At 68.3% G+C, this 56,178-nt stretch carries 55 protein-coding genes, 2 tRNA genes and 1 pseudogene; 32 read left to right on the forward strand and 26 right to left on the reverse strand.

Features of this window, described 5'->3' with window-relative positions; translation table 11 throughout:
• Positions 1-45 precede the first annotated feature (45 nt).
• Positions 46-306, reverse strand: coding sequence for a 30S ribosomal protein S20 (gene rpsT / locus ACLBYD_RS22125; protein ID WP_006554505.1), 261 nt, complete (start codon positions 304-306; stop codon positions 46-48).
• Between the two features lie 376 nt (positions 307-682).
• On the opposite strand from rpsT, the gene ACLBYD_RS22130 reads away from it, so the two are divergent.
• Positions 683-1,504, forward strand: a complete 822-nt coding sequence (locus ACLBYD_RS22130; protein ID WP_059380811.1) for an aquaporin — start codon at positions 683-685, stop codon at positions 1,502-1,504.
• A gap of 27 nt (positions 1,505-1,531) precedes the next feature.
• Here the strand turns inward: ACLBYD_RS22130 and ACLBYD_RS22135 are convergent, their stop codons facing one another.
• Positions 1,532-2,200, reverse strand: a complete 669-nt coding sequence (locus ACLBYD_RS22135; protein ID WP_447818140.1) for a type II toxin-antitoxin system PemK/MazF family toxin — start codon at positions 2,198-2,200, stop codon at positions 1,532-1,534.
• Between the two features lie 63 nt (positions 2,201-2,263).
• Between ACLBYD_RS22135 and lepA the strand changes: the two genes are divergently transcribed.
• The 3 genes from lepA (at position 2,264) to ACLBYD_RS22150 (ending at position 6,173) form a co-directional block, all read left to right on the forward strand.
• Entirely contained in the window at positions 2,264-4,159 is a 1,896-nt protein-coding gene (gene lepA / locus ACLBYD_RS22140; protein WP_237451241.1) for a translation elongation factor 4, read from the forward strand.
• A 35-nt stretch (positions 4,160-4,194) separates the two neighbouring features.
• Positions 4,195-5,127: an NAD(P)H-dependent flavin oxidoreductase gene (locus ACLBYD_RS22145; protein ID WP_447818141.1), complete on the forward strand. Its 933-nt coding sequence runs from the start codon at positions 4,195-4,197 to the stop codon at positions 5,125-5,127.
• A gap of 68 nt (positions 5,128-5,195) precedes the next feature.
• The gene (locus ACLBYD_RS22150) at positions 5,196-6,173 is read left to right on the forward strand and encodes an ABC transporter substrate-binding protein (RefSeq protein ID WP_254583032.1); all 978 of its coding nucleotides are present in this window, start codon (positions 5,196-5,198) and stop codon (positions 6,171-6,173) included.
• A gap of 7 nt (positions 6,174-6,180) precedes the next feature.
• Here the strand turns inward: ACLBYD_RS22150 and ACLBYD_RS22155 are convergent, their stop codons facing one another.
• The gene (locus ACLBYD_RS22155; protein ID WP_016694100.1) at positions 6,181-8,127 is read right to left on the reverse strand and encodes a glycoside hydrolase family 15 protein; all 1,947 of its coding nucleotides are present in this window, start codon (positions 8,125-8,127) and stop codon (positions 6,181-6,183) included.
• 66 nt (positions 8,128-8,193) lie between these two features.
• Here ACLBYD_RS22155 and ACLBYD_RS22160 point away from each other — a divergent pair, with 66 nt between their 5' ends.
• The 6 genes from ACLBYD_RS22160 (at position 8,194) to ACLBYD_RS22185 (ending at position 12,551) form a co-directional block, all read left to right on the forward strand.
• Positions 8,194-8,400, forward strand: a complete 207-nt coding sequence (locus ACLBYD_RS22160) for a hypothetical protein (protein WP_447818142.1) — start codon at positions 8,194-8,196, stop codon at positions 8,398-8,400.
• A 171-nt stretch (positions 8,401-8,571) separates the two neighbouring features.
• On the forward strand, positions 8,572-8,664 hold the full coding sequence (locus ACLBYD_RS22165) for an Ms4533A family Cys-rich leader peptide (protein WP_447818144.1): 93 nt from the start codon (positions 8,572-8,574) through the stop codon (positions 8,662-8,664).
• 151 nt (positions 8,665-8,815) lie between these two features.
• Positions 8,816-9,841, forward strand: a complete 1,026-nt coding sequence (locus tag ACLBYD_RS22170; RefSeq protein WP_447818146.1) for a sulfate ABC transporter substrate-binding protein — start codon at positions 8,816-8,818, stop codon at positions 9,839-9,841.
• Positions 9,842-9,955: 114 nt separating this feature from the next.
• Positions 9,956-10,753 (forward strand): sulfate ABC transporter permease subunit CysT, encoded by a 798-nt coding sequence (cysT, locus tag ACLBYD_RS22175; RefSeq protein ID WP_447818199.1) that lies wholly within the window; start codon positions 9,956-9,958, stop codon positions 10,751-10,753.
• Positions 10,750-11,556: a sulfate ABC transporter permease subunit CysW gene (gene cysW, locus ACLBYD_RS22180; RefSeq protein WP_447818147.1), complete on the forward strand. Its 807-nt coding sequence runs from the start codon at positions 10,750-10,752 to the stop codon at positions 11,554-11,556. The genes cysT and cysW overlap by 4 nt, the downstream gene beginning before the upstream one ends.
• Positions 11,553-12,551 (forward strand): sulfate/molybdate ABC transporter ATP-binding protein, encoded by a 999-nt coding sequence (locus tag ACLBYD_RS22185; RefSeq protein ID WP_447818148.1) that lies wholly within the window; start codon positions 11,553-11,555, stop codon positions 12,549-12,551. The genes cysW and ACLBYD_RS22185 overlap by 4 nt, the downstream gene beginning before the upstream one ends.
• 34 nt (positions 12,552-12,585) lie before the next feature.
• Here the strand turns inward: ACLBYD_RS22185 and ACLBYD_RS22190 are convergent, their stop codons facing one another.
• From ACLBYD_RS22190 to ACLBYD_RS22220, 7 genes and pseudogenes are all read right to left on the reverse strand, one after another.
• Entirely contained in the window at positions 12,586-13,458 is an 873-nt protein-coding gene (locus ACLBYD_RS22190; protein WP_447818149.1) for a universal stress protein, read from the reverse strand.
• 96 nt (positions 13,459-13,554) lie between these two features.
• A complete protein-coding gene (ppk2, locus tag ACLBYD_RS22195) occupies positions 13,555-14,445 on the reverse strand; it encodes a polyphosphate kinase 2 (protein WP_258260993.1) in 891 nt (296 codons plus the stop codon).
• Positions 14,446-14,550: 105 nt separating this feature from the next.
• Positions 14,551-15,294, reverse strand: a complete 744-nt coding sequence (locus tag ACLBYD_RS22200) for a sirohydrochlorin chelatase (RefSeq protein ID WP_447818151.1) — start codon at positions 15,292-15,294, stop codon at positions 14,551-14,553.
• Positions 15,291-16,625: a sulfate adenylyltransferase subunit 1 gene (locus tag ACLBYD_RS22205; protein ID WP_120279711.1), complete on the reverse strand. Its 1,335-nt coding sequence runs from the start codon at positions 16,623-16,625 to the stop codon at positions 15,291-15,293. The genes ACLBYD_RS22200 and ACLBYD_RS22205 overlap by 4 nt, the downstream gene beginning before the upstream one ends.
• A gap of 2 nt (positions 16,626-16,627) precedes the next feature.
• Positions 16,628-17,577, reverse strand: a pseudogene (gene cysD / locus ACLBYD_RS22210) (sulfate adenylyltransferase subunit CysD).
• The gene (locus tag ACLBYD_RS22215) at positions 17,574-18,302 is read right to left on the reverse strand and encodes a phosphoadenylyl-sulfate reductase (RefSeq protein WP_447818152.1); all 729 of its coding nucleotides are present in this window, start codon (positions 18,300-18,302) and stop codon (positions 17,574-17,576) included. Before ACLBYD_RS22215 ends, cysD begins: the two are co-directional and overlap by 4 nt.
• 49 nt (positions 18,303-18,351) lie before the next feature.
• Complete coding sequence (locus ACLBYD_RS22220; RefSeq protein ID WP_064061338.1) at positions 18,352-20,067, reverse strand: nitrite/sulfite reductase; 1,716 nt, start codon at positions 20,065-20,067, stop codon at positions 18,352-18,354.
• A gap of 392 nt (positions 20,068-20,459) precedes the next feature.
• On the opposite strand from ACLBYD_RS22220, the gene hemW reads away from it, so the two are divergent.
• Positions 20,460-21,683: a radical SAM family heme chaperone HemW gene (gene hemW / locus ACLBYD_RS22225; protein ID WP_447818200.1), complete on the forward strand. Its 1,224-nt coding sequence runs from the start codon at positions 20,460-20,462 to the stop codon at positions 21,681-21,683.
• A gap of 40 nt (positions 21,684-21,723) precedes the next feature.
• On the opposite strand, the gene ACLBYD_RS22230 is transcribed toward hemW, so the two are convergent.
• The 3 genes from ACLBYD_RS22230 to ACLBYD_RS22240 form a co-directional block, all read right to left on the reverse strand.
• Positions 21,724-22,227: a hypothetical protein gene (locus ACLBYD_RS22230; RefSeq protein WP_447818153.1), complete on the reverse strand. Its 504-nt coding sequence runs from the start codon at positions 22,225-22,227 to the stop codon at positions 21,724-21,726.
• A complete protein-coding gene (locus tag ACLBYD_RS22235) occupies positions 22,151-23,224 on the reverse strand; it encodes a serine/threonine-protein kinase (RefSeq protein WP_447818154.1) in 1,074 nt (357 codons plus the stop codon). The genes ACLBYD_RS22230 and ACLBYD_RS22235 overlap by 77 nt, the downstream gene beginning before the upstream one ends.
• 84 nt (positions 23,225-23,308) lie before the next feature.
• A complete protein-coding gene (locus ACLBYD_RS22240) occupies positions 23,309-23,662 on the reverse strand; it encodes a type II toxin-antitoxin system VapB family antitoxin (RefSeq protein WP_060651486.1) in 354 nt (117 codons plus the stop codon).
• Between the two features lie 157 nt (positions 23,663-23,819).
• On the opposite strand from ACLBYD_RS22240, the gene hrcA reads away from it, so the two are divergent.
• The 4 genes from hrcA to ACLBYD_RS22260 are packed head-to-tail and all read left to right on the forward strand — an operon-like array spanning position 23,820 to position 27,692.
• Positions 23,820-24,863 (forward strand): heat-inducible transcriptional repressor HrcA, encoded by a 1,044-nt coding sequence (hrcA, locus tag ACLBYD_RS22245; protein WP_160875627.1) that lies wholly within the window; start codon positions 23,820-23,822, stop codon positions 24,861-24,863.
• A gap of 49 nt (positions 24,864-24,912) precedes the next feature.
• On the forward strand, positions 24,913-26,064 hold the full coding sequence (gene dnaJ / locus ACLBYD_RS22250; RefSeq protein ID WP_059380830.1) for a molecular chaperone DnaJ: 1,152 nt from the start codon (positions 24,913-24,915) through the stop codon (positions 26,062-26,064).
• 9 nt (positions 26,065-26,073) lie between these two features.
• Positions 26,074-26,832: a 16S rRNA (uracil(1498)-N(3))-methyltransferase gene (locus ACLBYD_RS22255; protein ID WP_447818157.1), complete on the forward strand. Its 759-nt coding sequence runs from the start codon at positions 26,074-26,076 to the stop codon at positions 26,830-26,832.
• A gap of 47 nt (positions 26,833-26,879) precedes the next feature.
• Positions 26,880-27,692, forward strand: coding sequence for an alpha/beta hydrolase family protein (locus ACLBYD_RS22260; protein WP_447818158.1), 813 nt, complete (start codon positions 26,880-26,882; stop codon positions 27,690-27,692).
• On the opposite strand, the gene ACLBYD_RS22265 is transcribed toward ACLBYD_RS22260, so the two are convergent.
• Positions 27,636-29,249, reverse strand: a complete 1,614-nt coding sequence (locus ACLBYD_RS22265; RefSeq protein WP_447818159.1) for an MFS transporter — start codon at positions 29,247-29,249, stop codon at positions 27,636-27,638. The two genes, ACLBYD_RS22260 and ACLBYD_RS22265, sit on opposite strands and share 57 nt — an antisense overlap.
• Positions 29,250-29,430: 181 nt before the next feature.
• Here ACLBYD_RS22265 and ACLBYD_RS22270 point away from each other — a divergent pair, with 181 nt between their 5' ends.
• The 5 genes from ACLBYD_RS22270 to era all read left to right on the forward strand — a co-directional run bounded on the left by ACLBYD_RS22270 (position 29,431) and on the right by era (position 34,075).
• Positions 29,431-30,033 (forward strand): TetR/AcrR family transcriptional regulator, encoded by a 603-nt coding sequence (locus ACLBYD_RS22270; protein WP_447818160.1) that lies wholly within the window; start codon positions 29,431-29,433, stop codon positions 30,031-30,033.
• 102 nt (positions 30,034-30,135) lie between these two features.
• Positions 30,136-31,194 carry a PhoH family protein gene (locus tag ACLBYD_RS22275; RefSeq protein ID WP_447818161.1) on the forward strand — a complete coding sequence of 353 codons (1,059 nt, stop codon included), beginning with the start codon at positions 30,136-30,138 and terminating at the stop codon, positions 31,192-31,194.
• Between the two features lie 49 nt (positions 31,195-31,243).
• Positions 31,244-31,786, forward strand: coding sequence for an rRNA maturation RNase YbeY (gene ybeY / locus ACLBYD_RS22280; RefSeq protein WP_006554478.1), 543 nt, complete (start codon positions 31,244-31,246; stop codon positions 31,784-31,786).
• A gap of 58 nt (positions 31,787-31,844) precedes the next feature.
• The gene (locus tag ACLBYD_RS22285; protein WP_447818162.1) at positions 31,845-33,161 is read left to right on the forward strand and encodes a hemolysin family protein; all 1,317 of its coding nucleotides are present in this window, start codon (positions 31,845-31,847) and stop codon (positions 33,159-33,161) included.
• Complete coding sequence (gene era / locus ACLBYD_RS22290; RefSeq protein ID WP_024101353.1) at positions 33,158-34,075, forward strand: GTPase Era; 918 nt, start codon at positions 33,158-33,160, stop codon at positions 34,073-34,075. The genes ACLBYD_RS22285 and era overlap by 4 nt, the downstream gene beginning before the upstream one ends.
• A 9-nt stretch (positions 34,076-34,084) precedes the next feature.
• Here era and ACLBYD_RS22295 read toward each other — a convergent pair whose 3' ends face one another.
• The 4 genes from ACLBYD_RS22295 to ACLBYD_RS22310 form a co-directional block, all read right to left on the reverse strand.
• On the reverse strand, positions 34,085-34,732 hold the full coding sequence (locus ACLBYD_RS22295; protein WP_447818201.1) for a cysteine hydrolase family protein: 648 nt from the start codon (positions 34,730-34,732) through the stop codon (positions 34,085-34,087).
• Positions 34,733-34,773: 41 nt separating this feature from the next.
• Positions 34,774-36,315 carry a permease gene (locus ACLBYD_RS22300; RefSeq protein ID WP_447818164.1) on the reverse strand — a complete coding sequence of 514 codons (1,542 nt, stop codon included), beginning with the start codon at positions 36,313-36,315 and terminating at the stop codon, positions 34,774-34,776.
• A gap of 260 nt (positions 36,316-36,575) precedes the next feature.
• Positions 36,576-37,151 carry a TetR/AcrR family transcriptional regulator gene (locus ACLBYD_RS22305; RefSeq protein WP_447818165.1) on the reverse strand — a complete coding sequence of 192 codons (576 nt, stop codon included), beginning with the start codon at positions 37,149-37,151 and terminating at the stop codon, positions 36,576-36,578.
• Positions 37,142-38,551, reverse strand: coding sequence for an amidase (locus ACLBYD_RS22310; RefSeq protein ID WP_447818167.1), 1,410 nt, complete (start codon positions 38,549-38,551; stop codon positions 37,142-37,144). Before ACLBYD_RS22310 ends, ACLBYD_RS22305 begins: the two co-directional genes overlap by 10 nt.
• Positions 38,552-38,653: 102 nt before the next feature.
• Between ACLBYD_RS22310 and recO the strand changes: the two genes are divergently transcribed.
• Genes recO through ACLBYD_RS22330 form a run of 4 tightly spaced genes read left to right on the forward strand, consistent with a single transcriptional unit; the run spans position 38,654 to position 41,220 of the window.
• The gene (gene recO, locus ACLBYD_RS22315; protein ID WP_447818169.1) at positions 38,654-39,484 is read left to right on the forward strand and encodes a DNA repair protein RecO; all 831 of its coding nucleotides are present in this window, start codon (positions 38,654-38,656) and stop codon (positions 39,482-39,484) included.
• Positions 39,441-40,247, forward strand: coding sequence for an isoprenyl transferase (locus tag ACLBYD_RS22320; RefSeq protein ID WP_447818170.1), 807 nt, complete (start codon positions 39,441-39,443; stop codon positions 40,245-40,247). Before recO ends, ACLBYD_RS22320 begins: the two co-directional genes overlap by 44 nt.
• Positions 40,244-40,669 carry a hypothetical protein gene (locus ACLBYD_RS22325; protein ID WP_447818171.1) on the forward strand — a complete coding sequence of 142 codons (426 nt, stop codon included), beginning with the start codon at positions 40,244-40,246 and terminating at the stop codon, positions 40,667-40,669. Before ACLBYD_RS22320 ends, ACLBYD_RS22325 begins: the two co-directional genes overlap by 4 nt.
• Complete coding sequence (locus tag ACLBYD_RS22330) at positions 40,666-41,220, forward strand: T3SS (YopN, CesT) and YbjN peptide-binding chaperone 1 (RefSeq protein ID WP_447818173.1); 555 nt, start codon at positions 40,666-40,668, stop codon at positions 41,218-41,220. The genes ACLBYD_RS22325 and ACLBYD_RS22330 overlap by 4 nt, the downstream gene beginning before the upstream one ends.
• An 18-nt stretch (positions 41,221-41,238) precedes the next feature.
• Here ACLBYD_RS22330 and ACLBYD_RS22335 read toward each other — a convergent pair whose 3' ends face one another.
• Both ACLBYD_RS22335 and ACLBYD_RS22340 read right to left on the reverse strand, forming a co-directional pair.
• Positions 41,239-41,655, reverse strand: a complete 417-nt coding sequence (locus ACLBYD_RS22335) for a Fur family transcriptional regulator (protein WP_016691347.1) — start codon at positions 41,653-41,655, stop codon at positions 41,239-41,241.
• The gene (locus tag ACLBYD_RS22340; protein WP_006554467.1) at positions 41,652-42,035 is read right to left on the reverse strand and encodes an ArsR/SmtB family transcription factor; all 384 of its coding nucleotides are present in this window, start codon (positions 42,033-42,035) and stop codon (positions 41,652-41,654) included. The genes ACLBYD_RS22335 and ACLBYD_RS22340 overlap by 4 nt, the downstream gene beginning before the upstream one ends.
• Before the next feature lie 176 nt (positions 42,036-42,211).
• Between ACLBYD_RS22340 and ACLBYD_RS22345 the strand changes: the two genes are divergently transcribed.
• Complete coding sequence (locus ACLBYD_RS22345) at positions 42,212-43,603, forward strand: glycine--tRNA ligase (protein WP_006554466.1); 1,392 nt, start codon at positions 42,212-42,214, stop codon at positions 43,601-43,603.
• A gap of 81 nt (positions 43,604-43,684) precedes the next feature.
• Here the strand turns inward: ACLBYD_RS22345 and ACLBYD_RS22350 are convergent, their stop codons facing one another.
• Both ACLBYD_RS22350 and ACLBYD_RS22355 read right to left on the reverse strand, forming a co-directional pair.
• Positions 43,685-44,755, reverse strand: a complete 1,071-nt coding sequence (locus tag ACLBYD_RS22350) for a DUF6670 family protein (protein ID WP_447818176.1) — start codon at positions 44,753-44,755, stop codon at positions 43,685-43,687.
• Positions 44,756-44,758: 3 nt separating this feature from the next.
• The gene (locus ACLBYD_RS22355) at positions 44,759-46,789 is read right to left on the reverse strand and encodes a TPM domain-containing protein (protein ID WP_447818178.1); all 2,031 of its coding nucleotides are present in this window, start codon (positions 46,787-46,789) and stop codon (positions 44,759-44,761) included.
• 86 nt (positions 46,790-46,875) lie between these two features.
• On the opposite strand from ACLBYD_RS22355, the gene ACLBYD_RS22360 reads away from it, so the two are divergent.
• From ACLBYD_RS22360 to dnaG, 3 genes are all read left to right on the forward strand, one after another.
• On the forward strand, positions 46,876-47,568 hold the full coding sequence (locus ACLBYD_RS22360) for a YdcF family protein (protein WP_016691351.1): 693 nt from the start codon (positions 46,876-46,878) through the stop codon (positions 47,566-47,568).
• A 38-nt stretch (positions 47,569-47,606) separates the two neighbouring features.
• Complete coding sequence (locus ACLBYD_RS22365; protein ID WP_447818202.1) at positions 47,607-48,878, forward strand: deoxyguanosinetriphosphate triphosphohydrolase; 1,272 nt, start codon at positions 47,607-47,609, stop codon at positions 48,876-48,878.
• A gap of 142 nt (positions 48,879-49,020) precedes the next feature.
• Positions 49,021-50,916 carry a DNA primase gene (dnaG, locus tag ACLBYD_RS22370; protein WP_447818179.1) on the forward strand — a complete coding sequence of 632 codons (1,896 nt, stop codon included), beginning with the start codon at positions 49,021-49,023 and terminating at the stop codon, positions 50,914-50,916.
• 4 nt (positions 50,917-50,920) lie between these two features.
• On the opposite strand, the gene ACLBYD_RS22375 is transcribed toward dnaG, so the two are convergent.
• Positions 50,921-51,166 carry a hypothetical protein gene (locus ACLBYD_RS22375; protein WP_024101344.1) on the reverse strand — a complete coding sequence of 82 codons (246 nt, stop codon included), beginning with the start codon at positions 51,164-51,166 and terminating at the stop codon, positions 50,921-50,923.
• Between the two features lie 148 nt (positions 51,167-51,314).
• On the opposite strand from ACLBYD_RS22375, the gene ACLBYD_RS22380 reads away from it, so the two are divergent.
• A tRNA-Asn gene (locus tag ACLBYD_RS22380) sits at positions 51,315-51,387 on the forward strand.
• A gap of 182 nt (positions 51,388-51,569) precedes the next feature.
• Positions 51,570-51,643 (forward strand) — tRNA-Ile (locus tag ACLBYD_RS22385).
• A gap of 44 nt (positions 51,644-51,687) precedes the next feature.
• Here the strand turns inward: ACLBYD_RS22385 and ACLBYD_RS22390 are convergent.
• Both ACLBYD_RS22390 and ACLBYD_RS22395 read right to left on the reverse strand, forming a co-directional pair.
• On the reverse strand, positions 51,688-52,863 hold the full coding sequence (locus tag ACLBYD_RS22390; RefSeq protein WP_447818180.1) for a site-specific integrase: 1,176 nt from the start codon (positions 52,861-52,863) through the stop codon (positions 51,688-51,690).
• Complete coding sequence (locus ACLBYD_RS22395; protein ID WP_447818181.1) at positions 52,850-53,422, reverse strand: hypothetical protein; 573 nt, start codon at positions 53,420-53,422, stop codon at positions 52,850-52,852. The genes ACLBYD_RS22390 and ACLBYD_RS22395 overlap by 14 nt, the downstream gene beginning before the upstream one ends.
• 113 nt (positions 53,423-53,535) lie before the next feature.
• Between ACLBYD_RS22395 and ACLBYD_RS22400 the strand changes: the two genes are divergently transcribed.
• Both ACLBYD_RS22400 and ACLBYD_RS22405 read left to right on the forward strand, forming a co-directional pair.
• Positions 53,536-53,730, forward strand: a complete 195-nt coding sequence (locus ACLBYD_RS22400; protein WP_016934722.1) for a helix-turn-helix transcriptional regulator — start codon at positions 53,536-53,538, stop codon at positions 53,728-53,730.
• Between the two features lie 251 nt (positions 53,731-53,981).
• Entirely contained in the window at positions 53,982-55,751 is a 1,770-nt protein-coding gene (locus ACLBYD_RS22405; protein ID WP_447818182.1) for an AAA family ATPase, read from the forward strand.
• 174 nt (positions 55,752-55,925) lie between these two features.
• Here ACLBYD_RS22405 and ACLBYD_RS22410 read toward each other — a convergent pair whose 3' ends face one another.
• The gene (locus ACLBYD_RS22410; RefSeq protein WP_447818183.1) at positions 55,926-56,156 is read right to left on the reverse strand and encodes a hypothetical protein; all 231 of its coding nucleotides are present in this window, start codon (positions 56,154-56,156) and stop codon (positions 55,926-55,928) included.
• Positions 56,157-56,178: the final 22 nt, after the last annotated feature.

The raw sequence follows: 56,178 nt of genomic DNA on the forward strand, positions 1-56,178 counted from the left end.
CCTTCGTGAAGCAGAGCCTGCGTCTACTACCTCGGAGCGATGAACTCAGAGCTTGTTGGCAAGCTTCGCGAGAGCAGACTTCTTGTTGGCGGCCTGGTTGGGGTGGATGACACCCTTGCTGGCAGCCTTGTCGAGCTGACGGCTGGTGGCGACGAGGAGCTCGTTGACCTTGTCCTTGTCGCCGGCGGCCGCAGCCTCGCGGAACGAACGGATCGCCGTACGAAGCGACGACTTCACCGACTGATTCCGGAGTCGGTTGCGCTCGTTGGTGCGAATCCGCTTCACCTGGGACTTGATGTTGGCCACGCGTAAAATCCTGTCGTCTTGCTGGTAGCTGGTAGGAAAGCTCTGGGTGCATCTGAGCACCGATGGACAAGGTTACCAAGAACGGATCGCAAAGCCCAAACCGGCGGTCGAATCACCCTTCTCACCGGCCTGATCGTTTCGGCCGGGGCTACGCGCACCTGACTGTTGTTGTTGCGTGCCGCCGCGGGAGGGGATCTATATGGGCGGACACGCCACTGCGCACGAAGTCGTTGTCGAGGTGACGCGCCTTGCGTAATCTGCGTCACAGCGCGAACGCGAGTTCGCCGTAGCGGTACAACGACAGCGGTGCATCGACTCGAAGTGTTCTACCACCAGGTTCCGCCTGCGTGCGGGGCCGCGAACATCGAGGTGACCCATGGAACCCCCACGCGATCCCGAGTCCCGAATCGACGAAGATCTCGCACGCCAGACCTCCCTGGAAATCAGAGACCCCGGTGAGTTCTCCGACCTGCGGAAGTACGTGGCGGAGGCGATCGGAACCTTCCTCCTGGTGTTCTCCGCGGTGGGTACCGCGGTGTTCGCCGGAACCTATGTCGGCCAGCTCGGCGTCGCACTGGCGTTCGGCCTGACCCTGCTGTTCCTCGTGTACACCATCGGCCCGATCTCCGGGTGTCACGTGAACCCAGCGGTGACGCTCGGGCAGCTCATCGTCGGTCACGTGACGCCGGTGCGCGCCGTGGGTTACTGGATCGCGCAGGTCGTCGGCGGTCTGATCGCCGGTCTGACGCTCTACGCGGTGGCGTCGTCGCTGCCGAGCTACGACCGTGCCGCCGACGGGCTCGGGGCGAACGGCTGGGGCGCGCACAGCCCCTCGGCGGTGCACGGCCCGCTCGGCGGTGTGCTCGAGAACGGCTACGGCATCGGTGCGATGATCGTCGTCGAGGTCCTGCTCACGGCGGTGCTCGTGTTCGTGGTGCTGGGCGCGACCGACCAGGTCGCCGACGCGCCGATCGCCGGCATCGCCATCGGCTTCACCCTCGCGGTGATCCACCTGATCTCGATCCCGATCGACAACACGTCGGTCAATCCCGCCCGCAGCCTCGCCGTCGCCTTCTATCAGGACGGTGCGCTCGGGCAGCTGTGGGCGTTCATCGTGTTCCCGCTCATCGGCGGCGCGCTCGGAGCCCTCGTCTACACCTTCCTCTTCGGACGGCGGTACGGGCTCAGGGCCTCCTGAGGCCCTGAGGTCGGGGCGCGGCCTGGTTCAGCTCCAGCCGAAGTCGGTGCGGAGCCGGGCCGCGACCTGATCGAAGCGTGCGCGGGGAAGGATCGCGCCTTCGCGGCGGATGCCGTCCTCGGGGACGTCGAGCACGCGATCGAGGCGCACCCAGCTCGGGCGGTTCTCCGCGTCCCACGGTCCGGAGCCGATTCCGAGCCAGTCGCGGTGACCGGCGCGGTCGGAGTTCGACGACAGCATCAGTCCGAGCAGCGTCGAGTCGTCGCGGCCCACGACGAGCACCGGGCGGTCCTTGCCCTGCGTCGGATCTTCTTCGTAGGCCACCCAGGTCCACACGATCTCGCCCGGATCGGCGCGACCGTCGAGGTCGGGGGAGTACTCGAGGCGGCGGGCACGCTGCGCCGTCGGCGTGGTGCGCGACGCCACCGGGCGACCGGGGGCCGGACGCTTCGTGCCGGACGGGGTCTTCGCGGCACCCGGCTTCGGCGCCGTGGTCCCGGACGCGCCGGGCTTCGGTGCCGCGGTGGTACCGCTCCCCGAGGTTCCGCTCGCTGCGCCGGTCTGGCCGGCCGCGTTCAACGCGGCGCGCGCCTTGTCGAGCGCCCCGGACTGCTGCAACTGCTGGTAGATCTTCGGACCCTGCTCGACGGCGAGACGCCCCAGCTGCCTGCCCAACTTCTTCCATGTACCGGCCACGGGAACCGAGCTTAACCGGACCTGACCCGGGCGAAGTCCCGGCCGCCGCCCGACTTGGATATTCTGCAGGGTGACCGCGGTCTGCAGGCCGCTGCCAGTCCGAGTCAGGAGCACGACATCAGCACCTTCGCCGACACCACGTTCACGGACCCCGCAAAGATCCGGAACTTCTGCATCATCGCGCACATCGACCACGGAAAGTCGACGCTCGCGGACCGGATGCTGCAGCTCACCGGGGTGGTCGAGGAGCGGCAGATGCGCGCCCAGTACCTCGACCGCATGGACATCGAGCGCGAGCGCGGCATCACGATCAAGGCGCAGAACGTACGTCTGCCGTGGAAACTCGACGGCGAAGACTATGTGATGCACCTGATCGACACCCCGGGCCACGTCGACTTCACCTACGAGGTCTCCCGCGCGCTCGAGGCGTGCGAGGGCGCGGTCCTGCTCGTCGACGCCGCGCAGGGCATCGAGGCGCAGACCCTCGCCAATCTCTACCTTGCGCTCGACAAGGACCTGACGATCATCCCGGTCCTCAACAAGATCGACCTGCCCGCGGCCGATCCCGACCGCTATGCCGGTGAGATCGCGAACATCATCGGCTGTGAGCCGTCCGACGTGCTCCGGGTCTCCGGCAAGACCGGCGAGGGCGTCCCCGAACTCATCGACGCCGTGATCCGCCAGGTGCCGCCGCCGGTCGGTGACGCCGACGCGCCCGCCCGCGCCATGATCTTCGACTCCGTCTACGACACCTACCGCGGCGTCGTGACGTACGTGCGTGTGGTCGACGGCAAGATCGTGCCCCGCGAGAAGATCAAGATGATGTCGACGGGCACGACCCACGAACTGCTCGAGGTCGGCATCGTCTCGCCCGAACCCAAGGCCACCGCCGGTCTCGGCGTCGGCGAGGTGGGCTATCTCATCACCGGCGTGAAGGATGTGCGCCAGTCGAAGGTCGGCGACACCGTCACCACCGCCCGCAACGGTGCAGAGGAGCCGCTCACCGGCTACCGCGAACCGCGCCCGATGGTCTACTCCGGTCTGTACCCGGTCGACGGCTCCGACTATCCGGTGCTGCGCGACGCGCTCGACAAGCTCCAGCTCAACGACGCCGCGCTCACCTACGAGCCCGAGACGTCCGTCGCCCTCGGGTTCGGTTTCCGCTGCGGCTTCCTCGGTCTGCTGCACATGGAGATCACCCGCGAGCGCCTCGAGCGCGAGTTCGGCCTCGACCTGATCTCCACCGCCCCCAACGTCGTCTACCGCGTCGTGCTCGAAGGTGGTCAGGAAGTCGTCGTGACGAACCCGTCCGACTGGCCCGAGGGCAAGGCCCGCGAGATCTACGAACCGATCGTCAAGTGCACCATCATCGCGCCGAGCGAGTTCATCGGCTCGATCATGGAGCTGTGCCAGTCGCGGCGCGGTGAGCTCGGCGGCATGGACTACCTGTCCGAGACCCGCGTCGAGCTGCGGTACACGCTGCCGATGGCCGAGATCATCTTCGACTTCTTCGACTCGCTGAAGTCGCGCACCCGCGGTTACGCCTCGATGGACTACGAGGAGGCCGGCGAGCAGGAGGCCGCGCTGGTCAAGGTCGACATCCTGTTGCAGGGCGAGGCCGTCGACGCGTTCAGCGCGATCGTCCACAAGGACGCCGCTGCCGCCTACGGCAACAAGATGACCACCAAGCTCAAGGAACTCATCCCTCGGCAGCAGTTCGAGGTGCCCGTCCAGGCCGCGATCGGCTCGAAGATCATCGCCCGCGAGAACATCCGGGCGATCCGCAAGGACGTTCTCGCCAAGTGCTACGGCGGCGACATCAGCCGTAAGCGCAAGCTGCTCGAGAAGCAGAAGGAAGGCAAGAAGCGGATGAAGACCATCGGCCGCGTCGACGTGCCGCAGGAAGCGTTCGTCGCCGCGCTGTCGTCCGAGGCCTCGTCCGACAAGCCGAAGAAGTAGTCGTCCCTGCTGCGACGCCCACCGGAAGGATTCGCGTGCTCGACACCTGGCTCACCCGTGAACTCGGAATCTCCGTTCCTCTGCTGGGTGCGCCCATGGGTGGCCGGGCCGGTGGGCGGCTCGCGGGCGAGGTGACGCGGGCCGGCGGCCTCGGCCTCATCGGCGCCGCCCGCTACAACACCGCCGAGTGGATCGAGGGCGAGGTGCGCACCGCCCGCGAGATCGGTGGCGGGCCCGTGGGATTCGGTCTGATGACCTGGGCGCTCGCCGACGACGACAGCCTCCTCACCGCAGTGCTCGAGCACCGCCCGCAACTGGTCACGCTCTCGTTCGGCGATCCCGCACCCTACGTCGAGCGCGTTCACGAGGCCGGGGCGATCGTCCTCTCGCAGATCAACACGATCGACGATCTGCGGGTGGTCGAGGCCGCGGGTGTCGACGCGGTGATTGCGCAGGGCCACGAGGCCGGTGGGCACACGGGCCGGATCGGCACCCTCCCGTTGCTGCAGGAGGTGCTCGAGTCGACGTCGCTGCCCGTGCTCGCCGCAGGCGGCATCGCCACGGGTCGCGGTCTGGCAGCAGTGCTCGCAGCCGGTGGGCAGGGCGCCCTCGTCGGGACGGCGCTGCTCGCCAGCCCGGAGACCGTCGGCCCCGGCTACGCCCGCGGCCGGCTCGTGGAGGCCGGCAGCGCCGACACCGTCTACACCGACGTCTTCGACAAGGCCCGGCACCAGCCGTGGCCGGCCCGCTGGGGTGGACGCGCCCTGCGCAATGCGTTCACCGACGAGTGGCACGGCCGGGGCGCCGACGAGGACACCCTCGCTGCGGCGTACACCGGCGACGATCCCGACATCGGAGTGGTCTACGCGGGGGAGGCCGCCGGTCTGGTGCGGTCCGAGCGACCCGCGGGCGAGGTGATCAGGGGCATCGCCGAGCAGGCGGAGACCCTGCTGTCCCGCTTCCGCTGAGGACGGCATCGGCACACGGACGTCCCCACTCGAGTTAAGGTGAGCCTCACCTGAAATGGAGGTCGCCCATGCGTCGAGTCGTTCTCTCCGCGGTAGCGCTCGTACTTTTCGCCGTCCCGAGTCTCGTAGCGTGCTCGTCGGACACCGACGAACCCGCGACCGCCGGTGGCGAGACCGTCACCGTCGAGCACTCCTACGGCACGACGACGATCGAGGGCACACCCGAGCGGATCGTCGCGACCTCCAGCCAATGGCTCGACGCCCTCGTCGAACTCGGAGTGCAGCCGGTCGCGTACTACAGCGCAGGCTCGTACGGCGACGATCGCGGCCTCTACCCCTGGCAGACCGACGTCTCCCCGGATGCGGTGGCGCTGAGTCCGACGGCGGAGACGTCGGTGCCCGTCGAGGAGGTGGCCGCTCTCGAACCCGACCTGATCCTCGGCGCCTGGCAGATCGCCTCGCAGAACGACTACGACACGATCTCCGCGGTCGCACCGACGATCGGGCCTCTCGGCGACACCGGCGTGGACCGCTGGGACGAACAGGTGCGTGTGCTCGGTGAGGTCCTCGGCCGCACCGACGACGCCGACCGGATCATCGCCGATCGCAACGCCGAGATCGAGGAGGCCGCTCTGCCGGGACTGGAGGGCCGGACCGCCGCGCTCTCGCAGTACGTCACCAACGAGCAGCAGGTCGTCGTGGTCGCCGATCCGGACGACGGTGCCGCTGCGCTGTTCACGCAGCTGGGCATGACGCTGCCGCCCGCGCTGGTCGCGGAGGGCGGAGCCTCCCAGGGGCGGGTCGTGCTCGGTCCCGAACGCGTCGACGCCCTGGTCGCCGATCTGCTGATCATCCTGCCGCGCGGCGGAACCGAGCAGGACCTGATGGCCCTGCCCGGATTCGACCGGCTGCCCGCCGTCACCGGAGGCGGTCTCGCCGTCGTCGACTTCCCGACGGTCGTCGCGTTCAACACGCCGTCGTCGCTGTCGATCGGCTATGCGCTCGACGTGATCCGGCCGCAGCTCGAGGCGGTCGCGAACGCCTGAGACCGGCTCACGGTCCGAGATGCGCGGGCCGGAAGTTGCCCGCTCCGATCTCCCGCTCTGCGCGGATGACATGGACGACGGCATTGATGAGCGCCAGGTGGGTGAACGCCTGCGGGAAGTTCCCCAGATGACGTCCGGTCTCGGTGTCGATCTCCTCGGCATAGAGCTTCAGGGGGCTCGCGTAGTCGAGCAGGCGCTGGCACAGTGCGGCGGCCCGCTCGACCTCGCCGATCTCGACGAGCGCCGAGACCAGCCAGAACGAGCAGATGGTGAACGAGCCCTCCTTGCCCGCGAGCCCGTCGTCGGTGGTCTCCACCCGGTAGCGCAGCACCAGCCCGTCCTCGGTGAGTTCGTCGGCGATCGCCAGCACCGTGGCCCGCACCCGGGGGTCGTCCGCGGGCAGGAAGCGCAACAAGGGGATCAGCAGCGCCGACGCGTCGAGCGACGGGTGGCCGTACCGCTGGGTGAAGACACCGCGTTCGTCGACGCCGTGTTCGAGGACGTCGGCCTTGATCTCCTCGGCGATCGCCGCCCACTTCCGGGCGTAGTCGGGGCGGCCCTGCAGCTCGGCGAGTTTCGCGCCGCGATCGAGTGCCACCCAGCACATGACCTTCGACGACACGAAGTGCTGGGGTTCGCCCCGCACCTCCCAGATGCCGCGATCGGGCTTGCGCCAGTTGGCCGCCGCTTCCTCGACCTGCCGCCGCAGGGTGTGCAGCAGCGTCTGAGGGAAGTGACCGCGGGACTTGACGTGCAGGTACACCGAGTCGAGCAGCGTGCCCCAGATGTCGTGCTGCTGTTGGTGATAGGCGTCGTTGCCGATCCGGACCGGGGTCGCGCCGTCGTAGCCGCTCAGATGCGCGAGGGTGGACTCCGGCAGTTCGCGCTCGCCGCCCACCCCGTACATGACCTGGAGCGGATATCTCATGCCGTCCGCGTCGCGCGAGACGTCGAGGATGAACGAGAAGAAATCGTCGGCCTCCCGGTCGAACCCGAGTGTGTACAGGCCCCACAATGCGAACGTCGAATCACGCACCCATGCGTAGCGGTAGTCCCAGTTGCGTCTTCCGCCAGGGGTTTCCGGCAGAGAGGTCGTCGACGCGGCGAGCAGCGCCCCGGTCGGGCTGTAGGTCAGTCCCTTGAGCGTCAGCGCGCTGCTCTGCAGGTAGGTGCGCCACGGGTGATCCGGGAAGCGGCCCGTCGTGATCCACTCGCGCCAGTAGTCCTGGGTCGCGGCCATCTTCACGGCGGCCTCGTCGAAAGTGTGCGGCATCGGGCAGTCCGACCACGACAAGGCGACGAACGCCGTGTCGCCCTTGTGGAGTCGCCGACGCGCGCGGACCTCGCGGTCCTCGATCCCGAGGCGCAGATCCGTCGTCATGCGCAGCGTCGGATGTTCGTCCGGCGCATTCCGGCACACGGCGGTGGCCTCCTCGTAGACCTTCCCGGTGTAACTCCACTCGGTGCGGCCGCGGTGGTAGTCGAAGGCGGGCTCGCAGCTGACGTACAGATCCACCGTCCCGTTCACACAGCGCACCGTGCGCAGCAGCATGTGCTCGGACTCCCAGTCGGACGGGGTCCGGCGGTGCGTGGTCGAGCGCTCCTCGACGTCGTACCAGGGCGCCATGACCAGCGCGTCCCGCACGATCATCCAACCCGTGTCGGTCTGCCAGGTCGTTTCGAGCACCAGACCGCCCGGCAGGTACCGGCGTGCCGCAGGAACGGTGCGATCGTGCGGCGACAACCGGAAATGTCCCGCGCTGCGGTCCAGCAGCGATCCGAACACACTCGGGGAGTCCGGACGGGGCACGCACATCCACTCCACGGTGCCGTCACGCGCGATCAGGCAGGTGCTTTCGCAATCCGAGAGGAATGCGTAGTCGTCGATCGGCGGGAACGGACTCCGTCGGAAGGGTGCCCCCGACAGCGGTGAGGAGGAGTGGTGGTGGTCCATCCCTCCATGATCACCGCGGGCCGGGCGGATCGCAGCACGGTTGCCGAACCTACTAGGGTGTAGGCAATGGATCGGGTGGCTTCGTGGTGGGACGGCTTCGAGCTGTGGCTCGCGGGCCTGTCCTTCGTCCCCCAGGTGGCCCTGGTGCTCGCAGTGCTGGTGCCGGCCTGCTTCGGGGTCGCTTGGCTGCTCGATCGGGCGATGGCCGGTGTCTTCGGACTGCTCGGCCGTGGAGAGACGGACTCGCCCGTCACGACGACGGAGGATTGCTGACATGCCGCGTTCGCGCGTGACCCTGGCGCTGATCGCGCTGTTGATCATCGTCGTCGTCGCATGGCTCGTCTCCATGTGAGCACGCCGCTCGCGCATCCGGTCCGGTGCTCGACGCCCGGTGTCCGAATCGTCGATTTCGGTCGACCCTCGACCTCTGCTAATCTCTGCCGCGTGTCCGCGACCACTGTGCCCCGCATCCGCCACGAGTTGGCGTTGATCGCTGTGGGCATGCCTTCGGTCGCCGACATCGACTGTTGTCGCTGAACCCTCCTTCTCTCCGCGGTCCCCATCTTCCGGATCCTCTCGTCCGTCGGTGCCGCATCCTCGCGAATCCCGGCCGGTCCGATTCCGGCAGCCCCTCGTCCGGTGCCGGTCGCGTTCATCCCCCTCGAAACAGCCCCTCAGGAGGCTCGTCATGAAACGTTCCAGGTTCGTTGTCGCGGCGTTCGCCGCGGTCACCGCCCTCTCCCTCACCGCCTGCGCCGGCGGTTCGAGCGACACCGTCGGAGCCGAGAGCGGCGGCGACGGATCCGGCGGCACGATCAACCTCTACGCCTACGCCGTGCCCAAGGTCGGATTCGATTCGCTGATCCCCGCATTCGAGGCGACCGAAGAGGGCGAGGGTGTCGTCTTCCAGCAGTCCTACGGCGCCTCCGGAGACCAGTCCCGCAAGGTGCGCGACGGCGCCGAGGCCAACTTCGTGAACTTCTCCGTCGAGCCCGACATCACCCGCCTCGTCGATGCCGGTCTCGTCGATGAGAGCTGGAACGACAACGCCTACAACGGGATTCCGTTCGGATCGGTCGTCACCATCGTCGTCCGTGAGGGCAACCCGAAGAACATCCAGGACTGGGACGACCTGCTCCGTCCGGATGTCGAGGTCGTCACCCCCAACCCGTTCAGCTCGGGTTCGGCGAAGTGGAACCTGCTTGCGCCCTACGCCGCGAAGAGCAACGGCGGCGCCGACCCGCAGGCCGGCATCGACTACGTCACCGCACTGGTCACCGACCATGTGAAGGTGCAGCCGAAGTCCGGTCGCGAGGCCACCGAGACCTTCCTGCAGGGCACCGGCGACGTGCTGCTGAGCTATGAGAACGAGGCACTGTTCATCGAGCGCAACGGCGACCCCGTCGAGCACGTCACCCCGCCCGTCACCTTCAAGATCGAGAACCCTGCGGCGGTACTGAAGAACGCGAAGGACGTCGAGGTCGCGCAGGCGTTCAACGACTTCCTGTACACCCCCGAGGCGCAGCGCCTGTGGGCCGAGGCCGGTTTCCGGCCCGTCGATCCGACCGTCGCCGAGGAATTCGCCGACGAGTTCCCGCAGCCGGAGAAGCTGTGGACCGTCTCCGATCTCGGCGGCTGGGAGACCGTGAACGAGGAGCTGTTCGCCGACAGCACCGGCACCATCGCGGTGATCTACGACAGCGCAACGAAGTAGAGCACGCGCGTGACCGTTTCGGAACACACCGCCGGGTCGGGAGATTCGTCTCCCGCCCCGGCGGGTTCGCGTCGCCGGCCGTCCGCCACGGCCCCCGCCCGACCACGACGCCGGATGTTCACCGGCGCCGTCGGGCCCCTCGGTATCGGCATCGCCACACTGTGGTTGAGCCTGATCGTCCTGCTTCCCCTCGCGGCCCTGGCCTTCCACTCCGTCTCGGACGGTCTCGGGACCTTCATCGATGCGATCACCGCTCCGGCCGCCCTGGCGACCCTACGGATCACCGTCGTCGTCTCGCTGGTCGTCGCGGCGATCAACGCGGTGATGGGCACGGTGATCGCCTGGGTGCTCGTCCGCGACGAGTTCCCGGGCAAGAAGTTCGTCAACGCCCTCATCGATCTGCCCTTCGCCCTGCCGACGATCGTCGCGAGCATCGTTCTGCTCTCGCTGTACGGGCCGCAGAGCCCGATCGGTGTGCAGCTCAACGCGACCGAGCCGGGACTGGTGGTGGCTCTCGCGTTCGTCACGCTGCCGTTCGTGGTGCGCTCGGTGCAACCGGTGCTCATCGAGGCCGACCGTGAGGTCGAGGAGGCCGCCGCCTCGCTCGGCGCCGGCAACGTCACGATCTTCCGCACGGTCGTGCTGCCCGTGCTCGCACCGGCCGTCCTCGGCGGCACCGGCCTGGCATTCGCCCGCGCCATCGGTGAGTACGGCTCGATCGTGCTCATCGGCGGCAACATCCCGTACAAGACCCAGGTCGCGTCGCAGTACATCCAGCAGCAGATCGAGATCGACCGGCCGGTCAACGCCGCCGCGGTCTCCGTCGCGCTGCTGGTGATCGCCTTTGTCGTGCTGTTCGTCCTGCGCCTGGTCGCGAACCGGGGGCTGCGCCGAGAGGAGGACGACCGATGAAACCGTCCCTCGCATCCCGACTGTCGCTGCGCTTCGTCGCGCTCGCCTACCTGTTCGTACTGCTGCTCGTCCCGATCGGGGTGATCCTCTACCGCACCTTCGAGAACGGCCTCGTGGCGTTCGCCGAGTCGATCAGCACCCCCGCCGCGATCTCGGCGCTGAACCTGTCGCTGCTCATCGTCGCGATCGTCGTACCCGTGAACGTGATCTTCGGCATCGTCGTCGCGCTGGCCCTCGTCCGCGGCAGATTCCCGGGGAGAGGACTGCTGCAGGCCGTCGTCGACCTGCCCTTCGCGGTCTCACCGATCGTCGTGGGTGTCGCCCTGATCATGTTGTGGGGCGCCAACGGCTGGTTCGGCGCCGTCGAGGATCTCGGCTTCAAGGTGATCTTCGGCCTGCCGGGCATGGTGCTCGCGACGATCTTCGTGACGCTGCCGTTCGTCGTGCGCGAGGTCGAACCGGTGCTGCGCGAGATCGGCGAGGAGCAGGAGCAGGCCGCCGCGACCCTCGGTGCGAACACCTGGCAGACCTTCTGGCGGATCACGCTGCCGGCGATCCGCTGGGGCCTGACCTACGGCATCGTCCTCACCGTCGCCCGAGCCCTCGGCGAGTTCGGCGCCGTCATCATGGTCTCGTCCGGCTTCCCCGGCGTCTCCCAGACCCTGACGCTGCTCGTGCACGCCCGGTACATCGACGACCACAACACCTTCGGCGCCTACAGCGCCGCGACCCTGCTCATGGCCATCGCGGTGATCGTCCTGCTGCTGATGACCCTGCTCGACCGGAAGAGGACCACCGAATGATCACTGTCACCGGGGCGCGCAAGAACTACGGAGATTTCGCCGCACTCGACGACGTCGACATCGACATCCCGTCCGGCTCGCTCACCGCCCTGCTCGGACCCTCGGGTTCGGGGAAGTCGACGCTGCTGCGTTCGATCGCCGGCCTCGAGACCCTCGACGCGGGCACCGTCCACATCGCCGGTAAGGACGTCACCGGCGTCACCCCGCAGAAGCGCGACATCGGTTTCGTCTTCCAGCACTACGCCGCGTTCAAGCACATGACCGTGCGCGAAAACGTCGCCTTCGGACTCAAGATCCGCAAGCGACCCAAGGCCGAGATCACGAAGCGGGTCGACGACCTGCTCGAGATCGTCGGGCTCGGCGGGTTCCAGCGACGCTATCCGGCGCAGTTGTCCGGTGGCCAGCGTCAGCGCATGGCGCTCGCCCGTGCTCTCGCCGTCGACCCGCAGGTGCTGCTGCTCGACGAGCCGTTCGGTGCCCTGGACGCGAAGGTGCGCGCCGACCTGCGGACCTGGCTGCGCCGCCTGCACGACGAGGTGCACGTGACCACCGTGCTCGTCACGCACGACCAGGAGGAGGCGCTCGACGTCGCCGACCGCATCGCGGTGATGAATGCCGGACGCATCGAACAGGTCGGAACGCCGGAGGAACTCTACGATCGCCCGGCGAACAGCTTCGTGATGTCGTTCCTCGGGACGGTGTCCAAGCTCAACGGCGTGCTGGTGCGGCCGCACGACATCCGGCTCGCCCGGCAACCCGCGCTCTCCGACACCTCCGGCGGCTCGGTCGGTGTCACGCGGGCGACCGTCGAGCGTGTGGTCCGGTTGGGCTTCGAGGTGCGCGTCGAACTGCGCAACGACGCGACCGGTGAGCAGTTCACGACGCAGATCACCCGCGGCGAAGCCCACGACCTGGGCCTCGTCGCGGGCGACACCGTCTACGCGCACGCTCCCGCCGCGTCGGAGACCGCTCCGCTCGGTACCGCCGCGCAGTAACCGAGCGGGGGACTCGAGGGTCACGCGGGTCGGCTCAGTGGGCCTCGGTCTCCGATCTGTGGTGCACCCGGCAGATCATGACCGGACAGCAACTGTGGTGGATGAGTCCCTGACTGCTCGAGCCGACCACCGCAGCGGCCAGCGGGCTCCGGCCGTGGCTGCCCACCACCACGAGCTGGGCGCTCTTGGACTCCTCGAGCAGGACGATGTCGGGCTTGCCCCGCTCGACCCGGTAGGAGACCTCGACGTCGGGGAACCGCTCGGTGTGCCCGGAGGTGTGCGACTTCATCTCCTCCCTTCGGTGCTCGACGTAGGCAGTCCAGTCCGTGAACCGTGATCCTTCGCCGTAGGTGAGCGTGGACTGCTCCGTCCACGTGTGGATCGCGACGAGCGGTGCCTCGAGCGCCGCTGCGGTCGCGAACGCGTGCTCGACGGCCCCCGCACTGACCTCGGTGCCGTCCACACCGACGACGACCGGACGGCCGTCGGGTGGCTGGAATCCCTCGCGGCTGCGCCACGTCACCACCGGACATTCGGCGTGGTTGGCCACCGACACGACGTCGGAGCGCCGCACCATCGACTGCCATTCGGTGGTGGTGGTGTGACCGAGGACGATCATCCGTGCCTCGCGCGACAGGTCGGTGAGCACGCGATCCGGCTTGCCCGACGGGGTGGACCGCCGGACCTCCACCCGGTCGACCGCGCCACGAACGGCTGCTTCCGCGGCGGTGAGAACGGCCTCCGACGGGTCGGTCCCGTTGTCGGAGGTGGGGGGATGAACGTGCACCAGGTCGATCGGTTCGCCGAGACGTCGGGCGACGCAGGCGGCCCACCGGGCCGCATCGAGTGCGCTGTCCGATCCGTCGATGCCGACGACGATTCCGTGACCGACATTGGCTGTGCCCATGCTGCCTCCTCGCGTCACCGTCCAGTGTGGTACGGATCACAGGCTGCGCGCCAGCCCTGCGCACCTCGGCACGCCCGGAGCACGACCTCCCGGCAGCTAGTCGCCGACGGCGTCCTTGCCGCGCTGGACGATCTTCGGGTCGGCCGGGAAGACGATCTGACGGTCCTTGTCGTCGTACTCGAACTGGTTGAGGAAGAACCGCATCGCGTTGACCCGGGCCCGCTTCTTGTCGTTGGACTTGATGGTCGTCCACGGCGCCCAGTCGGTGTCGGTGCGCCGGAACATCTCTTCCTTCGCGTCGGTGTACTGGTCCCACTTGTCGAGCGATTCGAGGTCCATCTCCGACAGCTTCCACCGCCGCACCGGATCGAGCTGGCGGATGGCGAAGCGTGTGCGCTGCTCCCTCCGGGTGACGGAGAACCAGAACTTCGTCAGGGTGATGCCGGCGTCCACGACGAGCTTCTCGAACAACGGGACGTGCTCCATGAAGCGTTCGTACTCGTCGTCGCTGCAGAAACCCATGACCCGTTCGACCCCGGCTCGGTTGTACCAGGAGCGGTCGAACAGTACGAGCTCACCGGCGGTGGGGAAGTGCTGGATGTAGCGCTGCATATACCACTGGCCCTGCTCACGGTCGGACGGCTTGTTCAGCGCGACGGTCCGGGCGTGCCGGACGTTGATGTACTCCTGGAACCGCTTGATGGTGCCGCCCTTGCCGGCGGCATCGCGACCTTCGAACACGATGATGTGCTTGGACCCGTTGTCCTTGGCCCATGACTGGAACTTCAGCAGTTCGATCTGCAGGAGGTACTTCTCGACCTCGTAGGTGGCGCGGTCCATCCGGGTGTCGTACGGATAGTTCTCCCGCCAGGTGTCGACCGCGCGGCCCTCGATGTCGATCAGATCGGGGTCCTCACCGTGGTCGTCGCGCACCGAATAGCCCTCCGTGCGGAGCCGGTCGATGTAGCGACGGAGTTCGTTCTGCACGCGAGGTCCTCCCGGATCACCGATGTCGCCGAACGACGACTGTGACTCCGTTGTAGCGGAGGAATGCGAATCGTGCGTGAACTCGGGCGGAGAGTCGGACGCGACTCAGGCGACGCGCAGTCCGCGCCGCCGGTGCACGGTCTCGGTGTAGCGCTCGGTGATCACCCGCGCGACGGCATCGTGCCGGGTGAGGGTCTCCGCGACCCGCACGTGCCCGAGGCTGTCGGCCTCGGCGCAAGCGCGGTCCCAGAGCAGTCCGGGGGCGAGGATCCACGGCGTCAGTACGACGGTGCGGGCGCCGCGGGAGGTGAGGGCGGAGAGGGTCGTCCCCACGGATGGGCCGGTGGTGGCGAAGCACGCCGCGGCCTGCGTCCACGCCGTGCCGGCGAGGATGCGGGGCACGACGAGTTCCGTCGCCCGGTTCGCCTCGGGGCGCCGCGATCCCACCGCGCACACCGCGACACCGACGGACGGATCGTCCACCGACACCCCCGTGGCCGTGATCAGGTCACGAGCCGCGTCGACGAGGAGATCGTCGTCGCCGAGGATCGGCGAGCACAGCACCTCGAGCAGCGGATGACGTTGCTGCGCCTCGTGCAACAGGGCCGGCAGATCGACCCGCGCGTGGAAGGCGCTGCCGAGCAGCAGCGGCACCACCGCGACCTGCCGATGCCCGTCCGCGGCGAGCGCGTCGAGGACCTGCCCGACCGACGGGGTGTTCAGGTCCAGGAACGCGAGTCGCACGTCCAGACCGGGGTTCTCGGCCCGGACGGTGTCGAGCGCGGCAGCCACGGCCTGCGCCGAAAGCGGGTCGCGACTGCCGTGCGCGACGGCGACGAGCGGCATCATGCCGGGACGCGGTCCCCGAGCTCGATGTCGGCGAGTCCGTCGCCCACGAGACCCGCGGCGAGGGTATTGCCCCCGGCCGGATCGATCAGCAGGAAGCTGCCGCTGCGGCGGTTGACGCGGTAGTCGTCCGCGGCGATCGGCTCGGCCACACGCACCGTGATGCGCGCGATCTCGTTGAGCTCGATGCTGTCCGGGCTCGGGACGGAGGAGAGGTTCTGCTCGTCGAACCGCTCGTCGATCGTGCCGACGATGGCTTGCGTGGTGCGGGTGCCGTGCTTGAGCAGCAGCCGGGCGCCGGGGCGCAGCGGCTTCTCGGCGAGCCAGCACACGGTGGCCTCGAACTCCGACAGCGGCTCGGGTGCCGCCTCCGGGGTGGCGATGATGTCGCCGCGGGAGACGTCGACATCGTCGGCGAGCACGAGGGTCACCGATCGGCCGGCGTGCGCGACATCGAATGCGCCGTCGGCACTGTCGATGCGCTCGACGGTGGTGCGGACACCGGACGGCAGCACGACGACCTCGTCGCCGGGGCGCACGGAGCCTGCCGCGACCTGACCGGCGTAGCCGCGGTAGTCGGGGAACTCGGCGGTGCGGGGACGGATCACGTACTGCACCGGGAAGCGCAGACCGGTCTCGTGCCGGCCGTGCACGTCGGCGTCGACGGGGACCGACTCGAGGTACTCGATGAGGGTCGGGCCGTCGTAGTAGGGGGTGTTCTCGCTGCGCACCGCCACGTTGTCGCCGTGCAGCGCGGAGACCGGGATCTCCTGCACGTCCTCGGGCGCCCAGCCGAGCGAGCTCGTCAGTTCGCCGAACTCGGCGGAGATCTGCGCGAACACCGAGGCCGGATCCTCGACGAGGTCGATCTTGTTGACCGCGAGGACGAGCTTCGGCACACCGAGCAGGGCCAGCACGGCGGCGTGCTTGCGGGTCTGCGAGACGACACCCTTGCGCGCGTCGACCAGCAGGACGACGAGCTGCGCGGTGGACGCACCCGACACCGTGTTGCGGGTGTACTGGACGTGACCCGGCGTGTCGGCCAGGACGAAGCTGCGCTTCGGCGTCGCGAAGTAGCGGTAGGCCACGTCGATGGTGATGCCCTGCTCACGCTCGGCGCGCAGGCCGTCGACGAGCAGCGACAGGTCGGGGGTGTCGAGGCCGCGGTCGACCGACGCGCGGGTGACGGCGTCGATCTGGTCGGCGAGTACGGACTTGGTGTCGTAGAGCAGCCGGCCCACCAGGGTGGACTTGCCGTCGTCGACCGAACCGGCGGTGGCGAGGCGCAGCAGCTGCGTGTCGCTCTGCACGCTCCGCTCGTGAAGGTCGCTCATGATCAGAAATAGCCCTCTCGCTTGCGGTCTTCCATCGCCGCTTCGGAAACCCGGTCGTCGCCGCGGGTGGCGCCGCGCTCGGTCAGTCGTGATGCCGCGACCTCGGCGAGGATCTCCTCGTTCGTGGAGGCCTCGGACAGGATTGCGCCGGTGGTCGATCCGTCGCCGACGGTGCGGTAGCGCACCGAACGCGTCTCGAGCTCTTCGCCCTCGGCCGGACCACCCCAGACACCCGGGGTCATCCACATGCCGTCGCGGCGGTAGACGGGACGCTCGTGCGCGTAGTAGATGCTCGCCAGTTCGACGTTCTCGCGGGCGATGTAGCGCCAGATGTCGAGCTCGGTGAAGTTGCTCAGCGGGAAGACCCGCACGTGCTCACCGGGTGCGTGCTTCCCGTTGTACAGATTCCACAGCTCCGGACGCTGACGCTTCGGATCCCACTGGCCGAATGCGTTGCGCAGCGAGAAGATCCGCTCCTTGGCGCGCGAACGCTCCTCGTCGCGGCGGCCNGGCCGCCGCCGAAGACGGCGTCGAACCGGTTCTCCGAGATCGCGTCGAGCAGCGGCACGGTCTGCAGCGGGTTGCGGATGCCGTCGGGACGCTCGGTGAGCCGGCCGTCGGCGAGGTAGTCCTCGACGCTCGCGACGTGCAGTCGGAGGTTGTACTTCTCGACGACGTGGTCGCGGAACTCGAGGACCTCGGGGAGGTTGTGGCCGGTGTCGACGTGCAGCAGCGCGAAGGGCAGCGGCGCGGGCCAGAACGCCTTGATCGCGAGGTGCAGCAGGACGGTGGAGTCCTTGCCTCCCGAGAACAGGATGACGGGGCGTTCGAACTCGCCCGCGACCTCGCGGAAGACGTGGATCGCTTCCGACTCGAGGGCGTCGAGGGTGTCGAACCGGTTGCCGTCCAGCAGCGTCCGGGTCTCGGTGGGATTCGTATCGGTGAGTGTCATGAGGCGTGCAACCCGCATTCGGTCTTGGCTCGGCCGGCCCAGCGCCCGCTGCGCGGATCGGCTCCGGGAAGTGGTCTGGTGGTGCACGGGGCGCACCCGATGGACGGGTAGCCCTCGTCGACGAGGGGATTGACGAGGATCCCGTGTTCGTCGATGTAGTTCTGCATGTCCTCGTCGGACCATGCCGCGATCGGATTGATCTTCACCAGTCCGAACGCGTCGTCGAACGAGATGAGCGGTGCGTTCGCGCGGGTGGGCGCCTCGACACGGCGGATGCCGGTCACCCAGGCGCGGTAGCCCTTCAGGCTCTCCTTCAGCGGCACCACCTTGCGCAGGCGGCAGCACTCGTTCGGGTCGCGGGCGAACAGATCCTTGCCGAGCAGGGCGTCCTGCTCCGCGACGGACTGCTGCGCCCGGGCGTTGACGATGTTCACGCCGTACACCTGCTCCACCGCATCGCGCGTGCCGAGCGTCTCGGCGAAGTGGTAGCCGGTGTCGAGGAACAGCACGTCCACGCCGGGGCGCCGCTGCGCGGCCAGATGCACCAGGACACCGTCCTGCATGTTGGACGCGACGATGTACCCGCTACGTCCACCGTCGGTGGTGGGGGTACCGAAGGTCTCGTCCGTCCACTGCAGGAGTTCCTGCGCCGACGCACCCTCGAGTTCTGCCGCCCCCTGCGCGGCAATACTCCGGAGCTCGTCGATGTTCGTATCGATCGTCATCGCGTCCCTTCCCGATCCGTCTTCGTGTCGACCGCTGCAGCAGTGCCCGTCATCGCAGGTCTGCCTCCTCGGCGCGGACGACCCATTCGCCGAAGCGCTCGCCGGGCGTGCGCTCCTTGACGAAGGTGCGCACCACCCGCTCGATGTAGTCGCCGAGCTCGGCGCTGGTGACCTTGTGCTGGCGCAGCTTGCGTCCGAACTTCGCGTCGAAGCCCAGCGCACCGCCGAGGTGCACCTGGAAGCCCTCGACCTGGTTTCCCTCACCGTCGTCGACGAGCTGACCCTTGAAGCCGATGTCGGCGATCTGGGAGCGCGCGCACGAGTTCGGGCAGCCGTTGATGTTGATCGTCACCGGGACGTCGAGCTGCGCGTTGATGTCGGCGAGACGCTCCTCGAGCTCGGGCACGAGGGCCTGCGAACGCTTGCGCGTCTCGACGAAGGACAGCTTGCAGAACTCGATTCCCGTGCATGCCATGAGGTTCTTGCGCCACGGCGACGGCGAGGCCGGCAGACCCAGCGCCTCGAGCTCGGTGACGAGCTGCTCGACCTTGTCGTCGGCCACGTCGAGCACGATCAGCTTCTGGTACGGCGTGAACCGGATCCGGTCCGAACCCGCACGTTCGGCGGCGTCGGCGACCTTCGACAGGATCGTGCCCGAGACACGACCGGCGATCGGCGCGACACCCACGGCGTTGAGGCCGTTGCGCAGCTTCTGGATACCGACGTGATCGATCGGACGCTCCGGGGCGGCCGGGGCCGGGCCGTCGATGAGCGGACGCTTCAGGTACTCGGTCTCGAGCACCTCGCGGAACTTCTCGATGCCCCAGTCCTTGATGAGGAACTTCAGGCGTGCCTTGGACCGCAGCCGGCGGTAGCCGTAGTCGCGGAAGATCGCGACGACGCCTTCCCACACATCGGCGACCTCCTCGAGCGGCACCCATGCGCCGACCCGCTGCGCGAGCATCGGGTTGGTGGACAGGCCGCCGCCGACCCACAGGTCGAAGCCGGGGCCGTGCTCGGGGTGCTCGACGCCGATGAAGGCGACGTCGTTGATCTCGTGCACGACGTCCTGCTGGCCGGAGATCGCGGTCTTGAACTTGCGCGGCAGGTTCGAGTACTCGGGGTTGCCGATGTACCGGCGCACGATCTCGTCGATCGCCGGGGTGCCGTCGATGATCTCGTCGAGGGACTCACCGGCGAGCGGCGAACCGAGCACGACGCGGGGGCAGTCACCGCACGCCTCGGTGGTCTTCAGGCCGACCGATTCGAGACGACGCCAGATCTCCGGGACGTTCTCGACCTCGATCCAGTGGTACTGGACGTTCTCGCGGTCGGACAGGTCGGCGGTGTCGCGACCGAACTCGGTGGAGATACCGGCGATCGTCCGCAGCTGCGCGAGATTCAGGGCGCCGGCGTCGCAGCGCACCCGCATCATGAAGTACTTCGCCTCGAGCAGGTCGATGTTCTCGTCGCCGGTGTAGGTGCCGTCGTAGCCCTGCTCGCGCTGGGTGTACAGACCCCACCAGCGGAAGCGGCCGCGCAGATCGCTCTTGTCGATTCCGTCGAAACCGGTTTGCGCGTAGATGTTCTCGATACGCTTGCGGACGTTGAGCGGGTTGTCGTCCTTCTTCGTCTGCTCGTTGGCGTTGAGCGGCTCCCGGTAACCGAGGGCCCACTGGCCCTCGGCGCGACGCTTGGCGGGACGCGCGCGGCGGGCCGGAGTGGCCGACTCGTCGGCGGGCGTGACGTCGGTGGTCGACGACATACAGGGTCTCCTGATATTCGCTGGAACCGGATCGACGAGCGCAGGAGGGGGCTGACCTCGTGCATGCATGCTTCGACCCGGCGGGATCTGGGATGTGCCGGGGAGTGCCGACTAGAGACAGTCGGCGCAGAGACAAGCGGCGCAAGGCAGACAACAGGATGCGCAGACGCGCTTGAAGTCGACGTGGCGTCGCGCCACGAGTCGCACTCCGTGTCCTGTCATGCGGACCATTGTGCCATGTCACCGGGGCGATTCCGAATTGCGGGCGGTATTTCCACCCGATTTTCGGGAAATGTCGAGGTAGGGGCGTCGCGCGCGGAGCCGCCCTTCGGGTCTCTGGAACACTGGAGGGCGTGAACAGCACTGAGATCGGTCGACGCACCGGCACGGAAATCGGTATCGCGGGTCGTCCGGCCGGTCTCGAACTTCCCGCTTCGGCACTCGCCGGCGTGGGGACGCGACCGTTCGGCGTGTACGTGCACGTGCCCTTCTGCGCGACCCGCTGCGGCTACTGCGACTTCAACACCTACACGGCCGGGGAACTCGGCAGCGCGGCCTCGCCGCAGTCCTGGCTCGAGGGACTGCGCCGCGAACTCGACGCCGGTGCCCGCCTGCTGGCCGAGTCCGGACGACCGGCCCCCGCCGCCGAGACGGTCTTCGTCGGCGGCGGAACACCCTCGCTGCTCGGCGCGGACGGTCTCGCGCAGGTACTCGACGCGATCCGCGACTCGTTCGGGCTCGCCCCCGGCGCCGAGGTGACGACCGAATCGAACCCGGAGTCGACCTCCACGGAGTTCTTCTCGTCGATCCGCGAGGCCGGATACACCCGCGTGTCGCTCGGCATGCAGTCCGCGGCGCCCCACGTGCTGGCGGTCCTCGACCGCACCCACACACCCGGGCGTCCCGTCGCGGCGGCGAAGGAAGCGCGCGCGGCCGGTTTCGGCCACGTCAACCTCGATCTGATCTACGGCACTCCCGGCGAGCGCGACGCCGACCTCGACGCCTCCCTCGACGCCGTGCTCGAAGCGGGGGTCGACCACGTCTCGGCGTACGCGCTCATCGTCGAGGACGGCACCGCCCTCGCCCGCCGTGTCCGTCGCGGAGAGCTGCCGGCCCCGGACGACGACGTGCTCGCATCGCGGTACGAGCGGATCGACGCGCGACTCGCCGACGCCGGGATGACCTGGTACGAGGTGTCCAACTGGGCGAAGGCCGACGATCCGTCGGCGCGCTGCGCCCACAACCTCGGTTACTGGGACGGCGGCGACTGGTGGGGCGCCGGGCCGGGCGCGCACAGCCATGTCGGCGGCGTGCGCTGGTGGAACGTCAAGCATCCCGCCCGCTACGCGTCGACCCTCGCCGACGGAGCCCTGCCCGTCGCGGGCAGCGAACATCTCACGGCCGAGGACCGGCACACCGAACTCGTCATGCTCACCGTGCGGTTGCGCACGGGCCTGCCGTTGTCGGAACTCGACGACGGCGAGCGCGAGGCGGTGGAGACGGTGGTCGCCGACGGTCTCGCCGTGGAGCGCGAGGACAATCTCGTGCTGACCGACCGGGGCAGGCTGCTCGCCGACGCGGTGGTCCGCACGATCCTGCTCGGCGCGGACGACTGACCGTCCGGTCGCGTCATGCTGCTCCGACCGACCGGTCGCGTCATGCCGCTCCGATGCGCTCCGAGTCGTAGACCGACGGCCGCCCACGGTTCTCGACCACCGACACCCAGCGCTTCTCGGACTCGGTCCGGCCGTCGACGGTGACGAACGTCAGGGTGACGATCACACTCGACGCATCGCGGGGCTCCACGGCATCCACCGAGACGGACCGGATCGTCGGCCAGAACTCCTCGAACCCGGCCCGGCCCACCTTCCCCGCGTAGTGGGGATCGAACAACGCCCAGGCCTGGTCGGTGTCGTCCGGGAGCAACGCGTAGTAGTCCCGCACGAAGGTCGCCATGCGCTCGAAACTCGGCGGTGACTCCGACGAGGTCGATTCGGGTGACGTCGATCCGGGTGAGGACGGAACGGTGGAGGGTGTCGAGGTCTCCGCCGGAAGTGGACTCGTGGCACCGGCGGACGGCGAGTCACCGGTGTCCCGCCCGAGGACGAAGGCGAGCACCGCCCCCACTGCGATCACCGCGGCGGCGACCGCGAGTGCCACGACCGCACCGCGGCGCGGTGCACGCGCCGGAGGTGGGGGAGGAGGCCCCATCGGGGGTCGGTTCGGGAAGGTCGGCGGGCCCATCCAACTCGACGGGTTCACCGCGGTCGGCGGGATCACCGCCGTGGGCGGAGGTCCGGGCTCGACCTTCCGGAGCGGGACCGGTGCCCCGCGCGGCGGCNNNCCGCCGGTCCATCGTGCTTCGGGCCAGATCCTCGGCGAGTTCACCGGCCCGGCGATACCGATCCTCGACCCGCTTGGCCATCCCACGTGCGACGACGCCGTCCAGCGCGGCGGGGAGGCCGGGCACGAGGTCGGTAGGACGCGGCGGCGGTTTCGTGAGATGGGAGGCGACGTGCTGGGCGGTGCTGTCGGTGGCGAACGGTGCTCGTCCGGTGATGCACTGGAACAACACGCAGGTCAGCGCGTAGATGTCGGAACCCGGCCCGGATCGGCCGTCGAAGCGTTCCGGGGCCATGTACGCGAGAGTGCCGATCGCCCCGGCCTCGCGCGTGAGCGCGGTCTGGCCGTCGGCATGCGCGATCCCGAAGTCGATCAGATAGGTATGGCCGCTGGGGTGCAGCACGATGTTGGCCGGTTTGACGTCCCGGTGCACCAGTCCCGCCTCGTGTGCGGCGTCGAGAGCCGCAGCGACCTGGCCGATCACTCGCACGGTACGGTCGAGCGGCAGGGAACCTTCACGTCGTAGGACGGTGCCGAGATCCTCCCCCTCGAGCAGGGCCATGTCGATGTACAGCCGTCCGTCGATCTCACCGAAATTGTGGATCGGGACGATGTTCGGATGGCGGAGCTTGGAGACGGCCCGGGCCTCACGATCGAAACGCGCGCGGTACCCGGCGTCGTCGGCGAGTTCCGGCGGCAGGACCTTGACCGCGACCTGACGATCGGTGACCGAGTCGAATGCGCACCACACCTGACCCATCCCGCCCTGGCCGAGCCGGGTCTGCAGCTCGTAGCGGCCGAACGTCTCGCCCATACCATTCCTTCCCGGTCGGTGTCCGAGAGCTCGGTCGATCCGTCGGACGTCGGTCGAAACGGGGCGAATCCACCCCTGATCGGGCTATGCAGGCGACGGGCCCCGAACCTCGGCGCCCGGGTCGGGCACGCCACCGGGAATCAGCACGTCGTACTCGAAGACACGCACGTGCAGCACCGGCCGGTTCCGCAGCGCGGACTGCACGGCACGGTGGAGTCCGTCCTCGAGGTACAGCACGCCCTGCCACTGGACGGCGTGTGGGAACAGATCGCCGTAGAAGGTCGAGTCCTCCGACAACAGCCGGTCGAGTTCGAGCACCTTCGTCGTCGTGACGATCTCGTCGAGGCGCACCTGGCGGGGCGGAATCCTCGACCAGTCGCGCAGAGACAGTCCGTGATCGGGATACGGCTTGCCGTCCCGGACGCCCTTGAAGATCATGCGAACACATTACGGGGGACGCGCCGAAGGCGTCGCTTCCGGTTCGGGGTGGTGTCGCACACGTGCCCGACACCTTCGAGGTCGTCGCGCGATTAGACTGGCAGGGTACGGCCCCGAGAGGTGCAGACCTGCAGGCGGCGGAAACGGAGGTGGCGGGTTGTCGAGTACCGAGGAGCGGAGATTCAAGGTCTTGCGCGCCATCGTGGCGGATTACGTGTCCACCAAGGAGCCGATCGGCTCCAAGACTCTCGTCGACCGGCACAACCTCGGTGTGTCCAGCGCCACGGTCCGCAACGACATGGCTGTGCTCGAAGCAGAGGGATACATCACACAGACCCACACGAGCTCGGGACGCGTGCCCACCGACAAGGGCTACCGCCAGTTCGTCGACAGGATCGCGGAGGTCAAACCGCTCTCGTCGGCCGAGCGCCGCGCGATCCTGCAGTTCCTCGAATCGGGCGTCGACCTCGACGACGTGCTGCGCCGCGCGGTGCGGTTGCTCGCGCAGCTCACCCGCCAGGTCGCGGTCGTGCAGTACCCGACGCTCTCCGCGTCGTCCGTGCGACATCTCGAGGTGGTCGGGCTGACACCGGCGCGGCTGCTGCTCGTGCTCATCACCGACTCGGGCCGCGTCGATCAGCGCATCGTCGAACTCGGCGACGTGATCGACGAGGACGGCCTGTCGCGGCTGCGTGAGCTGCTCGGCGGGGCATTGACCGGAAAGCGGCTCGCCGCGGCCTCCGTCGCGGTGACCGAGCTCGCCGACAACGCACCGGACGATCTGCGCGACGCGCTCATCCGGTGCACCACCGTGCTGGTGGAGACCCTCGTCGAGCACCCCGAGGAGCGTCTCGTGCTCGGCGGCACCGCCAATCTCACCCGCAACGCCGCCGACTTCGACGGCCACGGCATGGTGCCGGGCTCGTTGCGCACGGTCCTCGAAGCCCTCGAGGAGCAGGTCGTGGTGCTCAAACTGCTCGCGTCCAGCCAGGACGCCGGCCGGGTCACCGTCCGCATCGGTGAGGAGACCCAGTTCGAGGAGATGCGCACCACCTCGGTCGTGTCCACCGGTTACGGTGCCGCGGGTACGGTCTTCGGTGGTCTGGGAGTGCTCGGCCCCACCCGGATGGACTATCCGGGAACCATCGCATCGGTCGCCACCGTTGCGAGATATATCGGTGAGGTGCTCGGCGAACGCTGAGCACCGTCCATTTTTGCTCTGTAGAACGACGTAAGGACGAGAACCAAACGTGGCACGGGACTACTACGGGACGCTCGGCGTGTCCAAGAACGCGACCGACCAGGAGATCAAACGGGCGTACCGCAAGTTGGCGCGCGAGCACCACCCGGATGTGAACCCCGACGAGTCGGCGCAGAAGCGTTTCCAGGAGATCTCGGCCGCCTACGAGGTGCTGTCGGATCCCGAGAAGCGACGCATCGTCGACCTCGGCGGCGACCCGCTCGAACCCGGTGGCGGCGGTGCGGGCGGCTTCGGCGGCGCCGGCTTCGGTGGCGGCCTCGGCGACGTCTTCGAGGCGTTCTTCGGTGGTGGGGCCGGCGGTTCCCGCGGTCCGCGCGGCCGTGTCCAGCCCGGCGCCGACTCGCTGCTCCGCACCCGCCTGACCCTCGAGGAATGCGCTCGCGGCGTCACCAAGACGGTCACGGTCGACACCGCGATCCTGTGCGACGCGTGCACCGGTTCCGGCACCCACGGCGATTCGAAGCCCGTGCGCTGCGAGACCTGCGGTGGCGCCGGTGAGGTCCAGTCCGTCCAGCGTTCCTTCCTCGGCCAGGTCATGACGTCCCGCCCGTGCCCCACCTGCCGCGGTGTCGGCGAGACGATCCCGGATCCCTGCCGCAAGTGCGGCGGCGACGGCCGCGTGCGTGCCCGTCGCGAGATCACCGTCAAGGTGCCCGCCGGTGTCGGCAACGGGATGCGCATCCGCCTCGCGGCCCAGGGCGAGGTCGGCCCCGGCGGCGGTCCTGCCGGCGATCTCTATGTCGAGGTGCTCGAACAGCAGCACGAGGTCTTCGTGCGCGACGGCGACGACCTGCACTGCACCATCCGCGTGCCCATGGTCGACGCTGCGCTCGGCACCAAGGTGACGGTCGAGACCATCCTCGACGGCCCCACCGAGATCACCATCGATCCCGGCACCCAGCCCGGTTCGGTCTCGGTGCTGCGCGGCCACGGCATGCCGAAGCTGCGCTCGGGTACGCGCGGCGACCTGCACGCGCATCTCGAGGTCGTGGTGCCGAGCAAGCTCGATCACAAGCAGACGAAGCTGCTCGAGGACCTGCGCCGGCACAGCGACCGGGAGCACGTCGAGGTCGTGACCACGGGTTCGCAGAACACCGGCGGCCTGTTCTCGCGCCTGCGCGACGCGTTCAGCGCCCGCTAGGTCGCTCGGGTGGCCGCGACACTGTTCTACCTCGACCCGCTGCCCGACGAGGGGCGGACGGCCGTGCTCGACGGCAAGGAGGGTCGGCACGCCGCGACGGTGCGCCGTATCGCGGTAGGCGAGCGGCTCGTGTTGTCCGACGGTGCCGGTGAAATCGCCGACGTCGAGGTCACGGCGGTCGCGAAGGACCGGCTCGAAGCGCTCGTGCTCGGTCGTCGCGTCGTCGACCCGCCGCGTCCGAGCGTGACCGTCGTGCAGGCGCTGCCGAAATCCGATCGGTCCGAACTCGCCGTCGAACTGGCCACCGAGGCCGGCGCCGACGAGTTCGTGCCGTGGCAGTCGGCGCGCTGCGTCGCCCGGTGGGATGCCAAGGCGGACAAGGGCGTTGCCAAGTGGCAGGCGGTCGCGACCGCCGCGGCGAAGCAGTCGCGGCGCGCGCACGTGCCGACGGTCGCCGGGTTGCACCGCACACCCGAGGTCGTCGCCCGGGTCCGCTCGGCCGTCGAGCGCGGCGACGTCGTCGCGGTGCTCCACGAATCCGCCACGATCCCCTTCGCCGATCTGCCCGTGCGCGACGCCGATTCGCTGACGCTGATCGTCGGTCCCGAAGGCGGACTCGACGACGCGGAGGTCGAAGCCCTCGTCGACGCGGGCGCGGTGGCCGTCGGTCTCGGCCCCACGGTGCTGCGCACCTCGACCGCCGCAGCCGTCGCACTCGGCGCGATCGGTGTGTTGACCGACCGGTGGCGTACCAGGCCCCTGCACTAGGGACCACTGGCGGGTCCCGATTCTCTGTAGCGAAGGAACTTCCTCTCTTGGCTCGTACGAAGATCGCCTACGGCACCCACTCGCAGCAGTTCGGGCACGTCTTCCTTCCCGACCCCGCGACGGTGGCGGGGCCCGTTCCCGCCGTCATGGTCGTTCACGGCGGTTCGTGGCACGGCCGCTACCAGCTCACCCTCGGTACGGCGCTTTCCGTGGAACTCGCGCGTCGCGGTGTGGTGGCGTGGAACGTCGAGTACCGCCGTCTCGAGGCCGGTGGCGCGTGGGACGAGATGTCCGCCGATGTGGTCGCGGCGTACGAGACGATCTTCACCGAGGTCGTTCCGCACGCGCAGCGCGGCGGTGTCGAGGTCGATCTCGACCGTGTGCGGCTCGTCGGTCACTCGGCGGGAGGCCAGCTGGCGGTGTGGCTCGCGGGTGAGAGCACGTCGGTGCGACCGGAATTCGTGGTTTCGCAGGCGGGTGCGCTCGACCTCGTCACCGCCGGGGAGCACGGTCGTCGCGTGGAGGCGTTCGAGGCGCTCTTCGGTGCGTCCTACGCGGATGCACCCGAGTGTTATCGGTCGGCCTCGCCGACGCACCGGCCGCCGATCGGTGTGCCGGTCGCGGTGCTGCACGGCACCGCCGACGAGCAGGTGCCGGTGAGTGTCGCGCACCGTTACGTCGACGCGGCCGACGCGGCAGGAGATCCGGTGTCGCTGGAGCTGTTCGACGGTGAGGATCACGTCGCCTTCCTGAACCGGACCACCCGTGCCTGGGCGCGATCGCTCGATCTGCTCACCGTCCGGTCAGTGGCCGATCTCGGTCTCGCTGCCGGTGCGGGTGTGCAGTCCGCGGGGGAGTAGCGCGGTGACCGCCGCCGCGCCGATGAGCAGGACGATGCCGGCGACGAGGCTCGCGGACGAGATCGCCTCGGCGAACGCTGCGGACGACGCGTCGAGCAGCGGTTGTGCGTACGACGCCGCGAATGGGTTCGCCGCGAGTTCCTCCGCGACGATCGCCGCGCCGCCCACCGAATCGCCGGCCGCCTCGATCGCCATCGCGGCCTGATCGGCCATCGGGCCCGTCAGGTCCGCCAACGGCAATCCGTCGAGGAAGCCGGAGATCTCGCGGTGATAGGTGGTCGCGAGGATCGAGCCGAGCACGGCGATGCCCAGCGAACCGCCGAATTCCACTGCGGTGTCGTTCAACCCGCCCGCCGCTCCGAGATCCGAGTCGGGGAAGCCGCCCATGATCAGGTCGGTGGACGGGGGTGTGGCCAGGCCGATGCCCAATCCGAGCAGCAACAACGAGATCAGAAAGGGCGTGAAACCGGAGGCGCCGTCCGTGACGGTCGAGGTGAGGATGCCTGCCGCAGCGGCGACCATGCCCGTGCCCACGAGGACCCGCGCACCGAGTCGGGGCGCGAGCCGGCCGCTCAGCGCCGCGCCGAGCGAGACCGTCACCGCGAGGGGAAGCAGACGCAGACCGGTCTCGAGCGGGCCGTAACCGAGCACGAACTGGAACTGCTGCGCGACGAAGTAGATGGCGCCGAAGGCGACGAGGAAGAGCAGTAACACCGACACGCACGCACCGCCGACGGTCCGGTCCGCGACCCGACGCACGTCCAGCAGCGGCCGGGGGTGGCGAAGTTCCCACACCACGAAGAGCACCGCGGCGATCACCGAGCCGATCGAGGTGGCGATCACCCCGGTGCCCCAACCGAAGTGGAACCCCTCGATGATCGCGTAGACGATTCCGCCGAGAGCAGCGACCGACAGGGCGCCGCCGACCCAGTCGGTGCGGGTGAGATCGTCCGCCTTCGAGGCCGGCACGAGGATCAGAGCCGCGATCGCGGCGAATGCCGCGATCGGCACGTTGATGAGGAAGGTCGAACCCCACGAGTTCGATTCGAGGAGCCATCCGGCGAGCAGGGGACCGAGCGCGATGGCGAGTCCGGACGTGGCCGCCCAGGCTGCGATCGCGCGGGCACGCTCGTGCACGGGGAACATCGCGACGAGCAGCGACAGTGTCGCAGGCATGATCACGGCGGCGCCCACCCCCATGACGATGCGCGCGACGATCACGTCGCCGGCGCTGTCGGCGAACGATCCGTAGACCGCGCCGGCGGCGAAGGCGACCAGGCCCGCCAGCAACGCGCGGCGTCGTCCGTATCGATCGCCGAGCACGCCGAACAGCAGCATCAGCGCGGCATAGGGGACGGTGTAGCCGTCGATGATCCACTGCATGTCGGCGCTGGTGAGCTGCAGGTCGCGCAGCATGCCGGGTGCGGCGACGATGAGCGAGGTGTTGGCCATCACGACGATGAGCAGGCTCAGGCACAGCACCGCCAGTCCGGCCCAGCGCAGCCGGTAGGGTTCCTTCGCTGCGGTCCCTCCTGCGAGGGTCACGGCAGTGGGCATGGGCTCTCCTCGGGTGCGACACGGGCCGGGACCGGAGCCCCGATCTACACGGTGGTGTGCAAGTTACGCAGCTGCACATCCGTGTGCAACTAAAATGAAAGACAGATCACAGTCGGCGGAAAAGGGTGAGAACGTGGAGAACTCGGTCACACGACCGCGAACCCGATTCAGTGCGAACCGCATGCGCATACTCGACGCTGCGGTGATGTGCTTTGCGGCCGACTCCGACGCGAGCATGGACGATGTCGCCAAGGCCGCGGGTGTCGTCCGCCGCACCGTCTATGCGCACTTCCCCAACCGGGAAGCCCTCGTCGAGGGGATCGTCGACGACGCCTCGACCGCACTCGCCGAGGCTCTCGACCACCCCGAGCCGGACGATCCCGCGGTCGCGCTCGCGGTCGTGGCGTTGCGGACCTGGCCTATCGGCGACCGCTACCGCGTGCTGCTCTCCTTCGCGCGCAAGGAGATGGGAGAGCAACGCATCGCCGAACTGGTCTCCCCGGTGCGCTCACGTGTCCTCGGGCACGTCGAACGCGGCCTCGCGCAGGGCCAGCTCTCCGACTACCTCCCGGCGCCCGTGCTCGTGGGGATGATGGAAGGCCTGACGATGGCCACGCTCGAGCAGGCCAATCTCGGGCTGGTGGACGACTCGGGCGACACGATCGTCCTGGGCAATCTCGTGCTCGGTGGGGTCTCACCCGACCGGGCACCCGGGATCCTCGCCGAGGCACGGCGGTGGCTCGCGGAGCCCGCCTCCGGCGGAGGCGGAACCGAACCCCGCTGAAACTCGCTGTTGCGGGAGGGTACGCCCCGTCCGGCGCTAGACTGGCACGAACACGACGACCGTCGTGCAGGAGCCGAACCGAAAGCAGGACGTACCGTCCACGTGAGTGAACCAGACCGACCCCACGAGCCCGCCGAATTCGAACCGACCACGGTCAAATCGAGCCTCGACATCCCCTCGGAGGCCGCAGCGCCCCTGCTCGGAGCCGCGGACGAGAATCTGATCGCCCTCGAAGCCCTCCTGGCGGCGGACATCCATGTGCGGGGCAACACCGTCACGCTGACCGGAGCGCCTGCCGACGTCGCCCTCGCCGAACGTGCGCTCGCCGAGCTCGTCACCATCGTCCGTCGCGGACAATCGCTCGCCCCCGACGCCGTGCGTCGCACCGTGGGCATGCTCACCCAGGGGCTCTCCGAGTCGCCGGCCGACGTGCTCAGCCTCGACATCCTGTCGCGGCGCGGGAAGACGATCCGGCCCAAGACCCTGAACCAGAAGCGGTACGTCGACGCCATCGACGCCCACACCATCGTTTTCGGTATCGGACCGGCCGGTACGGGCAAGACCTACCTCGCCATGGCGAAGGCCGTGCAGGCGCTGCAGACCAAGCAGGTCAACCGCATCATCCTCACGCGTCCCGCCGTCGAGGCAGGGGAGCGGCTCGGCTTCCTACCGGGCACCCTGTACGAGAAGATCGACCCGTATCTGCGTCCACTGCACGACGCACTGCACGACATGATGGATCCCGAGGCGATCCCGAAGCTCATGCAGGCCGGGGTGATCGAGGTCGCGCCGCTGGCGTTCATGCGTGGCCGCACCCTCAATGACGCCTTCATCATCCTCGACGAGGCGCAGAACACCACCGCCGAGCAGATGAAGATGTTCCTCACGCGCCTGGGCTTCAATTCCAAGATCGTCGTGACCGGCGACATCACGCAGATCGACCTGCCCGGCGGTGCCCGTTCGGGTCTCGCCGCCGCCACCGAGATCCTCGACGGCATCGACGACATCCACATCGCGCGACTCGACAGCAGCGACGTCGTGCGGCACCGGCTCGTCTCCGACATCGTCGACGCCTACAGCCGTTTCGAGGCCACCCGCGACGGCGACGGGATCCCCGGCAACCGCGCCCAGCGTCGCGCGCAGCGGGTGCAGCGTCGATGAACACCCTTGTAGATCAACCGAATACCGTCGTGCAGAAGGAACTCCAGTCATGAGCATCGAGATCTCGAACGAATCGGGAATGGACGTCTCGGAGGAGGAACTCCTCGACGTCGCCCGCTTCGTGATCGCCCGGATGGATGTGCATCCGGCGGCGGAGTTGTCGATGGTGCTCGTGGATCTCGACACCATGGCCGATCTGCACGTGCGGTGGATGGACCTGCCCGGTCCCACCGACGTGATGTCGTTCCCCATGGACGAACTCGAACCCGGCGGTCGTCCCGACGCTCCCGAACCGGGACCGTCGATGCTCGGCGACATCGTGCTGTGTCCGCAGTTCGCCGCCGACCAGGCGGCGAAGGCCGGTCACCCGGTGGCCCACGAACTCGCCCTGCTCACCGTGCACGGCATGCTCCACCTCCTCGGCTACGACCACGCCGAACCGGAGGAGGAGAAGGAGATGTTCGGCCTGCAGAACCAGCTCCTCGCCGAGTGGTACGAGGAGATCCGCCGCGCCGAGCACGAGGCGCGGCTCGCCGCCCGCGACCGGAAGTTGCTGGGCAAGGCCGGTTTCGTCGACACCCCCGAATCATGAGCGGCGACAGTACGAGCCATCGTGATCGGACGGCACCGATCGAGGGAGTGACGATCGCGTGAGTACCGTGCCCCTCGTCGTCCTGGCGGTCGTCCTGGTGGTGCTCGGCGGCCTGTTCGCCGCCGTCGATTCCGCGCTCAACACCGTATCCGCGGCGCGCGCCGAGGAACTCGCGAAGGAGGGCCGCCCCAGTGCGCGCCGCCTGCTCGGTCTGCTCGACGATCGGCCCCGCTACGTCAATCTGACGGTGCTGCTGCGCATCCTCTGCGAGATCACCGCCACCGTCGTGCTCGTCGGTGCGTTGCTCGCCGTGCTCGACCGCACATGGGCGCTCGTCGTGGGCGCCGCGGTGATGGTGATCGTCGACTACGTCGTGATCGGTGTCAGCCCGCGCACGCTCGGACGCCAGCACGCGTACCCGATCGCGCTCGCCGCCACCGGACCGCTGCGGGTACTCGGTGTCCTGCTCGGTCCGATCAGCCGAATCCTCATCAGCGTCGGCAATGCGGTCACGCCCGGTCGCGGTTTCCGGAACGGCCCGTTCTCCAACGAGATCGAGCTGCGCGAACTGGTCGATCTCGCTCAGGAGAGCGGGGTCGTGGCCGACGAGGAACGCCGGATGATCCAGTCGGTGTTCGACTTCGGCGACACCACCGCCCGCGAGATCATGGTTCCGCGCCCCGAGATGGTGTGGATCGAGGAGACCAAGACGGCCGGTCAGGCCACCTCGCTCGCCGTCCGCAGCGGGCACTCGCGGATCCCGGTGATCGGTGAGAACGTCGACGACATCCGCGGTGTCGTCTACCTCAAGGATCTCGTCCAGCAGACCTACTACCACCGCGACGGCGGACGCAGCGTCTCCGTCGCCGACGTCATGCGACCGGCGGTCTTCGTGCCGGATTCGAAGCGCCTCGACGATCTGCTCGCCGACATGCAGCGCGACCGCAACCACATGGCGGTCCTCGTCGACGAATACGGCGGCATCGCCGGTCTCGTGACGATCGAGGACGTCATCGAGGAGATCGTCGGCGAGATCGCCGACGAGTACGACACCGGGGAGATCCCCGACGTCGAGGAACTCGGCGACGACACCTACCGCGTCTCCGCGCGACTTCCCGTCGAGGACCTCGGCGAACTGTTCGACATCGACATCGAGGACGACGAGGTCGACACCGTCGGCGGACTCCTCGGCTACGAACTCGGCCGAGTTCCTCTGCCGGGTGCGGAGGTACGGACCCACGGCCTGCTGCTCCGCGGCGAGGGCGGACCGGACGTCCGCGGGCGGGTGCGTGTGAGCACCGTCTTCGTGCAGCGCGCCACCCCCGAAGAAGAACCCACCGATACCGATACGGCCACCACCGAGGAGCATGCATGACCGACACCGACTTCCGTTCCGGCTTCATCTGTTTCGTCGGCCGGCCCAACACCGGGAAGTCGACGCTCACGAATGCGCTCGTCGGCAGCAAGATCGCGATCACCTCCTCGCGCCCGCAGACCACCCGCCACACCATCCGCGGCATCGTCCACCGCGACAACGCCCAGCTCATCCTCGTGGACACCCCGGGACTGCACCGCCCGCGCACCCTGCTCGGCCAGCGGCTCAACGATCTGGTGCAGGACACCTACTCCGAGGTCGACGCGATCGGCATGTGCTTCCCCGCCGACGAGAAGATCGGCCCCGGCGACCGCTGGATCCTCGAGCAGGTGCGCCACATGGCGCCGAAGACCCCGGTCATCGGCATCGTCACGAAGATCGACAAGGTGGGCAAACAGCAGGTCGCCGCGCAGTTGCTCGCCGTGTCGAAGCTCCTCGGCGAGAACTGCGAGGTCGTGCCGGTCTCCGCGGCCTCGGGTGAGCAGGTCGAGGTCCTCGTCGACGTCCTCGTCTCGCACATGGAACCTGGACCGGCCTTCTATCCCGACGGCGAGCTCACCGACGAGCCGGAGGAGACCCTGATGGCCGAGCTCATCCGCGAGGCCGCCCTCGAAGGTCTCGGCGACGAGCTGCCCCACTCGCTCGCCGTCGTGATCGAGGAGATCACCGAACGTGAGGGTCGCACCGAGAAGCAGGGCGAGATGCTCGACGTGCACGCCCTGCTCTACGTCGAGCGGCCGAGCCAGAAGGGCATCGTCATCGGCAAGGGGGGCGCGCGGCTGCGCGAAGTGGGCACCGCCGCACGCACCCAGATCGAGAAGCTCCTCGGCGTGAAGATCTACCTCGACCTGCACGTGAAGGTCGCGAAGGACTGGCAGCGAGATCCCAAACAGCTGGGCCGTCTGGGATTCTGACGCCGAGCCCTACGGGGTGGACGCGGTGATCGGCCGGGCGACCCACATCGACGCGAGGTCGTCCGCGGTCACCACGGTCCCGAAGTTCTGCGCGACGACCGCGACCGAGGCGGCGTGGGCCGCGGAACTGTAGGACGCGGCGCAGTCCTCGACGAGCGAGACCCAGTACTCGTGGAACAGGCCGCTGCGCAGGCTCGATTCGACGCAGATCTCGGTGGCGACGCCGGTGAACAACAGCGATTCGATGCCCCGTGACCGCAGGACGCTGTCGAGGTCGGTGCCGACGAACGCGCTGAAGCGGTGTTTGACGACCACCGGTTCTCCCGGCTCCGGGCGGACGCCGTAGAAGTCGGCTCCCGGAGTACCGGGCCGGCAGGTCAGGCCGGTCCGCGCCGTGCCGGGACCGGTGCCGACGCGGCCCAGCCACTGCGGCGTGTCCGTGGTCTCGTCGTGTTCCGTACGGACCCACACGACGGGCACGTCCCTGCGGCGGGCGCGGTCGATCAGTTCCGCCAGCCGCGGTGTCATGGCGACGGCGGCGGAGACGTCGAAGCCGCAGCCTGCGAGAGCGCCGTCGGGGGAGCAGAAGTCGTTCTGCATGTCGACGACGACCAGGGCGCAGCGTTGCGGGTCGTAGCGGAAACCGGATTCGTCCACGGGGGTCCTCTCCTCGAAGGTGTTCGGTGCGGATGCGGTGGTCACCAGATCACCACCGCGGCGACGGCGGCGACGAGCAGTCCGCTCACCACCGGGATCGCGAGTCGTCGCACGAGATCTCCGACCGGGACGCGGCAGAAGCCCGCGACCACGATCAGCGACGACCAGATGACGAGGGTGCCGCCGCCGGTCCAGGTCGCGGCGTTCTGCGCAAGGGCGGCGAGCGTTGCGGTGTCCATTCCGGCCTGCGGGGCGAGCGCGGCGGCGATACCACCGGTGAGCGGCAGACCGGCCCAGCCGGAGCCGTCCAGACCGATGAGCATGCCGATCAGGATCATGCTGAACGCGGCGAAGAGACCGTTGTCGGGAATGTGGGTCTGGATGCTCTCGACGGCGTCGAACAGGAAGGCCGGCCCGGTGCCGTCCTCGAGTCCCAGGATCGAACCGGAGTAGTCGGGGATACCGAGGTACACGAATCCGGCCACCGGCAGGATGATTCCCATGGCCTTGAACGCGTAGACCAAGCCGTCGACGAAATGGGTGGCGCAGTGTTCGAGGGCGTCGGCCGGGCGCGTCGTCAGGGTCACGGCGGCCATGAGGACGAGCGCGGTGCCGCCGACGAGCGAGGCGCCGGCGCCTTCCGACCACGGCACGAGATCGGTGAAGCGCCCCAGCATCATGTAGACGAGCACCAGGCCGAAGGTCGCGGGAACCCCGATCGCCCAGGCGCGTGCGCGTGCGGGGCGGGTGAGGACCGGGGTGAGAGTTCCGGGCAGGTCGATGTCGGCCACCGTGCTCACCGGTGCGGTGTGGTCGGCCTCGGTGTGGTCGGTCCCGGTGTGGTCGTTCCCGGGGATCGGGAGGTCCCCGTTCGGGTGCGGTGCCGGACGTCCGGAACCGGAGCCGCCGGGGTCCGGATCGTCCGTCGCAGACACGAGATTCGCGGAGTGGCGCACGATCTCCTTGCGGATGGTGAGGAACCACGCGAGTACGGCCGCGGTCAGACCCACGATGAGGGACAGGACCAGTGCGCGGTCGGCGATGTCGTCGGCCGGAACACCTGCGCCGCTCGCCGAGATCGACGGTGCGAGACCGATGACGTAGTCGGAGGCGAGTGCCATGCCCTGTCCGGAGATCGCGAGGGCGAGCGCGGCGCCGAGCGGCGGCAGCCCGGCCTTGATCGCCGCCGGGAGCAGCACGGCACCGATGATCGCGAGAGCAGGTGTGGGCCAGAAGAACAACGACAGCAGATAGGTGACGACGAACAGCACGACGTAGGCGATACGGCCGTTGATCATCCAGCGCCCGGAGGGACGCACCATGAGTTCGTCGGCGCCGATGGTGCGCATCGCCGCGAGCATCGATGTCACGGCGGCGATGACGACGAAGATCTCGAAGAGCGCTCCGCCGGCGGTGAGGGTGGCGCGGAAGACCGCCATGACGGCGGAGGCGACGTTGCCGTCGTAGGCGAGGGCGGTGGCGAAAGTGGCGACGACGGACGGGATCAGGACGTTCTTGCGTAGTGCCATGGCGACGATCAGGCCGACCAGTCCGAGCAGGAAGACGATGTGCGCGACGGTCACGGGAGACTCCTCGACGTGTGAACATGCGGCGGGCGACGACCGTGGACGGATCGAAGGGCGCCGCGACATCGATGGGCGGCACCGCCGTCGTCGGCCGGAACATGTCGATCTTGAAGAGTCGGACAGGACTCGGCAATCGGCCGACAGACCACCCGCGACGGGAAAGAACTGTGCACACTGCACAATTCGTGACGGCGGTGTTTCGTCACGGACGCGGATGTGAACGCGTCGTCACGCCGGGGCCGGTGACCGAAGGGAACTCAGCGACGCGTTGCCGCCGCGCCGTGCAGCAGCAGCAGAACGGCCTCCGACAGATCCGGCTCCGTACCTGTCGACAGGCGGCGCAGTTGCAGCCCGGTGATGGTCGCGACGACCGTCGGTGCGATCGTCTCCGGATCCGGCACTCCCAGCGCGGAAAGGACGGAGACGGTCAACGCGTCGTAGGCACGCCAGCAGCGTTCGGCGACCCGCCGCAGTTCCTCGTCGCGCCCCGCCTGCACATAGAGCTCGAAGGGGGCGATGCGTTCGGCCGTGAAGGTCAGGTCGTGGGCGACGCGTTCGGTGAGTTCGGCGGCCTCCGTCAGCGACAGGGCCCGGGATCGATACTGCTCGGCGAGTTCTCGCAGCCGCTCGGTCTCCTCGTCGACGAAGAACTCGAGCGCGGCGCGCAGCAGGTCGGCCTGGGTGGGGAAGTGGTAGGTGATCGAACCGAGCGACACTTCGGCGCGCGCCGCGATGCGCCGGTTCGTCACCCCGGTGACCCCGTCGGTGCCGACGAGATACAGGGTGGCGTGGACGATCCGCGAGCGGGCGTCGTCGCGCGTGGTCACCACCATCGCTCCGGGGTGTGTTCGTGCCAGCGCAGCACCGATTCGAGTTGGGAGGCGAGGGACACCAGCAGCGGTTCGGAGTTCGCCGGGCCGAGCAGCTGGGCACCCACCGGCAGTCGCTCCTCGGTGAAACCCGCGGGGACGTTGATCGCGGGCCAGCCCAGCACGTTCCACGGCCACGCGTAGGGGCATGCGCCGGTGATGACCTTGTCGGTCGCCCAGCCGCCGATGCCGTCGATCGCCGTCACCGGCAGCGGCGGTGTGGCAGTGGTGGGGGCGAGCACGACGTCGAACCGGTCGAAGATGCGGCCGACCCGACGGTGCAGTCGCGGTTCGACCGCGCGCGCCGCCCGCAACGGATAACCGTGCAGGAACCGGCCGGTGCGGGCGTTGGCGCGGGTGCGCACGTCGGCGAGGGACGGGTCGGGCAGGCGGTACAACCAATCCTCGATACCGGCCATGGATCGCGGGAGGAAGGCGAGACCGAACGTCATTCCGTAGTCGGGATCGGCGAGGGTCACCTCGTGGCCGAGATCGCGCAGTACCGCGGCGAGTGCGGCGATGCGGGTGCGGACGCGGGCGTCGAGGCGGGTGGGTGTCGCGGTGAACGGGATCTTCAGCGACAGAGCGATGTTCAGCCTGCCGGGATCTCGTCCCACGGCGTCGGAGACGGTCAGCGGCGCGCACGCGTGCCGGTCGCCGGGGTGGTTCCCGGACACGACGTCGAGGAGCAGGGCCGCGTCGGCGACCGTGCGGGCGAGTGGGCCGTGCGTGGTGAGTCCGTTGAAGGATTCGGCGTCGGGCCACATGGAGATCCGGCCGCGTTGCGGCTTGATGCCGACGAGATTGGACCACGAGGCGGGGATGCGGACCGATCCGGCGCCGTCGGATCCCAGGGCGGCCGGCACGAGTCCCGCTGCGACGGCCGCGGCGCTGCCACCCGACGAGCCGCCGGGGGTGTGGTCGCGCGACCACGCGCTGCGGGTGTGCCCGAAGGCGTCGCCGCCGGTGAGCGGCCACTGGCCGAGTTCGGGGGAGTGGGTCTTGCCGACGATCACCGCGCCGGCGGCCCGCAGGCGACGCACGACCTCGGCGTCGGTGTCCTTGGGGGCGAAGGTGCCGGCGCAGCCGAACATCGTCGTCTCGCCGACGATGTCGGTGTCGTCCTTGATCGCGATGGGGACGCCCAGCAGGGGGAGGCGTTCGCTGTTCGCGCGGCGCCGATCGGCCTCGCGGGCCTCGTCGAGTGCGGCGGTGCGGCGCACGACGCGGAAGGCGTTCAGGTGCGGTTGCGATTCGTCGATCCGGTCGAGGCTCGCACGGACGAGGTCCGTGGAGGTGGTCTCGCCGCGGTCGAGTGCCTCGACGGTCGCTTTCAGGTCGCGCAGGTCGGTTCGAGCGTCCATTCGTTCCCCCGTTCGTTCGAACGAACAGTAACGCGTTCCAGTTCTGGGTGTCGAGTCCTTCGCGGGTCGTCCGGTGTCACCGCGACATGACAGACTCGGGGAGTGAGGCTTTATCGGGACAACGCGGTGGTGCTGCGTCAGCACAAGCTGGGCGAGGCCGACCGCATCGTCACCCTGTTGACGCGCCGGCACGGTCTCGTGCGGGCCGTCGCGAAGGGCGTGCGCCGGACACGCTCCAAGTTCGGCGCACGGCTCGAACCGTTCGCCCACATCGACGTCCAGCTCCACCCGGGCCGCAGTCTCGACGTCATCACCCAGGTGCAGACCCTCGACGCCTTCGCGGTGGGCATCGTCGACGACTACCCCCGCTACACCACCGCGTGCGCGATCCTCGAGACCGCCGAACGCCTCGCCGGTGAGGAACGCGCGCCCGTGCCGCGCCTGCACGCGCTCACCGTCGGCGCCCTTCGCGCGGTGTGCGACCGCACCCGGCCGCCCGAACTCGTGCTCGACGCCTATCTTCTGCGGGCCATGGCCTACGCGGGATGGGCGCCGGCGATCACCCACTGCGCGCGCTGCGACCGTCCCGGCCCGCACACCGCCTTCCACGTCGCCGCCGGTGGTGCGGTGTGCGTGCACTGCCGTCCGCCGGGAGCGGCCACCCCGGCCCCGGGCGTGTTGGCGCTGCTCGACGCGCTCAACCACGGACGCTGGGACGACACCGAGGCCGCCGACACGGCGGTGCGTCGCCAGGCCAGCGGCCTCGTCGCCGCGCACCTGCAGTGGCATCTCGAACGGCAACTGCGCTCGCTGCCCCTCGTCGAGCGCGGTCGCACCGAACCTGCGACGGGGAGCCGGGTTGATGACGTCGCCCGGGGTGTCCGGCAGGATGGGGACCGTGATTCGACGACGTACCACGCCCCCATCGCCTGAGCGGGTGATCCGGCCGCCCGACCCGCATCCGTCGGGCGCGCGACCTCCCGTGCTGCAACCCGAGCTGACCCCACAGCACGTGGCGCTCGTGATGGACGGCAACGGTCGCTGGGCGCAGGAGCGCGGTCTGCCGCGCACCGCCGGCCACGAACGCGGCGAGGCCGTGCTCATGGACACGGTGTGCGGATGCATCGAGATGGGCGTCAAGTGGCTCTCGGCCTACGCCTTCTCCACCGAGAACTGGAAGCGCAGCCCCGACGAGGTCCGCTTCCTCATGGGCTTCAACCGCGACGTGATCCGCCGCCGCCGCGACGAGATGCACGAGATGGGGGTGCGCGTCCGGTGGGCCGGTCGCCGTCCCCGCCTGTGGCGCAGCGTGATCAAGGAACTCGAGATCGCCGAGGAACTGACGAAGGACAACGACGTCATGACCCTCACGATGTGCGTCAACTACGGCGGTCGCGCCGAGATCGCCGACGCCGCACGGGAGATCGCCCGCCGGGTCGCGGCAGGGGAACTCGATCCCGAACGCATCACCGAGTCGACGATCGCGCGGTATCTCGACGAGCCCGACATGCCCGACGTCGACCTGTTCCTGCGGCCCTCGGGCGAGCAGCGCACCTCGAACTTCCTGCTGTGGCAGTCGGCGTATGCCGAACTCGTCTTCCAGGACACGATGTTCCCCGATTTCGACCGTCGCGATCTGTGGGCGGCGTGCGTCGAATACGCCTCCCGCGACCGGCGGTTCGGTGGTGTGAAGTGACCTCGCTGCGCGAGCGGATCGCGGGCGCGCTGACGCCCTTCGTCGACGTCCGCTTCCCGTCGTCCGCCGCCGACGGCGACGGCTCGTTCGGATTCGACTACGGCGCCGTGCCCTTCGCGCTGCAGGTCGTCACGCTCACCGAAGGACTCGACATGGTCTCCGTCACCGGAGTGCTCGCGTGGGATCTTCCGCTCGACGACGCCGTGCGCGGTCGGGTCGCGGCCGCCGCCGACGCCCTGCAGTTCGGCTCGGTCCACCTCATCGAACGCGAGACCGACGCCGACGTCGTGCTGCGGTACTCGTTCCCCGCGACCGGTCTCGACGACACGGCGCTGACCACCATGCTGTTGCTCGTGCTCGACGGTGCCGCCGACGCGCGTGGCGCCGTGGCCGGTACCCCCGATCCCAAGGAGAATTCGTGACCACCACCGACATCGACGCCGAGACCACCACCGAGGAGGTCGTCGCCGACGGGGCACACGCCGTCGCGATCCCCACCGAGGACGACGACGCGCTGCGCGCCGCTGTGGTGGAGACGCTGTCGGAGATTCTCGAGGAAGCTCCCGAGCCCGACGAGGACGGCGAGATCCCGATCTGGATCGACGACGTGCTCACCTACGCGACGGTCGACGCCGAGGGCGGCTTCGTGCTGCTCACCACCTACCTGGTCGAGGGCATCACGGGCCGCACCCGCGCCGCCGAGGTCCTCGGCGACCTGCAGGTCGAGTTCCCCGAGGTCAAGTTCGTCCTCGACAAGGACCGGGTCACCGTCGAACTGCGGGTCGCAGCGTCGCCGCTCGTCCCGATCCATCTCGTGCGGGCCGTCGCGTCGCTCGTGCCGGTCGTCGAGCAGGCACGCGCACTGGCGCAGCGTCTCGGCGGAGAAGCGTCGGTCTTCGACGGTGAGGCCGAGGACGACGAGGGGAACCTGCTCGCCGACGGCTGCGGCTGTGATGACTGCGATTGCGGCTGACGGCCGCGGGCCGTCGGTTCAGCCCTGAGCGAGGGCGCAATCGCGGCAGTTGCCGAAGATCTCGACGGTGTGGCTGACGTCGACGAAGCCGTTCGACTCGGCCACCTCGTGCGACCAGCGTTCGACCTCCGGGCCGTCCACCTCGACCGTGAAGCCGCAGTGGCGGCACACGAGATGGTGGTGGTGCCCGGAGGAGCACCGCCGGAACAGCGACTCGCCGCTGTCGGTGCGCAGCACGTCGACGCTGCCGACCTCGGCGAGCGACTGCAGGGTGCGGTAGACGGTCGTCAGTCCGATGCCCTCGCCGCGCTTGCGCAGCTCGTCGTGCAGGTCCTGCGCGGACCGGAATTCCTCGGTGTTGTCGAGGAGGTCGACGATGGCGCTGCGTTGACGGGTCGAGCGGACCCCCACGAGAGGTTTGCGGGCGGAGGTCACTGCGATCGTCCTTCCTGGGCGTGAGCGACGGCGTCGACGACGATGCGGGCGAGATGGTCGTCGGCCAGGTGGTAGAGCACTTCGCGTCCCGAGCGTTCGCCGCGCACGACGCCGGCGGTCTTGAGCACGCGGAGATGCTGGCTGATGAGCGGCTGGGTGACGCCGAGGGCGCCGACGAGCTCGTGCACGCAGCGGGCCGACTCGCGCAGTTCGAGCACGATCGAGATGCGGACGGGTGCTGACAGCGCGCGCAGCAGCTCACCCGCTGCGATCAGGGCGCCGGGGGAGACATCGACCGGGGACGGCAGGGCGTCGCTGCCGATCGGGCCGCGGGCGCGCTCGCCCGTGCTGCACTCGCGTGGATCGGCGTCGATGCTCACGGGGCTCCTCGGGGCAGGGGCGGCCGCCGGTCGGCGGGCCTTATTGCAAATCGATTCCATTTTGATATGCACGGTTGTGCATGTCAACCGGCGCGAATTCGAGCTGTGAACGAGGAGCGATAGGCTTACAGATCGACGCATGCTGCGAAAACCCGCATCGAAGATGGAGAAACCGAGTGGCACCCAAATCCAAGATCGATACCGTCGCCAACCTCGCCAAGCGCCGGGGCCTGGTCTATCCCTGCGGTGAGATCTACGGCGGCACCAGGTCCGCGTGGGATTACGGGCCGCTCGGCGTGGAGCTCAAGGACAACATCAAGAAGCAGTGGTGGCGCAACATGGTCACCAGCCGCGAGGACGTCGTCGGCCTCGACTCGTCCGTGATCCTGCCGCGTCAGGTCTGGGTCGCCTCCGGCCACGTCGGTGTCTTCAACGACCCGCTCGTCGAGTGCCTGAGCTGTCACAAGCGCCACCGGCAGGACCACCTGCAGGAGGCATACGCCGAGAAGAACAAGCTCGACGACCCCGATGCCGTGCCGATGACCGAGATCGTCTGCCCGGACTGCGGCACCAAGGGCCAGTGGACCGAGCCCCGCGACTTCAACATGATGCTCAAGACCTTCCTCGGCCCGATCGAGAGCGAGGAAGGCCTGCACTACCTGCGCCCCGAGACGGCGCAGGGCATCTTCGTGAACTTCGCGAACGTGCTCACCACCTCGCGCAAGAAGCCGCCCTTCGGCATCGGCCAGATCGGCAAGAGCTTCCGCAACGAGATCACGCCCGGCAACTTCATCTTCCGCACCCGCGAGTTCGAGCAGATGGAGATGGAGTTCTTCGTCAAGCCCGGCGAAGACGAGCAGTGGCACCAGTACTGGATCGACTACCGGATGAACTGGTACACCGATCTGGGCATCAACAAGGACAACCTGCGCCTCTACGAGCACCCGCTCGAGAAGCTGTCGCACTACTCGAAGCGCACCGTCGACATCGAGTACCGCTTCCACTTCCAGGGCAGCGAGTGGGGTGAGCTCGAGGGCGTCGCGAACCGCACCGACTTCGACCTGTCGACGCACTCGAAGCACTCCGGCACCGACCTGAGCTTCTTCGATCAGGCCACCAATGAGCGCTACACGCCGTACGTCATCGAGCCGGCGGCCGGCCTGACCCGTTCGCTCATGGCCTTCCTCGTCGACGCCTACACCGAGGACGAGGCACCCAACGCCAAGGGTGGTGTCGACAAGCGCACCGTGCTGCGCCTCGATCGCCGTCTCGCGCCGGTCAAGGCCGCCGTGCTGCCGCTCAGCCGCAACGCCGACCTGAGCCCGAAGGCCAAGGACCTCGCCGCGAAGCTGCGCCAGAACTGGAACATCGAGTTCGACGACGCCGGCGCCATCGGCCGCCGCTACCGTCGTCAGGACGAGATCGGCACCCCGTTCTGCATCACGGTCGACTTCGACACCCTCGAGGACCAGGCCGTCACGATCCGTGAGCGCGACACCATGGCGCAGGAGCGTGTGAGCCTCGACCAGGTCGAGGGTTACCTCGCGCAGCGCCTGATCGGCTGCTGACCGATCCGATCGACGCAGATGCCCTCCGGTCCCGACGGACCGGAGGGCATCTGTCGCTTCGTAGCCGGGTGCTCGTAGCGGTCAGCTCGTCGAGCGCCGATCGATGTACTCGAAATATCCGCGGCCGGAGATCTCCTCACCCCGCCAGATCGCCGACCATGCGAAACCGGTGACGAATCCGGTGCCCAGCCCGTAGGTGAAGGTGGTGTCCATGATCCCTTCGAGATCCAGCCAGGGACGACCGCGGGTGTCCTTCACCAGGAACCGGGTCCGGCGCGGCACCGGCATCGGGATGCCGTAGGGAGTCGGTTCGGGTTCGTCGCGCAGTTCGAGTATCTCGAAGTCCACGTCCCGGAAACGGGTTCCGTAACCGCTGCGGGTACGCAGGATCCCCGTCGTCATGAAGGGCCGGCCACCGATCGCGTAGCGGCTCAACAGGATTTGCGTGTCTGCGTCGAGATCGACGATCTGGTAGACGAAATGGTCGAGCGGAGCCTTCGCCGCGGGCGGCAGGGGAGTGGACCGCATCGGATACGGGCTCGGCATCGCCCCGTACTCGAACGAGCACAGACCGTCGGCCGTGACGCTGCGACCCTGGTGGGTGAAGGTGCCCTCGTATTCGGTGAGCAACCCGAAGTGCTTGTAGAGCGGGCTGCGGAAGAACCACGAGACCGTGTCCGTGTTGGTCAGTGTCAGCGCGACGTCGACAGTTCCGAGCCGGCCCACGAGTTCGTAGTGGGGGTAGCGTCCGGTCAGGGCCGGATCGTCCCCGAACTTCACGAGCGATCCGTCCGGGGAGGACACGAAATCGTCGCCCACGGCGTAGTTCCCGAGGTGCGCGGGATGCGACGCCGCCGTGCCGGCGACCACGGCGGCGTTGCGGCGCGGCGGCGCCACGAGCGCGTGGTCGTTGTCGAAGGTGAGCGACCCGGTGGCGCCGATCAGCGACATCATCGAGAAGAACCGGTGCGGCTCCGGCAGATCCGGGATCATGACGCCGTAGTGCACCCAGCCGAACCGGCGCGAGTCGACGTGCGGGCGCAGGATGTCGGGCTCGGAGAACGGTTTTCCATCGGACGACGCGGCGGAATCGAACAGTCGGACGGCCGATCCGAGACCGGCACCCAGTGCGCGTGCTGCGATCGGGCGCATGGCCTAGAAGCGTCCTCCGCTCGATCCACCGAAGCCGCCGCCCCCGAAACCACCACCGCCGAAGCCGCCCCCACCGAAACCGCCGCCGAAGCCACCGCCGCGGCCGCTGTTGAGCACGCTGTTGATGAGGATGCCGCCGAGCACGGCACCGGCGACGTTGCCGCCCGACGAACCACCGCGGGGCGGACGGTGCTGGTTGTTCCAGCGCTGCACGTCGTTCTGGGCGCTGCGCAGTGCCTGCGCGGCCAGCGACGCGGCGGACCGCGCGTACTGGATGGCGGCCGCCGGATCGGACTCGGCTGCCTGCTGCGCGGCCTGCAGGTGCCGCTGCGCCTCCGACAGGCGGGTGCGTGCCTGGGCGCCCACGACGCCGCGGCGGGTCCCGATGAAGTCGGCCGCGGCGGTGACCTGCGCCTGCGCTGCGCTCAGATCCTGTTCGAGGCGGCGCCGCATCTCCTCGGCCTGCTGCTTCGCCTGCCGCGTCCGGGCACGCAACTCGTCGAGACGCGCATCGGCCTCGACGACCCGCGTGAAACTGCCCAGCGGGTCGGTGTGCTGCTCGGCCCGAGCGTGGTCGAGGGCTTCCTGCACGGCCTTCAGGGCGTCGACGAGTTCCGGGCCACCCGCGTCGAGGAGTTGCTTCGCGTCGGCGACACCCTGTTCGGCGTCCTCCACCGCGGCGGGAAGCGTCGCGATCGCGCGCCGGATGTCCTCCGCCGCATGGTCGAGCGCGTCGAGCAGCGTCGCGGCATGCCCCAGTGCGCGTTCGGCCTCGCGGATCGCGCGCACGGCGTCGCCCTGCTCACCGACCGGTCGCGCCACCGCCGTGCGGCCCTGGTCGATCGCGTTCTCGGCGAACGAGATCTCCTCCCGCGCCAGCGAGACGTTGTCGACCACCGGGGTCAGGGCGCCCGCGGGGAACTCCGAGTGCAGCTGCCCCAGAATCCGTTCGGCCTCGGGGATGCGGGCCTGCAGCGCGATCGCGCGCTGCGTGAGGCCGTCCAGACGGGCCGGGGCGTCGAGCAGCAGGTTGCGCATCTTGTCGAACGCCTCGACCTGCGCGTCGAGTTCGCGGTTCGCCTGCCCGCACGAGGAGACGAGTTGCACGAGCATGTCGCGCTGCTGTTCGGGCGTCTCGGGGATGTCGTCGTCGAGGCGCTGACGGATCTCGAAGGCGTTCGCCAACGCGACCTGTGCCTGCCGGTGTGCGCGGTCGAAAGGAGCCACCGCGGAGTCCCCGAACTCGCCCCGGGCGAGCTCGAGCGCTTCGGCGCTGGACCGCACCGCGTTGTCGGTGTCCACCAGCAGGGTCTGTGCGTACTGGTCGAGACCCTCGACCGGCAGACCGCGCAGAGCGGTCGTGTCGGCCGGATCGATCTGCGCGGCCTGCGCGGCACCGGCATCGGCGCGCTTCTTCTTCGACCGCCGGTTGTAGGCGTAGACCCCGGCGCCACCGGCCGCGATGACACCGCCGCCGACGAGCAGCGTCGTCACCGGAGCAGCCGACGGCGTAAGGGCGTTGCTCAGCCCGTCGGCCGCGCCCACGGCGGCGCCCGCCCAATCGCTGTTGCGCAGGGCCGGCACGACGTCGGACGAGCTGATCCGGTCGCGCTCGTTCTCGGAGATCTCCGAGCCCGTCGGTGTCCACAGCGCGAACTCGCGGTCGTCGGTCGCCACCGCCAGCAGCGCGGTGTCGGGACCGAAGTTGCTCGCCTGCGCGGTGGCCTGCGCCCAACTGTTGTAGTCGCGTCCGTCGAAGCTCGACACGTAGGTCACCCACAACTGCAGGCCGTGCTCGTCGTAGAGGGTGTTCGTCGCTTCCTGGATGCGTGCGACGTCGGCGTCGTCGAGCACGCCCGCGGTGTCGGTGATCGGCTGGGGGAGCCGCGAGGGTGGCTCCGCGGAGGCCGCCGCGGGAAGGAGCAGCCACGCGGCCACTGCCAGCAGGGCGGGGACGAATGCGAGCGCGGACCGTGCAGGTCGCCGGAGCGGTGCTGCAGGTCGCCGGAGCGGTGCGGCCGATACGTGTGCCATGGAATCGAATCTAGTGGCTGCGGGGTGAGGACGGGGTCGGCGCGTCGTCCGGTCGACGCGTTCTCGTTCGCTGGCAGAATCAGGGGGTGAGCACCGCATCCCGCCGCACCGGCACCACTGCGACGTACACCGGGGACGACCTCGGGGTCGGCGCGCGCATCGCGCGCTGGCTCCGGCGACTGATCGTCGGGGTGCTGCTCGCCGCCGTCCTCGTCGTCGGCGGTACGGCGCTGCGGGTGTGGCAGGTCGCGCGGATCGACGACCGCACCCCCGCCGACGCCATCGTCGTGCTCGGTGCCGCGCAGTATTCGGGGACACCGTCGTCGGTCTTCGAGGCCCGCCTCGAGCAGGCCCTCAAGCTCTACGAGGCGGGAGTGTCGCCGCGGATCGTCACCGTCGGTGGCAAGCAGGAAGGCGACCTGTTCACCGAGGCCGCGGCGGGCAAGAACTATCTCGTCTCGCGCGGGGTGCCCGCCGAGTCGATCGTCGCCGTCGAAGAGGGCTCGGACACACTGCTCAGCGTCGAGGCCGTCAGCCGCGAGATGTCGGAGCTGGGCCTGTCGTCGGTCGTGCTCGTCAGCGACCCGTGGCATTCGTTGCGTACCCGGACCATGGCGCGCGACGCCGGTCTCGACGCCTGGACCGCTCCCACCCGCCAGGGTCCGGCGGTGTTCACCCGCGAGTCGCAGCTGCACGGCATCGCCCGCGAGACCGGCGCGTTGATCTGGTACCAGATCACCCACTTCTCCGCCGATTTCCCGTACACGGCGCAGCAGTGAGGCGGAACGTAGGGTCTTCGGTGACGGAAGGCAGTGTGATGCAGGGCTACAGCGAACACGATCTCGAACGGCGCGTCGCCGAGCCGCGGAAGACCTCGGCGCTCGCCGGGTCCGAGGGAGCGGCGTCCGAGCGGACCGCCTTCGCACGCGACCGTGCGCGCGTGCAGCACTGCGCCGCCCTGCGCCGCCTGGCCGACAAGACACAGGTCGTCGGCCCCCGCGACGGCGACACCCCGCGCACCCGTCTGACGCACTCGATGGAGGTCGCACAGATCGGCCGCAGCATCGCCGAAGGGCTCGGCGCCGACCCCGATCTCGTCGACCTGGCCGGCCTCGCCCACGACATCGGGCACCCGCCCTACGGGCACAACGGTGAGCGGGCACTCGACGCGGTCGCGGAGTCCTGCGGCGGATTCGAAGGCAACGCGCAGAACCTGCGCATCCTCACCTGCCTCGAACCGAAGATCCTCTATCCGGACGGCTCGAGCGCCGGTCTCAACCTCACCCGCGCCTCCCTCGACGCGACGCTCAAGTACCCGTGGACGCGTCCGCGCCCGGGCGCGAAGTTCGGCTCGTACGACGACGACGCCGAGGTCCTCCACTGGATCCGCGAAGGGGCACCCGAGCGCCGCAAGTGCCTCGAGGCGCAGATCATGGACTGGTCCGACGACGTCGCGTACTCGGTGCACGACCTCGAGGACGGTGTGATCGACGGTCGCATCGACCTGCGGATGCTCGACGATCCCGACGATGTCGCCGGACTCATCGAGGTGGGTATGCGCGAGTTCTCGGGTCTCGACCCGGCCGAGCTGACCGAGGCGGCCAAGCGGTTGTCCTCCATGCCGGTGGTCCGCGCCGTCGGCACCTTCGACGGCACCCTCGCCTGCTCGGTCGCGCTCAAGAAGCTGACCAGCGAGCTGGTGGGCCGCTTCGCCAACGCAGCGATCCTCGGGACCCGGGAGGCGACGGAAGGCCGACGCGTCACCCGGTACGACGCCGACCTCGTGGTCCCGCCGATCGTGGTCTCGGAGGTCGCGTTGCTCAAGACGATGGCGCTGCAGTTCGTCATGTCCGACCGCGCCCACCGCACCCGCCAGGAATCGCAACGCGAACGCATCCACCGCGTCGCCGAGTGGCTGCTGCGCACTGCGCCGGTCGGTCTCGACCCGTTCTTCGTCGCGGCATGGAAGGCTGCGCCCGACGATGCTGCCAAGGTGCGGGTCGTGGTCGATCAGATCGCCTCGTGCACCGAATCGCGCCTCGAACGGATCGACCGGGACAGCCTCGCCGCGCAGGCGAGCTGGGGCTGATACCGACGTTTGCGCCCTTCGCGGACACAAGCACGAGTTCGGCGCCGTGCATCTGTCCGCGGGGCGCGCTGACGCACTCGCCGGTGTGGGTTGCGCCGGACCGTCGTGCGGGGCAGTCCACGCGGCGGCTTAGACTCGTCTCGTGGCCGGCCGTATTTCAGACAGAGACATCGCGGCCATTCGCGACCGCGTGCGCATCGAGGACATCGTCGGCGAGTACGTCGCACTCAAGCGCGGGGGCGCCGACTCGCTCAAGGGCCTGTGCCCTTTCCACGACGAGAAGTCCCCGTCCTTCCACGTGCGGCCCAATCACGGGCACTACCACTGCTTCGGCTGCGGTGAGGGCGGCGACGTCTACTCGTTCCTGCAGAAGATCGAACACGTCAGCTTCGTCGAAGCCGTCGAGCAGCTCGCCGAGCGTGTCGGCTACACGCTGAACTACGAGGGCGGCGGTCCGTCCGTCCAACGCGACCGGGGCACGCGTGCCCGGCTGGTCGCGGCGAACGCGGCGGCCCAGCAGTTCTACGCCGAGCAACTGCGCACGCCCGACGCCCAGGCCGCCCGCGACTACCTGACCGAGCGCAATTTCGACCAGGCGGCCGCCGAGACGTTCGGCTGCGGCTATGCACCCGCCGGCTGGGACGCGCTCACCAAGCACCTCCTCGGCCGGGGATTCGACTTCTCCGAACTCGAGGCCGCCGGGCTGTCCCGGCAGGGACGCCGCGGCCCGATCGACCGCTTCCACCGTCGTCTGCTGTGGCCCATCCGCAACCTCGCGGGCGACGTCATCGGCTTCGGTGCCCGGCGCCTGTACGACGACGATCAGATCACCGCCAAATACATGAACACACCGGAAACGGTGCTGTACAAGAAGTCTCAGGTGCTGTTCGGGCTCGACCTCGCCAAGCGCGAGATCGCCAAGTCGCACCAGGCCGTGATCGTCGAGGGATACACCGATGTCATGGCCATGCACCTGGCCGGCGTGAAGACCGCAGTGGCTGCGTGTGGCACCGCCTTCGGTGACGAACATCTCGCGCTGCTGCGTCGCCTGCTCATGGACGACAGCTTCTTCCGCGGGGAGGTCATCTACACCTTCGACGGCGACGACGCCGGTCGCGCGGCGGCGATGAAGGCGTTCGAGGGCGATCAGAAGACCGCCGCGAAGACCTACGTCGCGATCGCCCCCAAGGGCATGGACCCGTGCGAGCTGCGGCAGCAATCGGGCGACGGTGCGGTGCGCGACCTCGTGGCCCGCCGCACCCCGATGTTCGAGTTCGTCGTGAAATCGATTCTCGCCGAACACGACCTCGACACCGTCGAAGGTCGCGTCGAGGCCCTGCGCCGATGTGTCCCCGTCGTGGGCCGAATCAAGGACCGCACGATCCGCGACAACTACGCGGTGCAACTCGCGCACTGGACGGGATGGGACGACATCCCCACCGTGCGTCGGCGTGTGCAGGAGGAGGCACGGCGAGGAGTCCGTGCACCGGAAGCCAAGGCGCGGCCCGCGACGGCCACGGCGGAGCCCGTGTCGGCCCTGCGCCGCCCTCGGCCGAACGATCCGACGCTGTGGCCGCAGCGCGACGCGCTGAAGGCCGCGCTGCAGTATCCGGGTATCGCCGGGACCGTCTTCGACTCCCTGCCGCCGGAGACCTTCACCGACCCTGCTTACGCGGCCGTGCGGCAGGCCGTCGCCGACGCCGGCGGAACCGCAGCGGGCCTCGGGGGAGCCGAATGGGTCGACGCCGTCGGCAGGGCAGCGACCGATCCCGTCGCGCACTCGCTCGTGATGGAACTCGCCGTCGAACCCGTCCCCGCCGAAGAGGACCGGCTGCCGCGCTACATCGGTGGCGTGCTGGCCCGGCTGCAGGAGGTCTGGGTCGGCGAGCAGGTGGCCGAACTGAAGTCCAAACTGCAGCGGATTTCCCCGGCCACCGAGTCCGAGGAGTTCCACGCCCTGCTCGGCGACCTCATGGCGCTCGAACAGTACCGGCGGAGCCTGCTCGACCAGGCCATCGGTGACGGCCTGGCCGGCTGACCGTCTACTTCTTCAACTGGTCCCGCGGGATCATGATCGTGGTCGTCTCGTCGATGGGCTTCATCGGCTCGAGCTTGGGCTGAGGACTGAGCGAGTCGGCGAGCTTCTGCCGGCCCACCTCGATCGCCTTCTTCGTGACGGGGCTCGCGGCCACCGCCTTGGCCGTCTTGCTGATCTGTTCGTACCTCGCGCGACCCGCTCGGGTGCCGAGTACGTATCCCGCAGCGACCCCGACCAGCAAACCCATCAATGTGTTGTCCTTCCACCTGTGACTGCGTCGTCCCCATCCTGCCCGATGACCCCGCAGCATGCCCACAAGCAGGCGATTTGGTGCTGCGGTGGGTAGGACGCTATGGTTTTTCACGCACCGGGGGAAACCGCGGAGCACCGCAGGACAATCCCCTGTAGCTCAATTGGCAGAGCATTCGACTGTTAATCGAACGGTTGCTGGTTCGAGTCCAGCCGGGGGAGCGCCTACAGAATCCTCCCACCCNGGGAGGATTCTGTGCTTCCGGGGGTGCCCATGCGGCAGAACATCCACCGATGTGATCTCTGTTACTTCGTACCCGGCAGAGTGTTGCCCGCTGTGTCCGGGTAGCATTCGATCGCGCCGTGCGACGAGTGCGGCACTGTGCGACGCGTGTCGTCGCGACGGGGCGGTAGCTCAGTCGGTTAGAGCCGCGGACTCATAATCCGCTGGTCGCGGGTTCGAGCCCCGCCCGCCCCACGTCAGAGGGTGTTTCGGTCCGCAAGTGCGGACCGATCCACCGCTTATTCATCGTTTAAGGCCACGATTCGGTCCAACATCTGGGCTACTTCCGTGTGAGTCTTGCCTCGGGACATGTACCGATCCATCGTCATGGAGACGTGCCGGTGACCGAGCTGGTCGGCGCCGACCCGGGGTGACAGTCCCTCCTCGTCGATCAGGGTGGCCACCGACTTCCGGAAGCTGTGCGTCGTCGTGTCCTCGACACCGAGTTCGGCGCGGACCTTGCGCCACTGCTTGCCGAAGTTGTTCGGATCGCGCAGGGTGCCGGCAGTCGACGGGAAGAGCACCCCGAGGGTGCCCTGCTGGGGTTGATCGGCGCGCCGCTTGAGCATTTCCAGCGCGAACAGGGGCAGGGGGATGGTGCGGAGTCCGGCTGCGCTCTTCGCTGCCTCCACGCGTAGAAGCCCCGCTCCCTTGGCACGGACGACCTTGCCCGTCACGGTCACCGTCCCGGCGTCCTCGTCGATGTCCTCCCATCGCAGGGCCAACAGCTCGGAGCGTCGGAGGCCGGTGGCGATGAGCAGTGTGATCGGATCGACCAGATCGTTCGCCTTGCAGTACTCGGACTCGTGGAGCGCTACGAGAAGACGCCGCAGTTCCTCGGCGGTGAGAGCACGCGCTCCTGCGGGCGGGTTCTTGGACTTGATCGGCGCGACATCCCGGACTGGGTTGGTGTCCAGCGCGCCGGCGAGGACTGCGAGGCTCAATGCACCACGGAGGATCGTCTTGGCCTGACGCGCCATCGTGGGGCCGTGAGCTTTGCTCATCGCGCGAATCGCGATGTCGACTCGTCGTGCCGTAGCTTCACCGACCCGGATGCCCCCGAGCTTGGCCTCGAGCTTCCGGGCCGCGAACTTGTAGGTGTCGATGGTGGCGGCTGCCCGGCCCTCCTCCTCGAGCCGGGCGAGGTATGTCCGCACGAGCGCCACCACCGTCGTTGCAGTTGTCACCTCGTCCTCACTCGGGGTGCGTCGGGAGTCGAGGTGCTCGAGCAGTTCGTCTTCGGCGAGCTTTCCGTACTGGTCGCGCCGACCAGAGGGAGTACGACGTTCGATGATGCGTACGACGCCGTCGTCGTCTCGGAATCTGCACCGGGCGAGCCAGACGCCACCGCCCAGGTCCTTGCGCGTGATCTTGCCGTGCTGCCCGATGCGAAGCGGCGGTCTACCCGGTGGCATCGCCTTCAACCTTCCGATGCTCTTCGACGAGGATCCCGCGGCGTTTGGCAGTTGCCACCCAGCGGGATGCGGTCTGCTTCGTGAGTCCGTACTCGCGGGTGAGTACCGCGATGGGCTTGCGACCGGTGGCCATGCAGAACGCGTAGATCTGGGAGATGGCTTCGAGCGCGTCCTCGGTCGGTCCGTCTTTCGCGAAATCGGCCGGAGGCCAAGTGAAATCGATTGAGCTCGACGACTTCCCGTTTGCTCCGGACTCGATGGCCTGCACGATGAGGAGCTCTTCCGCGGCGCGCTCGACCCAGCTGCCGACCGGAATCCGTCGCAGATGATCCGAGGTGATAGGCGGTCCGTCCTTGGTCCGGACGGCGCGGAGCTCGGTGCATGCGAGTCGGCCGTCGACGACGTCTATCTCCATCTCGACGTGATGCTCGAGAGGTTCGATGTCGTCCTTCGTCGACGTAGCAGCGATCCGGGCTGGCACCTGGGCGAAGAGGCGACCGCCGTACAGGGACCATCCGGACCGTCCGGGTTCAGGGTTGTTCACGGTGAAGCTCGGCATGGAACACAGTGTGACATATCGCGGGACGTCTCGACAGGGAGTCTTGATCTTCGATTTTCATCGTGCTAATTCTGTGTGGGACAGTTCGCAAGAAGTCTCACTAGGGAGTTGGAATGCACACAAGTGACGACAGATGGCTTACGCGGCAGGAAGTTGCCGACCGCCTGAAAGTGCCCGTGAAGACGCTCGCCCAATGGGCGAGCCAGGGGAGAGGGCCAAGGTTCGCACGGATCGGTCGGCACGCGCGCTACAAGCTCAGCGATTGCGTGGCATGGGAGAACGACCAGTTCGCGGGCGGATCGCGATGAACGCTTTTGTGGCGAGGGACGCCGCCGACGGGGAGTGGCTGCTCCGAATCCCGTCGACGGCGCGTAGAACCACCAATCACCAGAAGGGCAGTTCGTCGTGACCGTACCTGAAGCGTCCACGCCGCACTAACCCTGAGGAAGCGGATTCATAGTCGAAACTTCGTTTCCTGCAATGCCATTGCCGAGTGGGCTCGGGGAGCCGGCGAATCCTGTGGGAACCGGGTCCCCGGCCCTGCCAGAAAGACGTGGACATGCCGAACATTCACACTGCTTCCGGACGCTACGGGACCGCCCTCGACCGATTACGAGATCGCTGGCGTGAACATGGCCTGGCGTGGCGAGACGGTGCCGACGCCACAGCTTCAGCGCAGGCTCCCGGACATACGAGTGCCGACCGGTCGGTGACCTTCCGTCAGATCGCCGGCCAGGTGCTCATGAATTCACACGCAGATGACAAAGCGGCTGTTCTCGATGCGATGGGACTTACGCTGTCCGATCTCTTCGACAACCCGGCTGGAACCACCTATGTGTATCGCGACGGCCGGACGGTCTTCCGTAGCTACGACGACCGGGGGCGCAAGAGGTTCAGTCAAGGAGGAAACACGAAGGGTCGGGACCTCTTCCGGACAGAGAATCTCGACGACCACCGGACAGGCGCGCCGGTGTACATCGTGGAGGGCGAGAAGGACGTGCTGGCACTGGAATCACTCGGTGCCGTTGCGGTGTCTCCGGCGATGGGTGCGGGCAAGGCCAAATTGTTCGACTGGTCGCCGCTCACCGGGCACACGGTGGTGATCGTCGCCGACGACGACGAACCCGGCCGCAGACATGCTCTGCAGGTGTACGAAATCCTTGAGCCGATTGCAACGGGAGTGGCGATCGTCCAGGCAGCGACTGGCAAGGACGCAGCGGATCATGTCGCCGCCGGGTACGGCCTGGACGAATTCGTGCCGGTCGACGTCGGTGGCAAGGGTGGTCGCCGGCTGAGGGTCACCCGCGGTTCGGACGTGAAGCTGCAACGCGTGCGTTGGGTGATGGAGGACTGGATCCCCGCAGGTTCTCTCACGCTTCTTGCCGGCCGGGAGGGGCTGGGCAAGTCCACGATCGCCGCTGCACTGTGCGCGCAGATCACTCGCGGAACCCTAGAAGGGGAATTATACGGTATGCCGCGGAACGTTCTGTACGTCCACTCTGAGGACTCGCGAGAGTTCACCGTCGCGCCGCGCCTCAAGGCAGCGGGTGCTGACATGGACCGGGTCCTGTTTGTGGATGTGGAGACCGCCCACACCGATGCCGGCACGCTCGTTCTCCCGCTCGACAATCTGGCACTTGAACGAATCATTGCGAAGGAGCAAGTCGCATTCGTGGTCCTCGATGCAGCCACCTCGTCGATGGCTTCGGAATTGTCCGGCCGGGATGACCGTGCGGTCCGGCAATACTTGGAACCTCTAGCCCAGCTCGCCGCTCGGCAGGGCTGCGTCGTATTCGGTCTCTGCCACTTCGGCAAGCGGGACGGTGCGGATACCGGGAAGCTGATTCTCGGATCGATCGCGTGGTCTCAGGTCGCGAGGTCGGTCCTCTCGATCGCGCAGGACAGCGACTCGGGTCGTCTCGTCGTCACCAACACCAAAGCCAACCTGGCACCACGAGTGCGATCGATGGAAGGAGAGGTCGTCTCAACGACGGTCGCGACTGAGGATGGCGACACAGAAGTAGGGGTCCTGCGATGGCTGGGGGAGACCAGTCGAGATGCCCGCGAACTGCTCACCGGTCCGGACGAGGAGGCCGACGAGCGTGACGAGATCACGATGGTGATCCGCAGCTACCTGATCGAGTGCGGTGGTTCGGCGCCGGCTGCTGAAGTTCTTAAGGTGACGCGAGCCGCTGGGTTGGTCGACAACGCGGTGAAGAAGGCGCGGAAGCGGGCTGGCGTCCGTACTGAGCGGCGGGGATACGGGAAGGGCGGGTCGTGGGTCTGGAGTATTGATTCTTCCTTAGATGCCAATGGTTCCATGGTCTGATGAAGGAATCTAAGGTACCTATGGATAGGTCGGTGCAGGGAGCGTGATACGGCCTTGTCGCCGATCTCGCGGGTCTAGTTCGAATGACAATAGGTGCATGCACGGAGATGGGTATCCTAGAATCGCATCTAGTTTAAATGAGGGAACCGATTCTTCTTCTATGAACGATACGATTCATTCTGAGTAGAGCGAAATGATATTTCCGGCAAGGCCAATCAAAACTCCAAGTACGATAAAAACTGGACCTCGGATCCTCTCCCACCGTGTGTCGGCCTGCTCAATAGTAAAGAGGCCTTCGCGATCTGGGTCTTCGCGAATATAGGTGTTTACTGTGGCATAAAGTCCGTAGAGTTCCGATATTCCTGCGGCGATGTAAATTGTCAGGAGTATGGTGGTAGCTTGCATCCGATCAGATTCCTGCACAAAG

The organism is Rhodococcus sp. C26F, assembly GCF_053345925.1.

Bases quoted from the DNA above. Each gene is read 5' to 3' on its own strand.
- ACLBYD_RS22130 (WP_059380811.1), top strand. From the start codon at position 683: ATGGAACCCCCACGCGATCCCGAGTCCCGAATCGACGAAGATCTCGCA.
- ACLBYD_RS22150 (WP_254583032.1), top strand. From the start codon at position 5,196: ATGCGTCGAGTCGTTCTCTCCGCGGTAGCGCTCGTACTTTTCGCCGTC.
- ACLBYD_RS22155 (WP_016694100.1), bottom strand. From the start codon at position 8,127: ATGGACCACCACCACTCCTCCTCACCGCTGTCGGGGGCACCCTTCCGA.
- ACLBYD_RS22160 (WP_447818142.1), top strand. From the start codon at position 8,194: ATGGATCGGGTGGCTTCGTGGTGGGACGGCTTCGAGCTGTGGCTCGCG.
- ACLBYD_RS22170 (WP_447818146.1), top strand. From the start codon at position 8,816: ATGAAACGTTCCAGGTTCGTTGTCGCGGCGTTCGCCGCGGTCACCGCC.
- cysT (WP_447818199.1), top strand. From the start codon at position 9,956: ATGTTCACCGGCGCCGTCGGGCCCCTCGGTATCGGCATCGCCACACTG.
- cysW (WP_447818147.1), top strand. From the start codon at position 10,750: ATGAAACCGTCCCTCGCATCCCGACTGTCGCTGCGCTTCGTCGCGCTC.
- ACLBYD_RS22185 (WP_447818148.1), top strand. From the start codon at position 11,553: ATGATCACTGTCACCGGGGCGCGCAAGAACTACGGAGATTTCGCCGCA.
- ACLBYD_RS22190 (WP_447818149.1), bottom strand. From the start codon at position 13,458: ATGGGCACAGCCAATGTCGGTCACGGAATCGTCGTCGGCATCGACGGA.
- ACLBYD_RS22200 (WP_447818151.1), bottom strand. From the start codon at position 15,294: ATGATGCCGCTCGTCGCCGTCGCGCACGGCAGTCGCGACCCGCTTTCG.
- ACLBYD_RS22205 (WP_120279711.1), bottom strand. From the start codon at position 16,625: ATGAGCGACCTTCACGAGCGGAGCGTGCAGAGCGACACGCAGCTGCTG.
- ACLBYD_RS22215 (WP_447818152.1), bottom strand. From the start codon at position 18,302: ATGACGATCGATACGAACATCGACGAGCTCCGGAGTATTGCCGCGCAG.
- ACLBYD_RS22220 (WP_064061338.1), bottom strand. From the start codon at position 20,067: ATGTCGTCGACCACCGACGTCACGCCCGCCGACGAGTCGGCCACTCCG.
- ACLBYD_RS22240 (WP_060651486.1), bottom strand. From the start codon at position 23,662: ATGATCTTCAAGGGCGTCCGGGACGGCAAGCCGTATCCCGATCACGGA.
- ACLBYD_RS22265 (WP_447818159.1), bottom strand. From the start codon at position 29,249: ATGCCCACTGCCGTGACCCTCGCAGGAGGGACCGCAGCGAAGGAACCC.
- ACLBYD_RS22270 (WP_447818160.1), top strand. From the start codon at position 29,431: ATGCGCATACTCGACGCTGCGGTGATGTGCTTTGCGGCCGACTCCGAC.
- ybeY (WP_006554478.1), top strand. From the start codon at position 31,244: ATGAGCATCGAGATCTCGAACGAATCGGGAATGGACGTCTCGGAGGAG.
- era (WP_024101353.1), top strand. From the start codon at position 33,158: ATGACCGACACCGACTTCCGTTCCGGCTTCATCTGTTTCGTCGGCCGG.
- ACLBYD_RS22305 (WP_447818165.1), bottom strand. From the start codon at position 37,151: ATGGTGGTGACCACGCGCGACGACGCCCGCTCGCGGATCGTCCACGCC.
- ACLBYD_RS22310 (WP_447818167.1), bottom strand. From the start codon at position 38,551: ATGGACGCTCGAACCGACCTGCGCGACCTGAAAGCGACCGTCGAGGCA.
- ACLBYD_RS22320 (WP_447818170.1), top strand. From the start codon at position 39,441: ATGGGGACCGTGATTCGACGACGTACCACGCCCCCATCGCCTGAGCGG.
- ACLBYD_RS22350 (WP_447818176.1), bottom strand. From the start codon at position 44,755: ATGCGCCCGATCGCAGCACGCGCACTGGGTGCCGGTCTCGGATCGGCC.
- ACLBYD_RS22355 (WP_447818178.1), bottom strand. From the start codon at position 46,789: ATGGCACACGTATCGGCCGCACCGCTCCGGCGACCTGCAGCACCGCTC.
- ACLBYD_RS22365 (WP_447818202.1), top strand. From the start codon at position 47,607: ATGCAGGGCTACAGCGAACACGATCTCGAACGGCGCGTCGCCGAGCCG.
- ACLBYD_RS22390 (WP_447818180.1), bottom strand. From the start codon at position 52,863: ATGCCACCGGGTAGACCGCCGCTTCGCATCGGGCAGCACGGCAAGATC.
- ACLBYD_RS22395 (WP_447818181.1), bottom strand. From the start codon at position 53,422: ATGCCGAGCTTCACCGTGAACAACCCTGAACCCGGACGGTCCGGATGG.
- ACLBYD_RS22400 (WP_016934722.1), top strand. From the start codon at position 53,536: ATGCACACAAGTGACGACAGATGGCTTACGCGGCAGGAAGTTGCCGAC.
- ACLBYD_RS22405 (WP_447818182.1), top strand. From the start codon at position 53,982: ATGCCGAACATTCACACTGCTTCCGGACGCTACGGGACCGCCCTCGAC.
- ACLBYD_RS22410 (WP_447818183.1), bottom strand. From the start codon at position 56,156: ATGCAAGCTACCACCATACTCCTGACAATTTACATCGCCGCAGGAATA.